This window comes from Burkholderia sp. NRF60-BP8 (assembly GCF_001522585.2).
Taxonomy (GTDB): Bacteria; Pseudomonadota; Gammaproteobacteria; order Burkholderiales; family Burkholderiaceae; genus Burkholderia.
The window spans coordinates 568,477-624,951 of the sequence record NZ_CP013373.1 but is presented as its reverse complement, the minus strand read 5'-3'; the positions used below and the strand labels follow the sequence as shown (position 1 = coordinate 624,951).

At 68.5% G+C, this 56,475-nt stretch carries 53 protein-coding genes (1 of these 53 only partly in view); 11 read left to right on the top strand and 42 right to left on the bottom strand.

Features of this window, described 5'->3' with window-relative positions; genetic code table 11:
* Together eda and edd are read right to left on the bottom strand one after the other, a co-directional pair.
* A protein-coding gene (eda, locus tag WS54_RS16075; RefSeq protein WP_059500978.1) for a bifunctional 4-hydroxy-2-oxoglutarate aldolase/2-dehydro-3-deoxy-phosphogluconate aldolase crosses the window boundary here: on the bottom strand, positions 1 to 530 show its 5' portion. The gene continues 97 nt to the left of window position 1, outside the view; the window shows 530 of its 627 coding nt (coding positions 1-530); the start codon lies at positions 528 to 530; its stop codon lies beyond the left edge, outside the window.
* A 19-nt stretch (positions 531 to 549) separates the two neighbouring features.
* The gene (gene edd, locus WS54_RS16070) at positions 550 to 2,406 is read right to left on the bottom strand and encodes a phosphogluconate dehydratase (protein ID WP_059779189.1); all 1,857 of its coding nucleotides are present in this window, start codon (positions 2,404 to 2,406) and stop codon (positions 550 to 552) included.
* Positions 2,407 to 2,700: 294 nt separating this feature from the next.
* On the opposite strand from edd, the gene WS54_RS16065 reads away from it, so the two are divergent.
* Positions 2,701 to 3,546 carry a MurR/RpiR family transcriptional regulator gene (locus WS54_RS16065; protein ID WP_034206404.1) on the top strand — a complete coding sequence of 282 codons (846 nt, stop codon included), beginning with the start codon at positions 2,701 to 2,703 and terminating at the stop codon, positions 3,544 to 3,546.
* Positions 3,547 to 3,643: 97 nt separating this feature from the next.
* Here WS54_RS16065 and WS54_RS16060 read toward each other — a convergent pair whose 3' ends face one another.
* From WS54_RS16060 to WS54_RS16020, 9 genes are all read right to left on the bottom strand, one after another.
* Positions 3,644 to 4,066 (bottom strand): CopD family protein, encoded by a 423-nt coding sequence (locus WS54_RS16060; RefSeq protein WP_095211718.1) that lies wholly within the window; start codon positions 4,064 to 4,066, stop codon positions 3,644 to 3,646.
* Positions 4,067 to 4,089: 23 nt separating this feature from the next.
* Positions 4,090 to 5,361, bottom strand: a complete 1,272-nt coding sequence (locus WS54_RS16055; protein ID WP_059779187.1) for a glutamate-5-semialdehyde dehydrogenase — start codon at positions 5,359 to 5,361, stop codon at positions 4,090 to 4,092.
* Positions 5,362 to 5,574: 213 nt separating this feature from the next.
* On the bottom strand, positions 5,575 to 6,669 hold the full coding sequence (gene holA, locus WS54_RS16050; RefSeq protein WP_059779185.1) for a DNA polymerase III subunit delta: 1,095 nt from the start codon (positions 6,667 to 6,669) through the stop codon (positions 5,575 to 5,577).
* An 18-nt stretch (positions 6,670 to 6,687) separates the two neighbouring features.
* Positions 6,688 to 7,239 carry an LPS-assembly lipoprotein LptE gene (locus WS54_RS16045; RefSeq protein WP_006476923.1) on the bottom strand — a complete coding sequence of 184 codons (552 nt, stop codon included), beginning with the start codon at positions 7,237 to 7,239 and terminating at the stop codon, positions 6,688 to 6,690.
* A 38-nt stretch (positions 7,240 to 7,277) separates the two neighbouring features.
* The gene (gene leuS, locus WS54_RS16040) at positions 7,278 to 9,872 is read right to left on the bottom strand and encodes a leucine--tRNA ligase (RefSeq protein ID WP_059779181.1); all 2,595 of its coding nucleotides are present in this window, start codon (positions 9,870 to 9,872) and stop codon (positions 7,278 to 7,280) included.
* Positions 9,873 to 10,053: 181 nt separating this feature from the next.
* Entirely contained in the window at positions 10,054 to 10,494 is a 441-nt protein-coding gene (locus WS54_RS16035; protein ID WP_059779179.1) for an ExbD/TolR family protein, read from the bottom strand.
* Positions 10,495 to 10,518: 24 nt separating this feature from the next.
* The gene (locus WS54_RS16030; protein ID WP_034206398.1) at positions 10,519 to 11,187 is read right to left on the bottom strand and encodes a MotA/TolQ/ExbB proton channel family protein; all 669 of its coding nucleotides are present in this window, start codon (positions 11,185 to 11,187) and stop codon (positions 10,519 to 10,521) included.
* An 18-nt stretch (positions 11,188 to 11,205) separates the two neighbouring features.
* Positions 11,206 to 12,003: a 4-hydroxy-tetrahydrodipicolinate reductase gene (gene dapB / locus WS54_RS16025; RefSeq protein ID WP_034206397.1), complete on the bottom strand. Its 798-nt coding sequence runs from the start codon at positions 12,001 to 12,003 to the stop codon at positions 11,206 to 11,208.
* A gap of 65 nt (positions 12,004 to 12,068) precedes the next feature.
* The gene (locus tag WS54_RS16020) at positions 12,069 to 12,875 is read right to left on the bottom strand and encodes an outer membrane protein assembly factor BamE (RefSeq protein ID WP_059779177.1); all 807 of its coding nucleotides are present in this window, start codon (positions 12,873 to 12,875) and stop codon (positions 12,069 to 12,071) included.
* A gap of 141 nt (positions 12,876 to 13,016) precedes the next feature.
* Between WS54_RS16020 and fur the strand changes: the two genes are divergently transcribed.
* Entirely contained in the window at positions 13,017 to 13,445 is a 429-nt protein-coding gene (fur, locus tag WS54_RS16015; RefSeq protein ID WP_006753314.1) for a ferric iron uptake transcriptional regulator, read from the top strand.
* Between the two features lie 94 nt (positions 13,446 to 13,539).
* On the opposite strand, the gene WS54_RS16010 is transcribed toward fur, so the two are convergent.
* The 3 genes from WS54_RS16010 to WS54_RS16000 all read right to left on the bottom strand — a co-directional run bounded on the left by WS54_RS16010 (position 13,540) and on the right by WS54_RS16000 (position 16,519).
* Positions 13,540 to 14,073: an ureidoglycolate lyase gene (locus tag WS54_RS16010; RefSeq protein ID WP_034206395.1), complete on the bottom strand. Its 534-nt coding sequence runs from the start codon at positions 14,071 to 14,073 to the stop codon at positions 13,540 to 13,542.
* Between the two features lie 14 nt (positions 14,074 to 14,087).
* Positions 14,088 to 15,095 (bottom strand): allantoicase, encoded by a 1,008-nt coding sequence (alc, locus tag WS54_RS16005; protein WP_059779175.1) that lies wholly within the window; start codon positions 15,093 to 15,095, stop codon positions 14,088 to 14,090.
* 104 nt (positions 15,096 to 15,199) lie between these two features.
* Positions 15,200 to 16,519: a C4-dicarboxylate transporter DctA gene (locus tag WS54_RS16000; protein WP_059779776.1), complete on the bottom strand. Its 1,320-nt coding sequence runs from the start codon at positions 16,517 to 16,519 to the stop codon at positions 15,200 to 15,202.
* A gap of 211 nt (positions 16,520 to 16,730) precedes the next feature.
* Between WS54_RS16000 and WS54_RS15995 the strand changes: the two genes are divergently transcribed.
* Entirely contained in the window at positions 16,731 to 17,453 is a 723-nt protein-coding gene (locus tag WS54_RS15995; protein ID WP_179950198.1) for a FadR/GntR family transcriptional regulator, read from the top strand.
* A gap of 41 nt (positions 17,454 to 17,494) precedes the next feature.
* Here the strand turns inward: WS54_RS15995 and cynR are convergent, their stop codons facing one another.
* Positions 17,495 to 18,385, bottom strand: a complete 891-nt coding sequence (gene cynR / locus WS54_RS15990; protein WP_059779171.1) for a transcriptional regulator CynR — start codon at positions 18,383 to 18,385, stop codon at positions 17,495 to 17,497.
* A 313-nt stretch (positions 18,386 to 18,698) separates the two neighbouring features.
* On the opposite strand from cynR, the gene WS54_RS15985 reads away from it, so the two are divergent.
* Positions 18,699 to 19,898, top strand: a complete 1,200-nt coding sequence (locus tag WS54_RS15985; protein WP_059779169.1) for an MFS transporter — start codon at positions 18,699 to 18,701, stop codon at positions 19,896 to 19,898.
* A 117-nt stretch (positions 19,899 to 20,015) separates the two neighbouring features.
* Here the strand turns inward: WS54_RS15985 and WS54_RS15980 are convergent, their stop codons facing one another.
* Complete coding sequence (locus WS54_RS15980; RefSeq protein ID WP_059779167.1) at positions 20,016 to 21,074, bottom strand: L-idonate 5-dehydrogenase; 1,059 nt, start codon at positions 21,072 to 21,074, stop codon at positions 20,016 to 20,018.
* Between the two features lie 13 nt (positions 21,075 to 21,087).
* Positions 21,088 to 21,861 carry an SDR family NAD(P)-dependent oxidoreductase gene (locus WS54_RS15975; protein ID WP_059779164.1) on the bottom strand — a complete coding sequence of 258 codons (774 nt, stop codon included), beginning with the start codon at positions 21,859 to 21,861 and terminating at the stop codon, positions 21,088 to 21,090.
* Positions 21,862 to 22,011: 150 nt separating this feature from the next.
* Here WS54_RS15975 and WS54_RS15970 point away from each other — a divergent pair, with 150 nt between their 5' ends.
* Positions 22,012 to 22,902, top strand: a complete 891-nt coding sequence (locus tag WS54_RS15970; RefSeq protein WP_059779162.1) for a LysR family transcriptional regulator — start codon at positions 22,012 to 22,014, stop codon at positions 22,900 to 22,902.
* Positions 22,903 to 22,979: 77 nt separating this feature from the next.
* On the opposite strand, the gene gap is transcribed toward WS54_RS15970, so the two are convergent.
* Entirely contained in the window at positions 22,980 to 23,990 is a 1,011-nt protein-coding gene (gene gap / locus WS54_RS15965) for a type I glyceraldehyde-3-phosphate dehydrogenase (protein WP_059500962.1), read from the bottom strand.
* An 87-nt stretch (positions 23,991 to 24,077) separates the two neighbouring features.
* Positions 24,078 to 26,150, bottom strand: coding sequence for a transketolase (gene tkt / locus WS54_RS15960; protein ID WP_059779159.1), 2,073 nt, complete (start codon positions 26,148 to 26,150; stop codon positions 24,078 to 24,080).
* A 216-nt stretch (positions 26,151 to 26,366) separates the two neighbouring features.
* On the opposite strand from tkt, the gene speE reads away from it, so the two are divergent.
* The 3 genes from speE (at position 26,367) to WS54_RS15945 (ending at position 28,576) form a co-directional block, all read left to right on the top strand.
* Positions 26,367 to 27,224, top strand: a complete 858-nt coding sequence (gene speE / locus WS54_RS15955; RefSeq protein ID WP_034206387.1) for a polyamine aminopropyltransferase — start codon at positions 26,367 to 26,369, stop codon at positions 27,222 to 27,224.
* Positions 27,225 to 27,374: 150 nt separating this feature from the next.
* Positions 27,375 to 27,791 carry a VOC family protein gene (locus WS54_RS15950; protein WP_059779157.1) on the top strand — a complete coding sequence of 139 codons (417 nt, stop codon included), beginning with the start codon at positions 27,375 to 27,377 and terminating at the stop codon, positions 27,789 to 27,791.
* 17 nt (positions 27,792 to 27,808) lie between these two features.
* Positions 27,809 to 28,576 (top strand): 16S rRNA (uracil(1498)-N(3))-methyltransferase, encoded by a 768-nt coding sequence (locus WS54_RS15945; protein ID WP_059779768.1) that lies wholly within the window; start codon positions 27,809 to 27,811, stop codon positions 28,574 to 28,576.
* A 6-nt stretch (positions 28,577 to 28,582) separates the two neighbouring features.
* Here the strand turns inward: WS54_RS15945 and WS54_RS15940 are convergent, their stop codons facing one another.
* From WS54_RS15940 to WS54_RS15920, 5 genes are all read right to left on the bottom strand, one after another.
* A complete protein-coding gene (locus WS54_RS15940; RefSeq protein WP_059779154.1) occupies positions 28,583 to 29,404 on the bottom strand; it encodes a hypothetical protein in 822 nt (273 codons plus the stop codon).
* Between the two features lie 66 nt (positions 29,405 to 29,470).
* The gene (locus WS54_RS15935; RefSeq protein ID WP_236872792.1) at positions 29,471 to 30,358 is read right to left on the bottom strand and encodes a hypothetical protein; all 888 of its coding nucleotides are present in this window, start codon (positions 30,356 to 30,358) and stop codon (positions 29,471 to 29,473) included.
* A 63-nt stretch (positions 30,359 to 30,421) separates the two neighbouring features.
* On the bottom strand, positions 30,422 to 30,985 hold the full coding sequence (locus WS54_RS15930) for a barstar family protein (protein WP_006476945.1): 564 nt from the start codon (positions 30,983 to 30,985) through the stop codon (positions 30,422 to 30,424).
* 16 nt (positions 30,986 to 31,001) lie between these two features.
* On the bottom strand, positions 31,002 to 31,433 hold the full coding sequence (locus WS54_RS15925; protein ID WP_034206383.1) for a ribonuclease domain-containing protein: 432 nt from the start codon (positions 31,431 to 31,433) through the stop codon (positions 31,002 to 31,004).
* A 377-nt stretch (positions 31,434 to 31,810) separates the two neighbouring features.
* Positions 31,811 to 34,153 (bottom strand): NADP-dependent malic enzyme, encoded by a 2,343-nt coding sequence (locus tag WS54_RS15920; RefSeq protein ID WP_269467449.1) that lies wholly within the window; start codon positions 34,151 to 34,153, stop codon positions 31,811 to 31,813.
* Positions 34,154 to 34,287: 134 nt separating this feature from the next.
* On the opposite strand from WS54_RS15920, the gene thiL reads away from it, so the two are divergent.
* Genes thiL through WS54_RS15900 form a run of 3 tightly spaced genes read left to right on the top strand, consistent with a single transcriptional unit; the run spans position 34,288 to position 36,353 of the window.
* Positions 34,288 to 35,286: a thiamine-phosphate kinase gene (thiL, locus tag WS54_RS15910; protein ID WP_059779146.1), complete on the top strand. Its 999-nt coding sequence runs from the start codon at positions 34,288 to 34,290 to the stop codon at positions 35,284 to 35,286.
* A complete protein-coding gene (locus tag WS54_RS15905; protein WP_034206380.1) occupies positions 35,276 to 35,821 on the top strand; it encodes a phosphatidylglycerophosphatase A family protein in 546 nt (181 codons plus the stop codon). The genes thiL and WS54_RS15905 overlap by 11 nt, the downstream gene beginning before the upstream one ends.
* A gap of 31 nt (positions 35,822 to 35,852) precedes the next feature.
* Complete coding sequence (locus WS54_RS15900) at positions 35,853 to 36,353, top strand: CinA family protein (RefSeq protein ID WP_034206379.1); 501 nt, start codon at positions 35,853 to 35,855, stop codon at positions 36,351 to 36,353.
* Between the two features lie 25 nt (positions 36,354 to 36,378).
* Here WS54_RS15900 and WS54_RS15895 read toward each other — a convergent pair whose 3' ends face one another.
* From WS54_RS15895 to mpl, 18 genes are all read right to left on the bottom strand, one after another.
* Positions 36,379 to 37,437, bottom strand: coding sequence for a hypothetical protein (locus WS54_RS15895; RefSeq protein ID WP_059779766.1), 1,059 nt, complete (start codon positions 37,435 to 37,437; stop codon positions 36,379 to 36,381).
* Between the two features lie 238 nt (positions 37,438 to 37,675).
* Positions 37,676 to 38,518: an orotidine-5'-phosphate decarboxylase gene (pyrF, locus tag WS54_RS15890; protein WP_059779145.1), complete on the bottom strand. Its 843-nt coding sequence runs from the start codon at positions 38,516 to 38,518 to the stop codon at positions 37,676 to 37,678.
* Positions 38,519 to 38,557: 39 nt separating this feature from the next.
* Entirely contained in the window at positions 38,558 to 39,619 is a 1,062-nt protein-coding gene (locus WS54_RS15885; RefSeq protein WP_059779143.1) for an aldose 1-epimerase, read from the bottom strand.
* Between the two features lie 49 nt (positions 39,620 to 39,668).
* Entirely contained in the window at positions 39,669 to 40,475 is an 807-nt protein-coding gene (locus tag WS54_RS15880; RefSeq protein WP_059779141.1) for an SDR family NAD(P)-dependent oxidoreductase, read from the bottom strand.
* A gap of 28 nt (positions 40,476 to 40,503) precedes the next feature.
* Positions 40,504 to 41,520 (bottom strand): L-arabinose ABC transporter permease AraH, encoded by a 1,017-nt coding sequence (gene araH, locus WS54_RS15875; protein WP_059779139.1) that lies wholly within the window; start codon positions 41,518 to 41,520, stop codon positions 40,504 to 40,506.
* Positions 41,521 to 41,589: 69 nt separating this feature from the next.
* Positions 41,590 to 43,101, bottom strand: a complete 1,512-nt coding sequence (gene araG / locus WS54_RS15870) for an L-arabinose ABC transporter ATP-binding protein AraG (protein ID WP_059779137.1) — start codon at positions 43,099 to 43,101, stop codon at positions 41,590 to 41,592.
* A 67-nt stretch (positions 43,102 to 43,168) separates the two neighbouring features.
* Positions 43,169 to 44,164, bottom strand: coding sequence for an arabinose ABC transporter substrate-binding protein (locus tag WS54_RS15865; RefSeq protein ID WP_034206372.1), 996 nt, complete (start codon positions 44,162 to 44,164; stop codon positions 43,169 to 43,171).
* Between the two features lie 102 nt (positions 44,165 to 44,266).
* Positions 44,267 to 45,046 carry an SDR family oxidoreductase gene (locus WS54_RS15860; protein WP_034206371.1) on the bottom strand — a complete coding sequence of 260 codons (780 nt, stop codon included), beginning with the start codon at positions 45,044 to 45,046 and terminating at the stop codon, positions 44,267 to 44,269.
* Positions 45,046 to 45,723, bottom strand: a complete 678-nt coding sequence (locus tag WS54_RS15855; protein ID WP_059779136.1) for a 2-dehydro-3-deoxy-6-phosphogalactonate aldolase — start codon at positions 45,721 to 45,723, stop codon at positions 45,046 to 45,048. The genes WS54_RS15860 and WS54_RS15855 overlap by 1 nt, the downstream gene beginning before the upstream one ends.
* A gap of 29 nt (positions 45,724 to 45,752) precedes the next feature.
* Complete coding sequence (locus WS54_RS15850) at positions 45,753 to 46,778, bottom strand: 2-dehydro-3-deoxygalactonokinase (protein WP_059779134.1); 1,026 nt, start codon at positions 46,776 to 46,778, stop codon at positions 45,753 to 45,755.
* Positions 46,775 to 47,674, bottom strand: coding sequence for an IclR family transcriptional regulator (locus tag WS54_RS15845; protein ID WP_034206368.1), 900 nt, complete (start codon positions 47,672 to 47,674; stop codon positions 46,775 to 46,777). The genes WS54_RS15850 and WS54_RS15845 overlap by 4 nt, the downstream gene beginning before the upstream one ends.
* Before the next feature lie 352 nt (positions 47,675 to 48,026).
* Positions 48,027 to 48,425, bottom strand: a complete 399-nt coding sequence (locus WS54_RS15835) for an EF-hand domain-containing protein (RefSeq protein ID WP_034206367.1) — start codon at positions 48,423 to 48,425, stop codon at positions 48,027 to 48,029.
* Between the two features lie 75 nt (positions 48,426 to 48,500).
* On the bottom strand, positions 48,501 to 50,111 hold the full coding sequence (locus WS54_RS15830) for a S10 family peptidase (RefSeq protein WP_034206366.1): 1,611 nt from the start codon (positions 50,109 to 50,111) through the stop codon (positions 48,501 to 48,503).
* A 426-nt stretch (positions 50,112 to 50,537) separates the two neighbouring features.
* On the bottom strand, positions 50,538 to 51,275 hold the full coding sequence (gene mtgA, locus WS54_RS15825) for a monofunctional biosynthetic peptidoglycan transglycosylase (RefSeq protein WP_034206365.1): 738 nt from the start codon (positions 51,273 to 51,275) through the stop codon (positions 50,538 to 50,540).
* A 14-nt stretch (positions 51,276 to 51,289) separates the two neighbouring features.
* Positions 51,290 to 52,156: a shikimate dehydrogenase gene (aroE, locus tag WS54_RS15820; protein ID WP_059779131.1), complete on the bottom strand. Its 867-nt coding sequence runs from the start codon at positions 52,154 to 52,156 to the stop codon at positions 51,290 to 51,292.
* Positions 52,153 to 54,240 carry a ribonuclease catalytic domain-containing protein gene (locus WS54_RS15815; protein ID WP_059779129.1) on the bottom strand — a complete coding sequence of 696 codons (2,088 nt, stop codon included), beginning with the start codon at positions 54,238 to 54,240 and terminating at the stop codon, positions 52,153 to 52,155. The genes aroE and WS54_RS15815 overlap by 4 nt, the downstream gene beginning before the upstream one ends.
* An 80-nt stretch (positions 54,241 to 54,320) precedes the next feature.
* Complete coding sequence (locus tag WS54_RS15810; protein ID WP_034206362.1) at positions 54,321 to 54,890, bottom strand: YqiA/YcfP family alpha/beta fold hydrolase; 570 nt, start codon at positions 54,888 to 54,890, stop codon at positions 54,321 to 54,323.
* Positions 54,887 to 56,272, bottom strand: a complete 1,386-nt coding sequence (gene mpl / locus WS54_RS15805; protein ID WP_059779127.1) for a UDP-N-acetylmuramate:L-alanyl-gamma-D-glutamyl-meso-diaminopimelate ligase — start codon at positions 56,270 to 56,272, stop codon at positions 54,887 to 54,889. The genes WS54_RS15810 and mpl overlap by 4 nt, the downstream gene beginning before the upstream one ends.
* Positions 56,273 to 56,475: the final 203 nt, after the last annotated feature.

The following is a 56,475-nucleotide window of genomic DNA, read 5'->3' as shown; positions in this document are numbered from 1 at the left end:
ACGCACACGACGTTCGGCAGCTTCAGGAAGTTCGGCGCGGTGTCGACCGTGATGCCGCCGGTCGGACAGAACTTCAGCGCCGGGAACGGGCCGTGGAACGCCTGCAGCATCGGCACGCCGCCCGCCTGCTGCGCGGGGAAGAACTTCACGATCTCGTAGCCGAATTCGAGCGCCTGGATGATGTCGCTCGGCGTCATCACGCCCGGCAGCAGCGGCAGGCCCGCGTCGAGCGACGCGAGATGCAGTTCCTTCGTCAGACCCGGCGATACGCCGAATGTCGCGCCCGCGCGCTTCGCCTGCGCGCAATGCTCGGGTTTCGTGATCGTGCCGACGCCGACGACGATGTCGTCCGCGAGCTGGCTCGCGCGCTGGATCGCCTCCAGGCCCGCCGGCGTGCGCAGCGTGATCTCGAGCACCTTCACGCCGCCCGCGTGCAATGCCCGCGACACGTTTTCGCCCTGCTCGACCGAGTCGAATGCGAGCACCGGAATGACCGGGCCCAGCTTCACGATTTCAGCAATCGTCTTCATTGAATTGGCTCCTTGAAATTCATGCGGCGACGCTGACGGCCGTTTCGCCGACCAGCGCCCCGAAAACCGATGCGCCCTGCTCGGCCGGCGCCGCGGCCGCGCGGAACACGCCGAACAGTTCGCGCCCGAACCCGACTTCGTTCTCGGCCTGGTGCTGCGGCTGCGCGACCGGGCGCGCGTGCCACTCGGCGTCGTCGATCTCGATGTCGAGCACGCCGGCTTCCGCGTCGATCACGAGCGTATCGCCCGTCTTCACCTTGCCGATCGGGCCGGCCAGCAGCGCTTCCGGCGACACGTGGATCACCGCCGGCACCTTGCCCGACGCACCCGACATGCGCCCGTCCGTCACCAGCGCGACATGGAAGCCCTGATCCTGCAGCACGCCGAGCAGCGGCGTCAAACGGTGCAGCTCGGGCATGCCGTTCGCGCGCGCACCCTGGAAGCGCACCACCGCGACGAAATCGCGCTTCAGTTCGCCGCGATCGAACGCTTTCTGCACGGCCTCCTGCGAGTCGAACACGATCGCGGGCGCCGTCACCTTGCGGTGCTCCGGCGCGACCGCCGAGATCTTGATCACGCCGCGGCCGAGCCGGCCCTGCATCAGGCGCAGGCCGCCGTCCGGCTGGAACGGGTCGCGAATGCCGCGCAGCACCTTCGTGTCGTGGCTCTCGGCCGCGCCGTCGACCCACGTCAGCTTGCCGTCGATCAGCTTCGGCTCCTTCGTGTAGTGCGACAGGCCCTTGCCCGCAACCGTCGTCACGTCCTCGTGCAGCAGCCCGCCTTCGAGCAGGTTGCGTACCAGGAACGCGACGCCGCCCGCCGCATGGAAGTGGTTCACGTCGGCCTTGCCGTTCGGGTAGATCTTCGCGAGCAGCGGCACGACGGCCGACAGCTCGTCGAAGTCGTTCCAGTCGATCAGGATGCCGGCCGCGCGCGCGATCGCGACGAGGTGCAGCGTGTGGTTGGTCGAGCCGCCCGTCGCGAGCAGCGCGACGATCCCGTTGACGATCGCCTTTTCGTCGATCACGTGGCCGATCGGCGTGTAGTGGCCGCGCTCGACGGTCAGGTCGAGCACGCGGCGCGCGGCCTCGGCCGTCAGCGCGGTGCGCAGCGGCGTATGCGGGTGAACGAAGGCCGAGCCCGGCAGGTGCAGCCCCATCAGCTCCATCAGCATCTGGTTGCTGTTCGCGGTGCCGTAGAACGTGCAGGTGCCGTGGCCGTGATACGCGGCCGATTCGGCTTCGAGCAGCGCGTCGCGGCCGACCTGGCCGGTCGCGAACTGCTGGCGGATCTTCGCCTTGTCGTCGTTCGACAGGCCGCTCGTCATCGGGCCGGCCGGCACGAAGATCGTCGGCAGGTGGCCGAACTGCAGCGCGCCGATCAGCAGGCCCGGCACGATCTTGTCGCAGATGCCGAGGCAGAGCGCCGCATCGAACATGTTGTGCGTGAGCGCGATCGCCGTGCCCATCGCGATCGCCTCGCGCGAGAACAGCGACAGCTCCATCCCCGGGTTTCCCTGCGTGACGCCGTCGCACATCGCCGGCACGCCGCCGGCGAACTGCGCGACCCCGCCGTTTTCGCGCGCGGCGGCCTTGATGATTTCGGGGAAATCCTTGTACGGCGCGTGCGCGGACAGCATCTCGTTGTACGAGGACACGATGCCGATGTTCGGTTCGCGGATCGCCTTGATCGCGAACTTGTCGTTGCCCTCGAGGCCCGCGAAGCCGTGCGCGAGGTTCGCGCACGACAGCGCGCCGCGCGCCGGGAACTTGCCTTGCGCGCCGTCGATGCGCTGCAGATAGGCGGAACGGGTCGATTGGCTGCGGGCGATCACGCGTTCGGTGACCTTCGCCAGAGTGGGGTGCAGCGACGTCATGCTGGGCGCTCCTGTATGCCGGCCGACACCGGCGGTTGGAATCGTGGGGACGGTCGAGCTTCGTCGATCGAACGAAGGCAGTCTAGTAGAAAAACTACAAGCATGCAATGCCAATCAATTCACTCGCAACCGCCATTTCCGCCACCAGCAAGGGTTTAATCAGTGAAAACCCTAATTCCGCCTACCGATCCCGCACCGAAATCGTCGCGGCTTGGCTAGCATTTTCATGTAGATTTTCTACAATTCGATTGCGATACACTCGTTCATCCGAACCCGATTTCCGTCCGCCGTCCCATGCTGCCCCGCATTGAAGCGATCCGCGCCGAGTTGCGCCCGTCCGAGCGCAAGCTCGCCGACTACATTCTCGCCGCGCCGCGCGAGGTGCTCGACCTCGCGATGACCGAGCTGTCGACTCGCGCGGGCGTCAGCCAGCCGACGATCGCGCGCTTCTGCCAGGCGCTCGGCTGCAGCGGCTTTCGCGAATTCAAGATCCGGCTCGCGCAGAGCGTGGCGCCGGGCGTGTCGTCGGTGTACCGCGACGTCGAGCCCGACGAACCGGCGCCCGGCATCATCGGCAAGGTGTTCGACCGCACGATCGGCGCGCTGATCGAAGTGCGCAACAGCCTGTCCGCAGGCAGCGTCGCCGACGCGATCGCGCTGCTGTCGAACGCGTCGCGCATCGAGTTCTACGGCGCCGGCGGCTCGGGCATTGCCGCGCAGGACATCCAGCACAAGTTTTTCCGGCTCGGCGTGCCGAGCGTCGCGTATTCGGATCCGCACACGTTCTCGATGTCGTCGGCGCTGCTCGGGCCCCACGACGTCGTCGTCGCGATCTCGAACACCGGCCGCACGCGCGACATCGTCGACGCCGCGCGCTCCGCGCTCGCGTGCGGCGCGAAAGTCGTCGCGATCACGCAGAGCCACTCGCCGCTCGCGAAGCTCGCGACGGTCAGCCTCGCGTCGAACGTTGCCGAGGAAACGGACGTGTTCTCGCCGATGACGTCGCGGATGTCGCATCTCGCGATCGGCGACATTCTCGCGGTCGGTGTCGCGCTGTCGCGCGGGCCGGCGCTGATGGAGCGCGTCGGCCGCGCGAAGGAAGCGATCACGCGGCGCCGGATCGACGACGCGAAGGATTGAGCCGGCGACGCACGGAACCGCCCGTCAACGAACAACGGCGCCCCGAGGGGCGCCGTTGCGCATGATTCGACGACGACGTAACCGCCGGCCGCGCCGCTCAGAACGGCTTGATCACCACCAGCGCGACCGCGGCGAGCATGCCGAGCACCGGCAGTTCGTTGAACACGCGATACCACTTGTCGGTGCGGCGGTTCTCGCCGCGCTCGAACACCCGCAGCAGGTGCCCGCAATACGCGTGGTAGATCACGAGCAGCAGCACCACCGTCACCTTCGCATGGATCCAGCCCTGCCCCTGCCCGATGCCGATCGCGAGCCAGAGCCACAGCCCGCACGCCAGCGCCGGCACCGCGATCATCGTCATGAAGCGGAACAGCTTGCGCGCCATCAAGAGCAGACGCCGCACCGCGGCCGGATCGGTCTCCATGGCCAGGTTCACGTAGATGCGCGGCAGATAGAAGAGCCCCGCGAACCACGCGGCGATCAGAACGATATGGAACGTCTTGACCCAGAGCATTGCCATTGGTGATGCGCCTCGTTGTTGACTTACTGACGGCCTTCGCCGTGCCCGAGCACCACGTATTTCAGCGACGTCAGCCCTTCCAGGCCGACGGGGCCGCGTGCGTGCAGCTTGTCGTTCGAGATGCCGATTTCCGCGCCGAGGCCGAATTCGAAACCGTCCGCGAAGCGCGTCGACGCGTTGACCATCACGCTCGCCGAATCGACTTCGCGCAGGAACCGCATCGCGCGATCGTGATCCTCGGTGACGATCGCATCGGTGTGATGCGAGCCGTAGTGATTGATGTGCTCGATCGCGGCGTCGAGCCCGTCGACGACCTTGATCGCGAGCACCGGCGCGAGATACTCGGTGTGCCAGTCTTCTTCGGTCGCGTCGACGAGCGGGCCGACGCCCGCGTCCGCCAGCACCGCGCGCGCGGCCGCGTCGACGCGCAGTTCGACCTGCTTGTCGCGATACAGCTTGCCGAGCGGCGGCAGCAGCGTCGCGGCGATGCCGCCCGACACGAGCAGCGTCTCCATCGTGTTGCAGGTGCCGTAGCGGTGCGTCTTCGCGTTGTCGCAGACGGTCAGCGCCTTCGCGAGATCGGCACGGTCGTCGACATACACGTGGCAGATGCCGTCGAGGTGCTTGATCATCGGCACGCGGGCCTCGTTGATCAGCCGTTCGATCAGGCTCTTGCCGCCGCGCGGCACGATCACGTCGACGTATTCGGTCATCGTGATCAGCTTGCCGACCGCCGCGCGATCGGCCGTCGCGACGACCTGCACCGCGTCCTGCGGCAGCCCGGCCGCCTCGAGCCCTTCGCCGATCAGCTTCGCGAGCGCCGCGTTCGACTCAAGCGCTTCCGAGCCGCCGCGCAGGATCGTCGCGTTGCCCGACTTCAGACACAGCGCGGCCGCGTCGATCGTCACGTTCGGGCGCGACTCGTAGATGATGCCGATCACGCCAAGCGGCACGCGCATCTGGCCGACCTGGATCCCGCTCGGGCGGAACTTGAGGTTGCCGATCTCGCCGATCGGATCGGCGAGCGACGCGACCTGACGCAGCCCTTCGACCATCGTCTTCAACGCCTTGTCCGACAGCGTCAGGCGGTCGACGAACGCCGCATCGAGCCCCTTTTCGCGGGCGCGGGCGACGTCGCGCGCATTCGCATCCTTCAGCGCCTGCGCGTCGCGTTCGATCGCGCGGGCCACGGCGTCGAGCGCCGCGTTCTTCGCGGCCGTGCTGGCGCGCGCCATCGCGCGGGAAGCGTGCCGGGCGCGACGGCCCAGGTCGGTCATGTACTGATCGATATCCATCGTGTGACTCGAGAAGCGAGCCGCGCGGAGCGGCATGAATTCGTGGGGAAGCAGGGGCCGGCCATCCGGGGGCCGGCCATCCGGGGGACGACCATCCGGGTGCGACGGTCCGCAGGACAGCCATCCGTGCAGGGCGGCGGCCGACAGGCCGCTGCCTGCCATCGAAGCATTGTAAGCGGGTTGCGCAGCGCGCGCTGAAGGCCCGGAAGGGACTTAGCGTCGCACGCGACCCGCGGTCGGCGGTCGCTCGCCGCGCTCGCCCGCGACCGTCATCGCGAGCTGGAACAGCCCGTCCCACGGGTCGGGCGGCGGTTCGTCCTGCGTGCGGCGGCCGGGCGCGACGGCCGTGAGCCCCTTGACCTGCCGGTCGAGCTTCGCGGCGAACGCGAGCGCCTTTTCGAGCACCGCTTCCGACACGCGGTTCAGCGCGGGCGCGATCAACCGCTCGCGCGGCCCCCACACGCGGTTCTCGCGCAGCAGCGTCGCGAGCGGCTTGCCGGCCGTCGTGCCGCGCTTGATCCGCAGCAGCGTGCGCAGTTCCTCGACGACGGCCCACATCACGAGCACGATCGCCTCGCCCTCGCCCTTCAGCCCGTCGATCATCCGCGCGAGCCGCGCGGCGTCGCCGGCGAGCATCGCTTCGTTCAGCTTGAACACGTCGTAACGCGCGACGTTCAGCACCGCGTCGTGCACCTGCTCGAACGACAGCGCGCCCTGCGGATACAGCAGCCCGAGTTTCTGGATTTCCTGGTGCGCGGCGAGCAGGTTGCCCTCGACGCGCTCCGCGATGAACTGCAGTGCGCGGCGCCCGTCGTCGCCCGGCGCGACGCGCTGGCCCTGCATCGCCAGACGCTGGCCGATCCAGTTCGGCAGCTGCGCGCGGTCGACCGGATCGATCTTCAGCGCGACACCGCCGTTCTGGAGCGCGGTAAACCAGGCGGATTTCTGCGTGGCCGCGTCGAGGCGCGGCAACGTGACGAGCATCAGCGCGTCCGGATTGGGCGTGGCGGCGAGCGTCTTCAGCGCATCGGCGCCTTCCTTGCCGGGCTTGCCCGACGGAATACGCAGCTCGATCAACTGGCGCTCGCCGAACAGCGACATCGCCTGGGTCGCGCCGAGCAGCACGCTCCAGTCGAAGCCGCGCTCGACCGTATGCACCGAACGCTCGGTGAAGCCGGCCGCGCGCGCGGCCGCACGAATGCGGTCGCACGCTTCCTGCGCGAGCAGCGGCTCGTCGCCGTAGACGGTATAGAGCCCGGCCAACCCCTTCGCGAGGTGCGGCTCCAGCGCATCAAGTCGCAATTGCATCGCTGCGTGCGCCCGCGATCAGAGCGGCGGCGGCGGCAGCGGCGCGCGCGGCGCCACGCCCGGCACCACGTCTTCCGGCGCCGGCGTCAGCGAGTGGACGATCGCGAGACGCCGCATCAGTTGATCGACCGCGTCGTTCTGCATGTCGCCGTACAGGATGTCGGCTTCCTGCGCCTTCGCGTTCGTGTACTGGTCGCTGTACGTCATCGCGCGGTTCAGCGCGATCGCGCTCGGCGGGATCAGCACGGTGCCGTCCTTGCTCGTCAGCGTGTAGTTCAGCGTGTAGAACAGCGCGTATTCCTGCGCGGAGCCGTACTTGTTGAGCGTCAGCGTGTTCTGGCCACGCGACTCCCACATGCGCAGCACGGCGTCGGCGTCGTCCGCCGACTTGACGATCTTCGTGTCGCTGCCGGCCTGGACGAGGCGCGTGAGCCGCGCCTCGACGGGCGCCGGCGCACCGGCCACGAACAGGTGCTTGAACGCGTAGTCCTGCTGGCCGCGCAACTGGAAGCCGCATGCCGACAGCACGACCGTGCTGCCGACGAGCATCAAAAACGATCTGCGGATCACCTTCGCTCCTTCTGGGTACGTCCGACGGCCGGCGGCCGTCAGACGACGATGTTCACGAGGCGGCCCGGCACGACGACGATCTTCTTCGCCGGCTTGCCGTCGCTGAATTTCGCGAATGCCTCGTCGGCCACCGCCGCCGCTTCGATCGCGTCGCGGCTCGCGTCCTTCGCGACCTTCAGCGCACCGCGCACCTTGCCGTTCACCTGCAGCACGAGTTCGATCTCGGCCTGCTCGAGCGCGGCCTCGTCGACCTTCGGCCACGGCGCATCGAGCAGCGGGCCGAATTCGTCCGCGTAGCCGAGCGCCTTCCACAGCTCGAACGTGACGTGCGGCACGACCGGATACAGCACGCGCAGCAGCACGCCGTACGTCTCGCGCAGCACGGCGGGCGTCGCGCCCTTCGCGCCGTCGATCGCGTTCAGCATCTTCATCGCGGCCGACACGACCGTGTTGTACTGCAGGCGCTGGTAGTCGAAATCGGCCTGCTTCAGCACGCCGTAGATCTCGCGGCGCAGCGCCTTGTCGGTGTCGCCGAGCGCCGCGGCATCGAAGCCCGCGCGCGCGGCGAGCGCTTCGCGGTTCGCGTAGCCGAAGCTCCACACGCGGCGCAGGAAGCGGCTCGCGCCCTCGACGCCCGCGCCCGACCACTCGAGCTGCTGCTCGGGCGGCGCCGCGAACATCGTGAACAGGCGCGCGGTGTCGGCGCCGTACTGGTCGATCAGCAGTTGCGGATCGACGCCGTTGTTCTTCGACTTCGACATCTTTTCGATGCCGCCGAGCACGACCGGCTGGCCGTCCGCATTCAGCGTCGCGCCGACCGGGCGGCCCTTGTCGTCGTGCGTGACCGTCACGTCGAGCGGGTTGTACCAGGTCTTCTTGCCCGCTGCGTCTTCGCGGTAGTACGTCTCGTTCAGCACCATCCCCTGCGTGAGCAGGTTCTTCGCCGGCTCGCCGAACTTCACGAGGCCGAGGTCGCGCATCACCTTGGTCCAGAAGCGCGAATACAGCAGGTGCAGGATCGCATGCTCGATGCCGCCGATGTACTGATCCATCGGCATCCAGTAATCGGTGCGCGCGTCGACCATCGTCTCGGCGTCCGGCGCCGTGTAGCGCGAGAAGTACCACGACGAATCGACGAAGGTGTCCATCGTGTCGGTTTCGCGCTTCGCGGCCGCGCCGCACTTCGGGCACGTGCAGTTCAGGAACGCTTCCGACTTCGCGAGCGGGTTGCCCGAGCCGTCCGGCACGAGGTCTTCCGGCAGCACGACCGGCAGATCCTGCTCCGGCACCGGCACGTCGCCGCACGACGGGCAGTGGATGATCGGGATCGGCGTGCCCCAGTAGCGCTGGCGCGACACGCCCCAGTCACGCAGGCGCCACGTGACCTGCTTGTCGCCGAAGCCGCCGGCCTTCAGGTCGGCCGCGACCGCGTCGACCGCTTCCGTGTAGCGCAGGCCGTCGTACTTGCCGCTGTTCACGCAGACCGCGGTTTCCTTGTCGCCGTACCACTCCTGCCATGCGTCGAGCGAGTACGTCTGCCCTTCGCTCGCGATCACCTGCTTGATCGGCAGACCGTATTTCTTCGCGAATGCGAAATCGCGCTCGTCGTGGCCCGGCACGCCCATCACCGCGCCTTCGCCATAGCTCATCAGCACGTAGTTGCCGATCCACACCTCGACCGGCTCGCCGGTCAGCGGGTGCTTGACCGAGAAGCCGGTCGCGACGCCCTTCTTCTCCATCGTCGCGACGTCGGCCTCCGCGACGCCGCCGCGCTTGCACTCGTCGATGAACGCGAGCAGCTCCGGCTTGTCCTGCGCGAGGCGCGTGGCGAGCGGGTGCTCGGCCGCGATCGCGCAGAACGTGACGCCCATGATCGTGTCGGCGCGCGTCGTGAACACGCGCAGCAGCTTCTGCTCGCCGTCGAGTTCGTAGGGGAAGCCGAAGTTCACGCCGAAGCTCTTGCCGATCCAGTTCTGCTGCATGATCTTCACGCGCTCGGGCCAGCCGAGACCGTCGAGGTCGTTCAGCAGCTCATCCGCGTACTGCGTGATCCGCAGGTAGTACATCGGGATCTCGCGCTTCTCGACGAGCGCGCCCGAGCGCCAGCCGCGGCCGTCGATCACCTGCTCGTTCGCGAGCACGGTCTGGTCGACCGGGTCCCAGTTCACGGTGCCCGTCTTCTTGTACGCGATGCCCTTCTCGAGCATCTTCAGGAACAGCCACTGGTTCCACTTGTAGTAGTCGGGCTTGCACGTCGCGATCTCGCGCGACCAGTCGATCGCGAGACCCATCGACTGCATCTGGCCCTTCATGTAGTCGATGTTGTCGTAGGTCCACTTCGCGGGCGGCACGCCGTTGGCCATCGCGGCGTTCTCGGCCGGCATCCCGAACGCGTCCCAGCCCATCGGCATCAGCGTGTTGTAGCCGTTCATCCGCAGATAGCGGTACATCACGTCGTTGATCGTGTAGTTGCGCACGTGACCCATGTGCAGCTTGCCGGACGGGTACGGCAGCATCGACACGCAGTAGAACTTCGGCTTCTGCGAATCTTCCTTCGTCTTGTAGGCATCGGCTGCGCGCCAGTCGCCCTGGGCGGCGGCTTCGACGTCGGCGGGTACGTATCTCTCGTGCATGGTGTGGTTCGGGCTAGGCTTTAGGCGGCGCGACGGCGCGCGCGCAGGATTGGATCGAAATCGTGCGTGCCCGGCGCGGGAACGGGCTGACCGGTTCCGGGCCGGGAAAAACGTCGATTATACCGCCCGTGCGGGCCCGCACGGCCGGTCTCGCGGGCCGGCGGCCCGCAACGACGACGGATCAGGGCTTCGCGCCGGCGGCGCCGGCCGGCGGCACGTCGGTCACGAAGCCGATCCGCGTGAGGCCCGCGGCTTGCGCGGCGCCCATCACCTGCGCGATCACGTCGTAGCGCGTCGCGCGCGACGCGCGCAGCCGTAGCTCGGGCGGCGCGGCGCCCGCGGCGGCCGCCTTGAAGCGCGCGGGCAGCGCGTCGAGCGCGACGGGCGCGTCGTCCCAGTAGAGCTTGCCGGCATCGTCGATCGACAGCGTGACCGACTGCGGCGTGTCGCGCGCGACGCTCGCCGCGACCTTCGGCAGGTCGAGCCGGATCGCGTGCGTCATCAGCGGCGCGGTGATGATGAAGATGACGAGCAGCACGAGCATCACGTCGATCAGCGGCGTCATGTTGATCTCCGCCATCGGCGCGGACGTCTTGTGATGCTCCAGTCCGCCGAATGCCATGATCGTTCCTCCGGAGCCGGCGCGTCAGGCGCCCTGTGCGCACACGAACACGTGCAGATCGCGCGCGAAGCCGTCGAGTTCCTCGGCGAGCTGCCGGACGAGCCGGCCGAGGATGTTGTACGCGAGCACCGCGGGAATCGCGACGACCAGCCCGAACGCGGTCATGATCAGCGCCTCGCCGACCGGCCCCGCGACGTTCTCGATCTGCGCCTGCCCGCTCGCGGCGATGCTGCCGAGCGCGTGATAGATGCCCCACACGGTGCCGAGCAGCCCGACGAACGGCGCGGTGCTGCCGATCGACGCGAGCAGCACCTGGCCGAATTCGAGGCGCCGCTGCGAGCGCAGCATCGCATGACGCAACGCGCGCAGCACGCGCTCGCCGTGCTCGACGCGCGCGGCCAGCGCGGTGGGGTCGTGGTCGCCGGCCGCGTCGCGCGCGGCTTCGGCGAGCGGCACGAATACGCGCTCGCGATCGGCGCCGGCGAGCGCGGCGATCCCCGCGTCGAGCGACGGCGCGCGCCAGAACGCGGCAAGCGCGCGCGGCCCCTGCCGCTTCGCGCGGACCAGCAGCCAGGCTTTCATGAGGAGGAAGCACCAGCTGGCGACGGACATCGCCAGCAGCACATAGGAGACGGCGTGCGTGATCGCATCGCCGCTTTCGAGGTAGTGGACAACGCCGGTGGGAATCGCCATCGGAGTTTCCTCGCGGGGTCAGCGCAGGCCGAGCACGTCCTGCATGTCGAACAGGCCGGCGCCGCGCGCCGACAGGAACCGGACCGCGCGCAACGCGCCCTGCGCGTACGACACGCGGCTCGACGACTTGTGCGTGATCTCGATGCGCTCGCCGATCCCGGCGAACAGCACGGTGTGGTCGCCGACGATGTCGCCGCCGCGCACCGCGGCAAAGCCGATCGACGACGGATCGCGCTCGCCCGTCACGCCGTGGCGGCCGTACACCGCGCAATCGTCGAGCGAGCGGCCGAGCGCGCCGGCGACGGCCTCGCCCATCATCAGCGCGGTGCCCGACGGCGCGTCGACCTTGTGGCGATGATGCGCCTCGATGATCTCGATGTCGTAGCCGTGCGAGAAATGCTTCGCCGCGAATTCGAGCAGCTTCAGCGTGACGTTCACGCCGACGCTCATGTTCGCCGCGAACACGATGCCGAGCTTGGCCGCAGCGGCCTGCAATTCAGCCTTCTGCTCGGCGGTGAAGCCGGTCGTGCCGATCACGAGCTTCACGTCGTGGCGCAGCGCGGCCTCGATGTGGGCCATCGTGCCTTCCGGCCGCGTGAAATCGATCAGGTAGTCGGCCTGCGCGAACACGGCGTCGAGGTCGTCGGTCAGCTTGACGCCGGTGTCCTTGCCGAGGAACGCACCGGCGTCCTGGCCGAGGAACGGCGAACCGGCGCGGTCGAGCGCGCCGACGAGCTGCGCGTCGGCGTCGTTGAGTACGGCTTCGATCAGCATCCGGCCCATTCGGCCCGATGCGCCGGCAATCGCAATCTTCATGGCTTTCTACACGACAGGTCTAAAGGCGGGCGGCGCATGCCGCCCCGTTTCCGCACGCCGGCCGCTTACTGGGCCGGGGCGGTGAGCGGCTGGTTCTGCAGGTTGTCCGAGCCTTGCGGGCCGACCGGCGGCGACGCCTCGTTCGACACGTTCGGCTGCGGCGGACGATGGAACTGGAACTGCGGCTGGATCGCCGGCGCGGCGCCCGGCGGCTGGCCGCCCGGCACCGGCGCGCCGCCCGAGGCCTGTGCGGCCGGCGTGAAGCGGCGCGAACCCGAACCCTGACCCGACACCTGGTTGGTCGCGCGGTTCGCCGCGCGCGCCGCCTGGGCGTTCGCATCCTGGTCGACCGCCGCGGCGGACGCCGGCACCGTGGCCGGGCTGGCGGCCGGGTTCGCGGCAGCGGCAGCCTCCGCGGCGCTCGCGGCGGCGGCTTCGGACGCCTTCTTCGCCGCGGCAGCGGCCTTCGCCTTCTTGCCGCCGCGGTCGCCGTCGATGTCGGCCAGCAGGTCGAGCTCGGACGGCAGGTTGTCGGCGCCGGTCCAGCTCGCCACGCGATCGCCCGAGAAATTGACCACGAGGTCGCGCTGCTGGACGATCGACGTCGAGCCGCGCTTGAAGTAGAAAAGGTAATCCCAGCGATCCGCGTGGAACATGTCCGCCAGCAGCGGCGTGCCGAGCAGCGCGCGGACCTGCTCGCGCGTCATCCCGACCTGCAACTGTGCGGCCTTCTCCTGCGACACGAAGTTGCCTTGCACGACGGTGATCCGATACGGCGTGATGCTCTGCGCAATGCGCTGCGTCACGCTGTCGTACGACGAACAACCCGCCAGCGCGACAACGGCGGCGGCAGCGATGATGGCACTCCGCATGCGACTCCTCTGAAAGTGCGAAAGCGATTCTGGGATCATTTCCTTCACCGTGCTGGCCCGCGTGCAGGCCGCGCGTATATCTGGAACGGCGAAAAGCCGGTAACATTGAAGCCCTGCATTGTACTCTAGGGATGCCTAGCCATGACCAATCCGACGGATCTCAAGAATATCGGGCTAAAGGCCACCCTACCGCGCCTCAAGATTCTCGAGATCTTCCAGCAGAGCCCCGTGCGCCACCTGACGGCCGAAGACGTCTACCGCAACCTGCTCAACGAGCAGCTCGACATCGGGCTCGCGACCGTCTACCGCGTGCTCACGCAGTTCGAGCAGGCCGGCCTGCTCACGCGCAGCAACTTCGAATCCGGCAAGGCGGTGTTCGAGCTGAACGAAGGTTCGCACCACGACCACCTCGTGTGCCTCGATTGCGGCCGCGTCGAGGAATTCTTCGACGCCGAGATCGAGAGCCGCCAGCAGGCGATCGCGAAGGAGCGCGGCTTCCGGCTCCAGGAGCATTCGCTCGCGATGTACGGCTCGTGCACGACCGAGAACTGCCCGCACCGCAAGCACTGACTCGCGCCACCCGCGCACGCAGCACGGCCCGGCCGGCATCTCGCCGCCCGGGCCGTCTGCTTTTTTGGGCGAGCGTGCCGCGCGCCCGGGATGCTTACGAAAGCCCTTCGACGCCCGCGCAGGCCGACTCGAAATCGAGCGCCCACGGGCGCTCCAGCGGAATCTCGTCGCAGTTCGGCTGCGGCCCGCCGCGATCGACGATCACGAAATCGCTGACCGCGTCGAGCGCGAGCAGCGGATGGTGCCAGACACCCTTCGCATAATTGACGCCCTGCCAGCCTTCGGCCAGGAACGCGCGCATCGCGTCGGGCCGGAATTCGCCGGCCGGCGCGACGACGATCGCGTAGCGCGACACCGCCGCGAGCGGGATGAACGCCTGGCTGCCGTGCGGGTGACGCTCCATCAGCGTGACCGCGACCGGCAGCGCACGCGGCTGCGCGCGAAACACGCTGACGAGCGGCCGGCCGCCGTCCGCGCACACGTCGATCGTCGCGAGATCGTGAAAGCGCTCGGTCGTACCGCCGTTGATCGGGAAATGCCGCGCGCCTTCGAGCGCGATCACGTCGCCGAACGGCGCGAACGCTTCGCGGGTCAGGCGCTCGACGCGCAGGATGGGAGTGCCGCTCATGCCGCTGCCCTCCTTCAAGCCGGCTCGCCCCACAGACGCAGGCGCGACACGCCGCCGTCCGGGAAGATGTTGAACCGCACGTGCGTGACGGGGCCGAGCGCCGCGAGCGAGTCGAACGTGTGCACGTGATCCATCTGCAGCTTCTGCTCGCCGAGCAGTTCGGCCCAGAACATCGCCTGCGTGACGAGCGAGTCGTCGGTGCCGCCCGTCACGTGCGCAGCCTGCAGCGAGCAGCGATCGGGGAAATTGCCCTTGAAGAACGCCGTATCGACCTCGACGCGCCGGATGATGCCCGGCCGCGCGAGCGCGACGATCGCCCAGTCGTTGCCGGGCTCGCGGCGGCGCCGCGTTTCCCAGCCGTCGCCCATGTTCGCGCCGCGCCCCGGCATCAGCATCTGCGAGGCCGGGCCGAAGTGCTGGTTGTTCGCGGCCACCAGATAGCCGCCGTTCTCGATCGCCGCGAGATCGACGAGCTCGCCGGCCGGCACGCGGCGCCAGTCGCGCTGCGGCTGGCCGTACACGCGCAGCCGCGCGAGCCCGCCGTCCGGATACAGGTTCACGCGCAGATGCGTGACCGGCTGCGCATCGTCGACGCTCACGTAGTGATGCGCATTGCCCTGCAGCGTCGTCGCGGGAACGATCGTGCGCCACGCGGCGTCGTCCGGCGGCGTGTCGCCGCCCACCGCGCAGGCCTCGATCGACGCGGCCGGCGGGAAGTTGCCGGTGAAGTGGCTCGTATCGAGATCGACGCCGTGGATCACGCCCGGCCGCGCGAGCCGGACCACGCAGAAGTCGTGGCCGGTCGTACGCTTGCGGCGGGTTTCCCAGCCGTCCATCCACTTGCCGTGGTCGTCGTACTTGCCGGGAATGAACACGGCCGGCTCGGGATTCAGCATGCGCTCCTTCGGCGCGAAGAATTCGTCGCTGGCGAAGAGCGCCTGCGCGCCCAGGCGCGGGTCGGCGAGGTTCATGTAGCGCCGCGTGAAAGCCGGCGCGTTCGGATCGAGGATGGGGGCTGCCATGTCGTCTCCATTTTTTTGACAAGCGCCGGCGCATCGGCGCGCCGGTCGCATGAAGTTCGGTCGCGCGGTGCGGCCGGGGAAGCCGCGCCGCGCGAGCGGCGTGTTCAGAGCGCGTGAGCCTGGTCGCCGGCGACCGGTGCGGCGCCGCCCGGCGCATCGGCCACGTAGCGCAGCTCGCGGTTCAGCACGCGCTTCGCGCGGGCCCGGTCGATGTCGTTCTCCCACACGGCGACCACCACTGTCGCCACGCAGTTGCCGATCAGGTTGGTCAACGCGCGGGCGATGCCGACGAACCAGTCGACCGGCAGGATCAGCACGAGGCCGAGCACCGGAATCGCGGGAATCGCCGACAGCGTCGCCGCGAGAATCACGATCGCCGAGCCGGGGATGCCGTGCGCGCCCTTCGACGTGACGAGCGACACGAGCAGCACGACGATCAGGTCGTGCGTGGACAGCGGCGTGTTGGTGGCCTGCGCGATGAACAGCACCGCGAGCGTCAGGTAGATCGAGAAGCCGTCGAGGTTGAACGAATAGCCGGTCGGAATCACGAGGCCGACGGTCGAATCCTTGATGCCCATGTATTCGAGCTTGCTCATCACCTGCGGCAACACGGCGTCCGACGACGCCGTGCCGAGCACGATCGACAGTTCCTCGCGCAGATAGCGGATCAGCTTGAACACGGAGAAGCCCGCGAGCCGCATCACCGCGCCGAGCACGACCGTGACGAACACGAAGCAGCTCAGGTAGAACACCGCGACCAGGTAGCCGAGCTGCTTGAGCGACGCGACGCCGTACTTGCCGGTCGTGAACGCGATCGCGCCGAGCACGCCGAGCGGCGCGAGCTTGATGATGAAGCCGATGATCCGGAAGAACACGTGCGACAGCTCCTCGATCAGCGAATTGACGCGCTGCGCCTTGTCGCCGAGCAGCGACAGCGCGGAGCCGAACAGCACCGCGAACACCAGGATCTGCAGGATGTCGCCCTTCGCGAACGCGTCGATCGCCGTCTCGGGGATGATCTTCATCAGGTAGCCGGCCGTGTCCTTCAGGCTTTCGGCGTTCTTCGCGTACGTCGACAGCGACGCCGCGTCGAGCGAGCGCAGGTCGATGTTCATCCCGACGCCGGGGCGCGTGACCCAGGCAAGGACGAGCCCGATGCCGAGCGCGAGCGTCGTCATCACCTCGAAGTAGACGACCGCCTTCAGGCCGACCCGGCCGACCTTCTTCAAGTCGCCCGCATTGGCCATGCCGCTGACCACGACGCAGAACACGATCGGGCCGATGACCATCTTGATGAGCTTCAGGAAGCCGTCGCCGAGCGGACGCAGCGACTCGGCGAAGTGCGGGAAGAACGCGCCGAGCGCGACCCCCAGGATTAATGCGACGACTACCCGGCCAAACAGCGAATTGAGGAATTTCGACACGGCGCTCTCCCGATCCAACGGTTGCAGTTTCGTCTGTTCATACTGGTAAGACCAGTGATGTTATGGGGGATAGTAGGAAGCCGATATAGTGGCGTCAAGGACGAACAAAATAGGGATTTCCCGCCCCCGCGCACGGGCTTGCGGCACCCTGGAAAGGGGCGGATCGTGGCTTTCCCGTAGGCGGTCGTGCACCTCTCGCGGGCGGATTACAATGCCGGTCAGACCGGCCATCGTTCACACCATGAAAAATGTTCCGCATACCGTGACCGACACCGCCATCGCGACGATCCGCGACCGGATCGAGACAGGCGTGTACCCGGTCGGCAGCCTGCTGCCGGCCCAGCGCCAGCTCTCCGAGGAGCTGGAAATCAGCCGCGCGTCGCTGCGCGAGGCACTGTCGACGCTCGAGGCGCTCGGGATGCTGCGCATCCGCGCGGGCAAGGGCGTGTACGTCGAAAGCGCGCAGGCGTCGGCCGCGCATCCGTGGCAATTCGCCGAGCAGTCGTCGCCGCCCGACACCTACCAGATGCGCTATGCGCTCGAAGGCTTCGCCGCGCGGATGGCCGCGCGCGTGGTCAGCGACGACGACATCGCGTGGTTCGAGGACAACCTCGCCGACCTGCACGTCGCGCTGACGGAGAACGCACTCGAAGAAGCCTCGCGGCTCGACTTCGACTTCCACATGCGGATCATCCATCTGGCCGGCAACGCGGCGATCGAGTCCATCCTGCGCAGCAGCGCGGACATCATGAAGGAAAGCCAGCGCATGCCGTTCTATCGTCGCGAACTGCTGCTGTCGACGTGGCACGAGCACCGCGCGATCGTCGACGCGCTGATCGCGCGCGATGCGACCACCGCCGGCATCGCGATCGAAACGCACATCGCGAACGCCGCGCAGCGCGCGGGCGTGTTCTTCCCGACGCCCGGCGCGTAATTCCCCCGCGCCGCCGCCTGCCCGTCCGGCCGGCCCGCCGGTCACCGTTCCGACGAATCGCGATAGGCGAGCACGCGCTCGATGAAGGCGCGCGCCGCGACGCTGCGGTACGCGCCCTTGCGCGTGAGCAGCGCGGCCGTGCGCGTCGGCAGCGGCGGATCGATCTCCAGCGCGCACAGGTCGCCGCTCTCGCGCGCGACCGCGTCGGGCAGCACCGTCGCGAGCCGGCCGCACCGCACGAGTTCCAGCACCGCGCTGACCGTATTCGTCTCGATCGCGATCGACGGCCGCGCGCCGTGCTCGACGAAATACCGGTCGATGCGCTCGCGCGTCGCGAACGCGCGGCTCAGCAGCACCAGCGGCTCGCCGCCGAGCTCGGCCGGCGTCAGCGCGCGGCGGCGGCGCGCGAGGCGGTGCGTGCGCCCCGTCACCAGCGCGAGCGGCTCGTCCCACAGCGGCAGCGCGTCGATGTCCGGTGCGCGCGGCGGCATGAACGCGAAGCCGGCGTCGAGCCGGTCGTCGGCGAGCAGCGCCTCGATGCGCGCCTGCGGCATCGCGTCGATCGTCAGCGCGACGTTCGGATGGTCGGCATGGAATGCGTCGATCAGCGAGCCGCTCAGGTAAGCCGCGAACGTCGGCATCATCGCGAGCCGCAGCGAGCCGCTGCCGAGATCGGCGACGTCGTGCAGCGCGCGCTGCCCGGCATCGAGCGCGTGCAGCGCGGCGCGCGCATGCCGCGCATAGACCTCGCCGAATTCGGTGAGCCGCACCGTGCGGCCCGAACGGTCGAACAGCTGCACGCCGAGCGTTTCCTCGAGCTGACGGACCTGCTGCGACAGCGTCGGCTGCGACACGTGCAGCGCATCGGCCGCGCGCGTGAAACTGCGCTGCTCGGCGACGGCCAGGAAATAGCGGATGTGACGGAGAAGCATCGCAACCAACGTATTGGTTTTACCAATAGAGACCATAACGATCCAGTCTTGGACGCTATGAATCGATACCCGCATCATACGCACATCCGCTTGCGTGCAGCGCCGCTGTCGCCGCACGGAAGCGGCACGCCCGGGCCCGCCCTGCCAGCGCCCGCCGCACGGCGATCCGCCGCCCGCCCGATCTGGGTCCGGCCGCGATCCGCCCGGCGCGCTTCGGCTCACCGCCGATCCGTCGACGCCGGCCCCCGATTTCCGTCACCCCGCGCAACCGACGGCCCCGTGCCGCCGGCCGGCGCCGCTGTCTTTCGCGACCATGGAACCGCATCACGACGATCACCCTCCCCTCACCCGCGGCATGACGCTGCTGTTCGCATGCGCGTGCGGCATCGTCATCGGCAACATCTATTACGCGCAACCGCTGCTCGCCGCGATCGCGCACAGCTTCGGGCGCGCGCCGACCGAGCTCGGCTATCTCGTCACGCTGACGCAGCTCGGCTATGCGGCCAGCCTGCTGCTGATCGTCCCGCTCGGCGACGCGGTCAATCGCCATACGCTGATCGTGCGGCTGCTGATGCTCAACGTCGTCGCACTGATCGCGGTCGCGTCCAGCACGAACTTCACGATGTTCGTCGTCGCGAACGTCGCGGTCGGCTTCGTCACCTGTTCGACGCAGCTGCTCGTGCCGTTCGCGGCGTCGCTCGCCGACGCACGCTCGCGCGGCCGCGCGGTCGGCACCGTGATGAGCGGGCTCCTGCTGGGTATCCTGCTCGCGCGCGTCGCGGCCGGCGCGATCGCCGACTGGCTCGGCTGGCGCGCGGTGTACGGTATCGCCGCCGCGATGGTGCTCGCGCTGACCGCCGTGCTCGCCGTGAAGCTGCCGAAGGATCGCCGCGACGCGCACGTCGACTACGCGGCGCTGATGAAGTCGCTCGTCGCGCTGGTGCGCGCGCAGCCGCCGATCGCGCTGCGCTCGACCTACGGTGCGCTCGTGTTCGCGTGCTTCAGCCTGCTGTGGACGGGCCTCACGTTTTTGCTGAGCCAACCGCCGTACAGCTATTCGGAAGGGCAGATCGGCCTGTTCGGGATCGTCGGCGCGGTCGGCGCGCTCGCGGCGACGTCGGCCGGCCGGCTCGTCGATCGCGGCCACGGCAATGCGGCCACCGGCCTGTTCGCGGCGGCCGTGCTCGCGTCGTTCGCGCTGATCGCGACCGGCTCGCATTCGCTCGCGGCGCTGATCGCGGGCATCCTGCTGCTCGACGTCGGCGTGCAGGGCATGCACATCTCGAACCAGAGCGTGATCTATGCGCTCGCGGGCAACGCACGCAGCCGCGTGACGACGATCTACCTGACGAGCTATTTCATCGGCGGCGCGTTCGGGTCGTTCGCGGCGAGCGTCGCGTACGGCCTCGACGGCTGGCGCGGCGTGTGCGTCGCGGGCGCCGCGCTGTCGGGCGTGCTGATCGCGCTGTGGCTCGCATCGCAACGTGTCGGCACGCGACGGGTCACGCAGTAATGCGGCAGGCCGGCGACCCGTTTGCGCCGCACGACGAACAAGGCACGCGCCGCGCATCGCGGGCGTGCCTTTTCACCAAAGATGCCGCAGCCGTCGCGACGCGCCGACGCCGCACCGTCACGCGACCTCGTTCGCGAAATCGATCAGCACCTTCATCGCACGCTGGCGGTCGCCCGCCAGTTCGAACGCGAGGTTCGCATCGCGCATCGGGAACACGCGCGTGACGGCCGGCCGCAGGTCGACGCGCCCCGCGTTGATCAGCTGCACCGCCAGCGCGAATTCCGCATGAAAGCGGAACGACCCGCAGATCGACAGCTCCTTCGCGACCACGACGTTCTGCGGCAGGCTCACGTCGCCGCCGAGTCCGAGCTGCACGACGACGCCACGCGGACGCATCACGTCCAGTCCGTCGCGTAGCGCGCGCGCATTGCCCGAACATTCGATCACCACGTCGAACGTGCCCTTGTCGGCGCTGTAGCGCTCGACCCAGCCGGCATCGGCCGCTGCGTTGATCGTGCGGTCCGCGCCGAGCGCGCGCGCCACGTCCAGCGGCGCGTCGACGACGTCGGTCGCGACGATCTCCGCCGCGCCGTGCACGCGCGCCGCCGCGACCGCCAGCACGCCGATCGGCCCGCAACCCGACACGAGCACGCGCTTGCCGATCAGCGCGCCCGCGCGTGACACCGCATGCAGCCCGACCGCGAACGGCTCGGCGAGCGCCGCGAGCGACAGCGGCACGTGATCGGCGACCTTCACGCACTGCGCCGCGTCGCACACGAGCGCGTTGCGGAACGCGCCCTGCACGTGCGGCATGCGCATCGCGCTGCCGTAGAAGCGCATGTCGAGACACTGGTTCGGCAGCCCTTCGAGGCAGTAGCGACACGCGCCGCACGGCCGGCTCGGATTGACCGCGACGCGATCGCCGACCTTCACCGACGTCACGTCCGGCGCCACTTCCGCGACCGTGCCGGCGACCTCGTGGCCGAGCACCATCGGCTGCTGCAGCCGGATCGCGCCGAACCCGCCATGCCGGAAGTAATGCAGATCGGAGCCGCAGATGCCGCCCATCGCGACGTCGACGCGCACCTGGCCCGGGCCGATCTCGCCCGCGTCCCGCTCCTCGACCCGCAGGTCGTTCGGCCCGTGGATCACGACACACATGCAACGCATACGCATGACTCTCTCCTCGTTAGACGGCACTGGTCAGCCCGCCGTCCACGAACAGCGTCTGGCCGTTCACGAAATCGGACGCGGCCGACGCGAGGAAGATCGCCGCGCCGCACAGCTCGTCGACCTGCCCCCAGCGGCCGGCCGGCGTGCGCTTGCACAACCAGTCGGAGAACGCCGCGTCGTCGACCAGCGCACGATTCAGCTCGGTCTCGAAATAGCCGGGCGCGAGGCCGTTCGCCTGGATGCCGTGACGCGCCCAGTCGGCGCACATCCCCTTGGTCAGCATCCGCACCGCGCCCTTGGTCGCCGCATACGGCGCGATCGTCGGCCGCGCGAGCTCGCTCTGCACCGAACAGATGTTGATGATCTTGCCGTGGCCGCGCGCGATCATGTGCCGCGCGACGGCCTGCGCGACGTTGAACACGCCGTCGAGATTCACGCGCATCAGCGCATGCCAGTCGTCCGGGTCGAATGCGTCGAGCGGCGCGCGGCGCTGGATGCCCGCGTTGTTCACGAGGATGTCGATCGCGCCGACGCGCGCCTCGAAGTCGTCGACCGCCGCGCGCACCTGCGCGTGCTCCGCGACGTCGAACACCGTGTAGTCGGCCGCGAAGCCTTCGTCGCGAAACTGGCGCGCGAGCGTCGCGGCCTTCTCTTCATTGCGATCGTTGATGACGATCGCCGCGCCCGCCTCCGCGAGCCCGCGGGCAAGCGTCAGCCCGATCCCGCGGCCGGAACCGGTAATCAGCGCGCGGCGGCCGTCCAGGCGGAACCGGTCAAGCGTGTCAGTCATGGATGTCTCCTCGTACCCGTCGAGCCGGCTACCCGTCGCGGCCGGTCTCGCATCGACGGTATCTTCCGCCGCAACCGGGGCGCCGCGCCAATGGTCTTTCTTGATCCGGTTATCATGAAAACTGATTACCGTCCTTTCGTGCCCGCCCCCATGGAACTCAAGCAATTGCGCGCCTTCGTCACGCTCGCCGAAGAGCTGCATTTCGGGCGCGCCGCGCAGCGCCTGTGCATCGTGCAGCCCGCGCTCAGCATGCAGATCAAGGCGCTCGAGACGGAACTCGGCGCACGCCTGTTCGAGCGCGACCGGCACAAGGTCGAGCTGAGCGACACGGGGCGCGTGTTCCTGCCCGAAGCGCGGGCGACGCTGCAGCAGGCTGCACGCGCGGAACAGATGGCGCGGCTGTCGAGCCGCGGCGAAATCGGCACGCTGCGCATCGCGTTCGTGTCGTCGGTATTGCCGGCGCTGCTGCCGGCCGTGCTGCGCACGATGCGCGAGCGCTATCCGCTGATCGCGCTCGAACTGAAGGACATGCCGACGCCCGACCAGATCGCCGCGCTGCGCGACCGGCGGATCGACTTCGGCATGATCCGGCTGCCGGCCGCGTATGCGGGCATCGACATGCGCGTGGTGCTCGAGGAAGGCTTCGTCGTCGCGCTGCCGCTCGGCCATCCGCTCGCCGCGCGCGATGCGATTTCGCCCGCCGCATTGCGCGGCCACCCCGCGTTCGTGCTCGCGCGCCGCTACGCACCCGGCTTTCACGACGACATGCTGCTCGCATTGAGCCGCGCGGGCACGACGCTCGAGATCGCGCAGGAGTTCGGGGAATTCACGACGATGCTCGCGCTCGTCGCGGCGGGAATGGGGATCGGGCTGATCCCGGCGGAAGCGGCCAGCGCGCTGCCGCCGAACGTGCTCGCGCGGCCGCTCGACCTGGCCGGTCATCGCAGCGGCATCGGCCTCGCGTGGACCGATCTCGACAGCCCGCTGAAGCGCGCGTTCGTCGCCGCGATCGAACACGTGACGGCGAACGGCGGGCAATAAAAAACCCGGCCGGGAAACCCCGGGCCGGGTTCGTCCGCCGCGCCGGCCGCGTTGCGGCGGCCGCGCGACGTGCGGGATTACTTCGCGTTCGCGAATGCGACGGCCGTATCCAGCATGCGGTTCGAGAAGCCCCACTCGTTGTCGTACCAGCTCGACACCTTCACGAGGCGGCCCGACACCTTGGTCAGCGTCGCGTCGAACGTCGACGAAGCCGGGTTGTGGTTGAAGTCGATCGACACCAGCGGTGCGTCGTTGTAGCCGAGGATGCCCTTCAGCGCGCCTTCCGATGCTTCCTTCATGATCGCGTTGACTTCCTCGACCGTCGTGTCGCGCTTCGCGATGAACGACAGGTCGACGATCGACACGTTGATCGTCGGGACGCGGATCGCGTAGCCGTCGAGCTTGCCGTTCAGTTCCGGCAGCACGAGGCCGACCGCCGATGCGGCGCCCGTCTTCGTCGGGATCTGGCTGTGCGTGGCCGAACGCGCGCGGCGCAGGTCTTCGTGGTAGACGTCCGTCAGCACCTGGTCGTTCGTGTACGCGTGGATCGTCGTCATCAGGCCGGTTTCGAGGCCGATCTTGTCGTTCAGCGGCTTGACGAGCGGCGCGAGGCAGTTCGTCGTGCACGATGCGTTCGAGATGACCGTGTGCTCGGCCTTCAGCACGTCGTGGTTCACGCCGTAGACGATCGTCGCGTCGACGTCCTTGCCGCCCGGCGCCGAGATGATCACCTTCTTCGCGCCGCCCTTCAGGTGCGCGCTCGCCTTTTCCTTGGTCGTGAAGAAGCCCGTGCACTCCATCACGACGTCGACGCCCAGCTCGCCCCACGGCAGTTCGGCCGGGTTGCGGTTCGCGAGCACGCGGATCTTGTCGCCGTTCACGACGAGGTAGTCGCCGTCGACCGACACTTCGCCCGGGAACTTGCCGTGCGCGGTGTCGTACTGGGTCAGGTGCGCATTGGTCTTCGCATCGCCCAGATCGTTGATCGCGACGATCTCGATATCGTGCTTCTTGCCGTTTTCATAAAACGCGCGCAGCGTGTTGCGGCCGATACGGCCGTAGCCGTTGATTGCGACGCGAATCGTCATGGTCTATCTCCTGATGGCTGAAAAAATTCGTTTCGTGCAGCTTCACGGTGCGACGCGCGCATCGGGCGGCGCGCGTCGCGTATGCTTTTAGGCCAGCACGGCCTTCGCGGTCTCGACGACGTGCTCGACGGTGAAGCCGAAGTACTTGAACAGCACGCCGGCCGGCGCCGATTCGCCGAACGTGTCGATCCCGACGACGCCGCCTTCGAGGCCGACGTACTTGTGCCAGAAGCTCGTCACGCCCGCTTCGATCGCGACGCGGCGCACGCCGTGCGGCAGCACGCGTTCGCGGTATTCGGCGTCCTGGCGGTCGAACACGTTGGTCGACGGCATCGACACGACGCGCGCCGCGATGCCCTGCTGCGCGAGCGGCTCGACGGCCTTCATCGCGAGTTCGACTTCCGAGCCCGTCGCGATCAGGATGATCTTGCGCGCGACGATTTCGTCGTCCCAGTCCTTCAGCACGTAGCCGCCCTTCTCGATGTTCGCGATCTGCGCATCGGTACGCGGGTTGAACGCGAGGTTCTGGCGGCTGAAGATCAGGCTCGACGGACGGTCGGCGGCAACCGCCTGGGTCCATGCGACGGCCGTCTCGACCGTGTCGGCCGGGCGCCAGACGTCGTGGTTCGGGATCAGGCGCAGGCTCGACACGTGCTCGATCGACTGGTGCGTCGGGCCGTCTTCGCCGAGGCCGATCGAATCGTGCGTGAACACGAAGATCGACGGCACCTTCATCAGCGCGGCCACGCGCAGCGCGTTGCGGCTGTAGTCGGAGAACGTCAGGAACGTGCCGCCGAACGGCTTGTGGCCGCCGTGCAGCGCGAGGCCGTTGATCGCGGCGCTCATGCCGAATTCGCGCACGCCGTAGTTGATGTGGTTGCCGAGCCGCACGCCCGCGCCTTCCGGATTCGCGCGCACGGCCTTCGACGCCTTCCAGTTGGTCAGGTTCGAGCCGGTCAGGTCGGCCGAGCCGCCGAGCAGCTCGGGCAGCGCGGCGGCGAGGCCCTCGATCGCCTGCTGCGACGCCTTGCGGGTCGCGACCGTCTCGGCGCGCTCGTTCGCGCCGGCGATGATCGCGGCAGCCTTCTCGGCCCAGTCGGCCGGCAGCTTGTTGGCCATCCGGCGCTCGAATTCGGCGGCTTCTGCCGGGAACTTCGCGCGATAGGCCGCGAACGTCGCGTCCCATTCGGTCTCGGCGCGCTTGCCGGCTTCCTTCGCGTCCAATGCCGCATAGACTTCCTGCGGAATCACGAACGGCTCCCACTTCCAGCCGAGCGCTTCGCGCGTCTTCGCGATTTCTTCCGCGCCGAGCGCGGCGCCGTGCACGTCGTGGCCGCCGGCCTTGGTCGCCGCGCCCTTGCCGATCACCGTCTTGCAGCAGATCAGCGTCGGCTTGTCCGACAGCTTCGCCTTCGCGATCGCCGCGTCGACCGCGTCGACGTCATGGCCGTTCACGTTCGGGATCACGTTCCAGCCGTACGCCTCGAAACGCTTCGGCGTGTCGTCGTGGAACCAGTTCACGACGTCGCCGTCGATCGAGATGCCGTTGTCGTCGTACAGCGCGATCAGCTTGTTCAGCTTCAGCGTGCCCGCGAGCGAGCAGGCTTCGTGCGAGATGCCTTCCATCAGGCAGCCGTCGCCGAGGAACACGTACGTGTGGTGATCGACGATCTTCGCGCCGTCACGGTTGAACTCGTCGGCCATCAGCGCTTCGCCGAGCGCCATGCCGACCGCGTTCGCGAGACCCTGGCCGAGCGGGCCGGTGGTCGTCTCGACGCCCGGCGTGATCCCGTATTCCGGGTGGCCCGGCGTCTTCGAGTGCAGCTGGCGGAAGTTCTTCAGCTCTTCGATCGGCAGGTCGTAGCCGGTCAGGTGCAGCAGCGAGTACAGCAGCATCGAGCCGTGGCCGTTCGACAGCACGAAACGGTCGCGGTCGGCCCAGTGCGGGTTCGCCGGGTTGTGCTTCAGATGGCGCGACCAGAGCGCCACGCCGATTTCGGCCATGCCCATCGGCATGCCGGGGTGACCGGAGTTCGCTTGCTGGACGGCGTCCATCGCGAGCGCACGGATCGCGTTGGCCATCAGGGTGGTGGAGGCGGGAGACGAAGTCGTCATGTCGAGTCCGGAGAACGAGTCGAGGAAACGGGGGCACGGCGGCATCCGGAAGCTCGAGCGTCGATCGTTCCCGGCGCGCGGTGCGGCGCCTGACGGACGCGAAGCGGACGGAGCCTACGGACGGGGCTGCAAAGCTCGTCATTTTAACAGATGGGGCGGCATTTCCCTTGTCGGCGCGTCGTGTTCCGGCACGGTTTTCCGCCAGACCGGCCGCCGCCTATAATTCAGGCGTCGGAACTGCCTGCCCCCAGCGGCCTGCCCGTGAGTACCACCCTTCTCTTTCACCCGACGCCCGACGCCACCTACGGCTTCCCGAATGCGCGGCGGCTCGCGCACGTCGCGTCCCCGCACCAGCAGATCGAAGTCTGGGACACCCCGCAGCTCGGCCGCCTGTTCACGCTCGACGGCCGGCCGATGACGTCGGTCGGCGACGAGTACGTCTATCACGAATGCATGACGCACCCGGCCGCGCTCGCGCATCCGTCGCCGCGCAAGGCGCTCGTGCTCGGCGGCGGCGACGGCGGCGCCGCGCGGCAGTTGCTCAAGCACGCATGCATCGAACGGATCGTGATCGCCGAACTCGACGACGAGGTGGTCGGCATGGCGCGCCGCTATCTCGACGACGTGCACCAGGGCGCGCTCGACGACCCGCGTGTGGAAGTGGTGATCGGCGATGCCGCGCATTTCGTCGCGTCGACCGTCGAGCATTTCGATCTCGTGGTGTTCGACCTCACGCCGCCCGATTCGCCGGCGGCCGGCCTCTACACGCGGGCGTTCTACGCCCGCCTCAAGCGGATCCTCACGCCGCGCGGCGCGATCTCGATGCATCTCGGCTCGCCGGTGTTCCATGCGACGCGCATCGCCGCGCTGCTCGACGACCTGCGCGCGAGTTTCGCGTTCGTCGATCCGTTGTCCGCGCACGTGCCGCTGTATGGCTCGCAGTGGCTGATGGCGATCGCGAGCGACACGCTCGATGCGGCCGCGCTGTTCGCGCACGACGTCGACGAGCGGCTCGCTGCGCGCCGCGTGCAGGGGTTGCGCTACTACGATGCGCGACTTCATGCGGCCCTCTTTGCCCTGCCGCGCGCGCTGCGCGATACACTGGGCGTTCGCCGCTGAACGTCCGGACGGCCGCATCGCTCCGCACTCCTTCGAGGCTTCGCACGGTTCGCGTGCGAAACGCGGAGCCGGAACGACCCGGATGCAGCGAACGCCACTCGACCGACCGCGCCGCAACGCACCGTTCGACCGCGAAAACAGGAGATTTTCATGACCGATCCACGTCCGGCCGACGTGCCTTGGTTGACGCCGTACCTGGCCGTGCGCAACGTGCGCGCGGCCATCGATTTCTTCAAGGCCGCATTCGGCTTCGAGCTGCGCGACGTGCACGACGAGGACGGCGCGATCATGCACGTCGAGATGACCTATCGCGGCCAGCTGATCGTGATGTTCGCGCCCGAGGGCGCGTTCGGCTCGAAGGCCCTGACGCCGAAGCGCGCAAACGCCGTCGCGCCGCAATCGTTCTATCTGTACGTCGACGACGTCGACGCCACCTGGCAGCGCGCGCTCGACGCGGGCGCGAAATCGCTGAGCGCGCCGCAGGATCAGTTCTGGGGCGACCGGTTCGCGCAGATCGAGGATCTCGACGGCTACCGCTGGGCGCTCGGGTGCCGCCTCGACGCATGACCGACACCGCCACACGCATGAACGAAGCCACCACCACCGCGGCCGTGCCGCGCTTTTTCGTCGACGCGGCATTGCGCGCCGACGCCACGCTCGCGCTGCCGGCCGAGGTCGCGCGCCACGCGCAGGTGCTGCGGCTGCAGCCCGGCGATGTGCTCGCGCTGTTCGACGGCACGGGCGGGCAGTACCGCGCGCGGCTCGTCGAGATCGACAAGCGCAACGCGCTCGCGCAGATCGAGGCGTTCGAACCCGTCGAAGCCGAGCCGCCCTATCGCGTGACGCTCGCGCAAGGCATCGCCGGCGGCGACAAGATGGACTGGGTGATCGAGAAGGCCGTCGAGCTCGGCGTGGCGGCGGTCGTGCCGCTGTCGACCGCGCGCGGCGTCGTGAAGCTGTCCGGCGAACGGGCGGACAAGCGCGTCGCGCACTGGCGCGGTGTCGTGCGCGCGTCGTGCGAACAGTGCGGGCGCAACCGTGTGCCGGACGTCGCGGCGGTACGCGGCTTCGGCGCATGGCTCGATACGCTGCCTGCCACGCCGGCCGACGGCGAGCTGCGGCTGCTGCTGTCGCCGCGTGCGAGCATTCCGTTCGCATCGCTGCCCGACGCGCCGCCTGCGGCAACCGTCACGTTGCTGATCGGGCCTGAAGGCGGGCTGTCGCCCGACGAGGAAAACGCAGCGCGCGCACGCGGGTTCACCGCGCTGTCGCTCGGGCCGCGCGTGCTGCGCACGGAGACGGCTGGCGCGGCCGTGCTCGCGGCGCTGGCGGCGCGCTGGGGTGGGTGGTAAAGCGCGTCAGCGCGCCGCGTTGAACGGCTCGATGTCGATGACGCCGGAACCCTTGAGCGCCAGCGCAAGCGCGTCGATGCTGGCCGTATCGAACGAGAAGGTCGTCGCGGTGACCCGCAACGGCGGCGTCGCCTGGATCGCCTTGATCAATGGGCCGCGATAGCGCAGGTTCATCAGCATCGGCACGACCTGTGCGATACCGACCGGCTGGCCGCCGTGCTGCGCCGTGGCGGCATCGACCGTGTCGTTCCAGCCCTGGATGAAGCCGCCGGCGTCGATCCGTGTGTTCAGCTCGATCCAGCGCCGCTTCTTCTCGTCCGGGCTGTCGCCCGATGCGCGCAACGCGGCGGCTTCGCGGCCGAGATCCGTATCGTGCTTCGCGCGCCACGCCATGTAGCCGAGCGCGAAGACCATGTTGTCCGGCAGGATGTCGCCGTCATGCACGACGTGGGACAAGCGTCGCGGCGCCTGACTGTCGACGAAGGCCGGCGTCAGGATCCAGACGCTCCCGTTGCGCAACGCGCCGGACGTCCTGCCGAGCGCGGGTTCGCCGCTGTCGACCGCGATGCGCGTCAGCAGCCCCGCATCGACCAGTTCGTTCAGCTGGCCGGCCAACGCCGCCGACGCGTGAATCGCGCCGGCCACCGCCGCATACTGGCCGGGCGTCGAGCGCGTGCGCAAATCGGCAAGCAACCGCTCTACCGCCGGATACACAGTCGGCGCAGCCGGCGTCGACGCCGGTTCGGCCGCGACGGCATTCGCGGCCGCCGCGCCCCCCATCGAAACCACGGCTGCGGCAACCAGCAGCCCTCGCGTGAAAGCGTTCATCGTCGATGTCCCCGTTCGAATGTCCGGCGCGCCGGCAAACGTGCACGACGGCCCGAATGCTGCCGATTACTCGCCGGCGTCGCCGTTCGCCTCCCGCATCTGGCTCATCAGCGCGTTGACGACCGGCCGCAGCACCTGAGCGGGGGAATCCATGATCCAGCCCTTGCCGTCCGCGCCATGCAGATCGATCCGGCCCGTCATCGGCCGGCTCGTCTGCGCGTGGTCGAACACGGGTACCATGCCGTTCAAGAACGTCGCGAGGTATGCCGCGCGCGCGTTGTCGTCCTCCGAGCGCGGCTCGTCGACCTTCTCCCGCAGCGCCCGCAAGCCAGGCTCCACCTCGGCGACGCGGCACGCGAATTCGACCGTCGCGATCGATTCGCCCTCCACGGATGCGTCCGGTTTCCGGGTCGAGCCGGTAGCCTGGCACTCGGAACGCGCGAGTGCATGCTGAAATGACTCGATCGCCGCGGTGGTCGGCCCGCTCACCGTTGCGCGCACAGGCGCCGGCACCTTGTCCAGGATGGAGGCGACGATCGCCTCGCCCACCTTGTCGGCGAGCTTCGCAACTGCCGCCACGTCGAGCACGCCCTTGCCGTCGAAGTGCGTGCGCGTTGCCTCGTTGAACTGCTCGGCCTTCGATACGTCGCCATTGACGAATGCGCCGAGATACAGGTCGGCGGTTTGCTCGGGGGTCAGCACCGCGGCCTGCGCGGCCGGCGGAATGCCGAACGACAGCGCGCACAGGGTCAGCGCGCATAAGAGCGGACGGCGCGCACGCGCGCGCGCCGCAAATCGGGTAGCGGTCATGGGGAAGACGGCCCTCTCTCGAATGATTGGTGTCGTGCGCCCGGCGCGTCGTCCGCAGCCGGGCCGACCGATTGTCGCGGAAAAAAGTGCGCGATGAAAGACTTGTGTCGGGTCGCGTGCCGCGCGCGACACGTGCAGACGCAAAAAAGCCCGCTCGAAGCGGGCTTTTGACGGGCAGTTCGGCGAATCGGCCGCCGGGCGAGGCGCTTACGCGAACGAGTAAAACACCCGGAACGCGACCTTGCGCTCGGCCCAGAACTCGGCGGCCTCGCGGAACACGTCGAGCAGCGTCTCGCGCCCTTCCTTGTCAAATTTCTGCGCGATCGGCAGCCCTTCGAGGACGATCACGAAACCGGGCTGCGCGCCGGCCTTCGCGACGAGGTCGGTCAGGCAGTCGTACAGCGCGTCGTAGTTCTTCCCGAAATGCTTCGGGAACAGGAACGACGTCGCGATCGTTTCCATCACTTCCTGCTTCGACTGCGCGGCGCCGCAATACGCATACAGGAAATGCTGGCCGAGCCGACCGGCTTCGTCGGCGAGATCCTGCACGCGGAACGCGCGGATCGACTGCACGAGATTGGGTCGCACGGTCGTGAAAAGGCTCATAGGCTCCTCGTTCGATGAAAGCCCGGGCTCGGCTTCCTGTTGCTCCGGCGTGCCGCCGGCCTGCGCCGCCGCGTGCAACTGAATCACTCGCTGAAACAGATTGCCGTCGCCGGCCGCGAACAGTTCCGCCGCCGCCGTATCGTGCGCGTAGATGGAGTCGCTCATGCCATTCGTCCCGAAGTCATTCAACAATACGTTTAAAACTGTTGTAGTGGTCGCCCGTGTAATAACAGTTGTCGATCCGGCGCAACGGCCCGCCACAGACGATCCGGCGCGCGCCGCGATTGCGCGCACGCGGCGTCGGCACCGTGTACTCATGGTAGTAGCCGCGCTTCGCCTTCGGCAGGATCCGCTCGCGATTGCCGAACACGACGCCGTCTTTCTCGTACGGATAGGGGCCGCCGGCGCTGATCAGGCCCAGCGTGGTCACGGCCTCGCGCGGAAGACTGGCGGCCGGGATCGTATCGAGCCCGCTCGCGGCCACGTCGGCCGGAACGGCCTCCCGTGCGTAAGCGGCGGAAACCAGACTGCCCGTCGGCGTGCCGACGATACCCATCGCGAACATCGCGAAGACGGACGCGAGCGCGCCGTTGCGGAGCCACTTGCGTGCCATGAACCAGGGTTCCCGCTGTTAAATCAAGTAGTTGACGACCAACAAAGGCGTTAGCGTAGCGTTATTGGCCGCGCGAATCAATGTCCGTTTGGGAATCGAAAGCCGCGCGACAGCCGTAATGCCGCATTTCTTACCGAATTTGAACTACATTTAACTTACATGAGATAAAATACGGTCGGCATCTTTCGTATGGCAAGACCCTGCCTCCTTGCCACGCTCGCTGCCCGGAGTGGAAAGATGCTGCTGTTGCTTTATGGGAAGCGCGGTTGCGCCCTGCCCGCGGCGTGCCCATTGCGGGCACGCCTCTTTTTGCCTTTGTTTACAATTTCGCCCGACGCGCGGCACCGGTTCGACCGGCGCCGCGTGTTCGTTTCGGCTCAGCGCGCGGCGTTGACGTCGGCGACCAGCAGCGCCGCCATGTTGACGATGCGGCGAACGGTCGCCGATTCGGTCAGCACGTGCACCGGCTCCGCGGCGCCCAACAGGATCGGCCCGATCGCGATGTTGTTGCCGGCGGCCGTCTTCAGCAGGTTGTACGCGATGTTCGCGGCGTCGATGTTCGGCAGGATCAGCAGGTTCGCGTCGCCTTCCAGCGTCGATTCCGGCAGGATCTCCTTGCGCAGCGCCGCGTCGAGCGCGACGTCGCCGTGCATCTCGCCGTCGACCTTCAGCTCCGGCGCGGTTTCCTGCAGGATCGCGAGCGTATCGCGCATCTTCTTCGCCGAAGGCGCATTGCTCGTGCCGAAATTCGAGTGCGACAGCAGCGCGACCTTCGGCTCGATGCCGAAGCGGCGCACTTCTTCCGCGGCCATGATCGTGATCTCGGCCAGTTGCTCCGGGGTCGGATCGACGTTCACGTGCGTATCGACGAGGAAAATCTGGCGGCCCGGCAGCACGAGGCCGTTCATCGCCGCGTACACGCTGCATCCAGGGCGCTTGCCGATCACCTGGTCGATGAAGTGCAGGTGGCGGTGCGTGGTGCTGATCGTGCCGCAGATCATCCCGTCCGCTTCGCCCTTCTTCACCAGCATCGAGCCGATCAGCGTCGTGCGGCGGCGCATTTCGACGCGCGCGAGCTGCTCGCTGATGCCCTTGCGTGCCATCATCTTGTGATACGTCTGCCAGAAGTCGCGGTAGCGCTCGTCGTGCTCGGTGTTGACGACCGTGAAATCGGTGCCGGGCGTGAGGCGCAGGCCGTAGCGCTGGATCCGGTGCTCGATCACCGACGGGCGGCCGATCAGGATCGGCTTCGCGAGTTTTTCGTCGACGATGATCTGAACGGCGCGCAACACGCGCTCTTCTTCGCCTTCCGCGAACACGACGCGCTTCTTCTCTTCCGGCGCGGCACGCGCGATCTGGAAGATCGGCTTCATCGTCGTGCCGCTGTGATACACGAACTGCTGCAGATGCTGCTTGTACGCGTCCATGTCCTCGATCGGGCGCGTCGCGACGCCACCGTCCATCGCGGCCTGCGCGACGGCCGGCGCGATCTTCACGATCAGGCGCGGATCGAACGGCTTCGGAATCAGGTATTCGGGCCCGAACGACAGATCCTGGATGCCGTACGCGGTCGCGACGATGTCGCTCTGCTCGTGCTGCGCAAGTTCGGCGATCGCATTGACGGCCGCGATCTCCATTTCGCGCGTGATCGTCGTCGCGCCGACGTCGAGCGCGCCGCGGAAGATGAACGGGAAGCACAGGACGTTGTTGACCTGGTTCGGGTAATCGGTGCGGCCGGTGGCCAGCACCGCGTCGGGGCGCACTTCGAGCGCGAGTTCCGGCAGGATTTCCGGCGTCGGGTTCGCGAGCGCGAGGATCAGCGGGCGCTCGGCCATGCCCTTCACCATCTCCTGCTTCAGCACGCCCGCGGCCGACAGGCCGAGGAAGATGTCCGCGCCGTCGATCACTTCGGCGAGCGTGCGGGCGTCGGTTTCGCGCGCGAAACGCTCCTTGTCCGGATCCATCAGCTCGGTGCGACCCTTGTAGACCACGCCGGCCAGGTCGGTCACCGTGATGTTCTCGAGCGGCAGGCCGATGTCGACCAGCAGGTCCAGACACGCGAGCGCGGCCGCGCCCGCGCCGGACGCGACGAGCTTGACCTTCTTGATGTCCTTGTTGACGACCTTCAGGCCGTTCGTGACGGCCGCGGCCACGACGATCGCGGTGCCGTGCTGGTCGTCGTGGAACACCGGGATCTTCATCCGCTTGCGCGCTTCGCGCTCGACGATGAAGCAGTCCGGCGCCTTGATGTCTTCGAGGTTGATCCCGCCGAAGGTCGGTTCCAGCGCGGCGATCACGTCGACGAGCTTGTGCGGGTCCGATTCGTTCAGCTCGATGTCGAACACGTCGATGCCCGCGAACTTCTTGAACAGCACCGCCTTGCCTTCCATCACCGGCTTCGACGCGAGCGGGCCGATGTTGCCGAGACCGAGCACCGCCGTGCCGTTCGTCACGACGCCGACCAGGTTGCTGCGCGCGGTGAAACGCGCCGCGTTCAGCGGGTTCTCGACGATCTCCTCGCACGCGTACGCCACGCCCGGCGAATACGCGAGCGCGAGGTCGCGCTGGTTGATCATCTGCTTGGTCGGAGCGATCGCGATTTTGCCGGGGGTCGGAAATTCGTGATAGTCGAGCGCGGCTTCGCGGAGCTTGGCTTTGGAGGAGGCTTGGGTGGACATGTGTCTCGTGACGTGCGGATTAGAATAACTGTTCGACGGCATTGTAGCGCCAATCATCGGCCGCCAGACCGGCGATTCGGGTGCAACAGCCGCGACCAAAATGTACTGGATGGTGCAGGAGCGCCGCCGCTCGCCTCGTACAATGCCGTTCCTTCAACCGTTTCGGACCACCCGCCGTGCCAGCCGCCCTTTCCGAGTTTTCGCTGATCGAACGCTTCTTCACGCGCCGCGCCGCACGGGGCGCCCGTGCGTCGACGCTCGGCATCGGCGACGATTGCGCACTGATTGCGCCCCGATCCGGGAAATTGCTGGCCATTTCGACGGACATGCTGGTGGAAGGCCGCCACTTCTTCCCCGATGTCGCGCCCGACGCGCTCGGCCACAAGACGCTCGCGGTCAACCTGTCGGACCTCGCGGCGATGGGCGCCGAGCCGCGCGCATTCACGCTCGCGTGCGCGCTGCCGCGGGCCGACGCGGCGTGGCTCGAGGCGTTCAGCGACGGCCTCTTCGCGCTGGCCGAGCGATACGGCTGCGAGCTGATCGGCGGCGACACGACGAGCGGGCCGCTGAACCTGTGCGTGACCGTGTTCGGCGAAGTCGCGCCCGACGCGGCGCTGCGGCGCGATGCCGCGCGCGACGGCGACGACGTGTGGGTGTCCGGCACGCTCGGCGATGCGCGCGCGGGCCTCGGCGTCGCCCGCGGCGAATGGGCGGCCGGCGCCGATGAAGCCGCCGCGTTCCGGCGCGCGCTCGAGCGGCCCGAACCGCGCATCGCGCTCGGCCGCGCGCTCGCGGGCGTCGCGCACGCGGCGCTCGACCTGTCGGACGGCCTCGCCGGCGATCTCCAGCACATCCTGACGCGCTCGAACGTGCGCGCCGAGATCGACGCCGACGCGGTGCCGCGCTCGACCGCGCTCGCCACGCTGCCGATCGACGTGCAGCGCCGCTGCACGCTGGCCGGCGGCGACGACTACGAACTGTGCTTCACGGCGCCGGTCGCGGCCCGCGCGGCGGTCGCGGCGGCGGGCGCCGCGGCCGGCGTGCCGGTCACGCGAATCGGTACAATACGCGCGTTGTCCGCGCCGTCGGCGCAACCCGCCATCGCGTGGCGCGACGCCGCCGGCGCGCCCCTCGCTCTCACGTTGCACGGCTTCGACCACTTCCATGCAGACTGATCCGACGCCCACGCGCGCCGCGGCCGAGCCCGGCGCCGCGCAGCCCGCGCCGACACGCGTGACGGCCCGCTTCATGCTGTCGCACCCGGCGCATCTCGTGTCGCTCGGCTTCGGCAGCGGGCTCGCGCCGATCATGCCCGGCACGTTCGGCTCGCTGTTCGGCTGGCTCACGTTCGTCGTGCTCAACCGCTACCTGACGGTGCCCGAATGGTGGGCGCTGATCGCCGTCGGCTTCGTGGCGGGCACGTGGGTCACCGGTTTCACCGCGAAGAAGGCCGGGATCGCCGATCCGGGCGCCGTCGTCTGGGACGAGATCGTCGCGATCTGGCTCGTGATGCTGTTCGTCACGCCCGCGACCTTCGTCGGCCAGCTGTGGGCGTTCGTCGCGTTCCGCTTCTTCGACATGCTCAAGCCGCCGCCGATCCGCTACGTCGAGCGCCGCCTGCAAGGCGGGCTCGGCATCATGGTCGACGACCTGGTGGCCGCGTTCATGACGCTGCTCGTGATCGCCCTGTGGCGCTCCGTCGCCGGCTGACCGATTTCCCGACTCCCGTTTCCCGACGCGCATGCCAACCGATTCCGTCGTTCACCAGCTTGCGATCCGCGCAGGCAACAAGCTGCGTGACGAGCACCTCACGCTCGCCACCGCCGAATCCTGCACCGGCGGCATGATCGCCACCGCGATCACCGACATCTCCGGCAGCAGCCAGTGGTTCGAGCGCGGCTTCGTCACGTACTCGAACCAGGCCAAGATCGAGATGATCGGCGTGCCGGCCGACCTGATCGACAAGCACGGCGCCGTCAGCGAGCCCGTCGCGCGTGCGATGGCCGAAGGCGCGCTGCGCAACAGCCGCGCGCAGGTCGCGCTGTCCGTCACCGGCATCGCGGGTCCGGCCGGCGGCAGCGAGAAGAAGCCGGTCGGCACCGTGTCGTTCGGCTGGAGCAACCGGCTGCATACCGACGTCGAAACGCTCGTGTTCAAGGGCGACCGCGAACAGATCCGCACGCAGGCGGCCGCGCATGCGCTGCGCGGGCTGCTGAAGCTGCTCGACGAACGCGAACGCTGACCGGGCGGGGCGGCGTGCCGCGCGCTTATTGAATCGCGTCGGGCTTCACGACGATCCAGTTCTTGTCCGCCGTCACCGGCAGGCCGAGCGACTTCTGCTTCGCGGCCGATTCGTCCGACCACGCGCGGATCTGCGCCATCTGCTTGTCTTTCTTGTTCACCCACACGCGCACGCCGCCGCGCGCGACGTCGGTCGCGTTCAGCAGCATGTAACCGTCGGACGTCGGCGTGTCGCCCGCGACGAGCACCGGCTTCTTCCACTGGTCGATCCAGCCGACGATCGAACCGAGCTTGCCTTCGTACCACGTCATCGGGTTCATCAGGAACGGCGTGATCACGAGGTGGCGGTTCGCGGCCTCGTCGTACTTGCCGGCCTTGATCTGCAGCCGCGACGTCGTCAGCGCGCCGGTCGCCGGGTCGCGCAGCAGCGTCGTCACGCCGATCACGTTCTGCGGCTTCACGTTGTAGCCGTACTTCGGATCGGACAGCACGAGCCGCGCGAGCTCCTCGTGTGCGGCCGTCATCACGTAGACGTCGATGCCGTTCTCGCGCAGCGCGTTGTACAGCTCCTGCATCCCGCGGAAGAAGCGCGGCGGGTTCACCGTGCCGTCGACGACCTTGTCGCCGTGCCAGTAGCGGATCGGGATCGGCTTGCCGTCGGCGAGCATCGCGTCGACGTGGCGCTTCAGATCGGCGAGCGACTGCCCGGCGAACGCCTGCGCGATCCACGGATAGCAGACCAGGTCGTCGATCTCGCACAGCCGGTAGTAGTAGCTCGTCAGCGATTCCTTGTAGTCGGCGGCATCCTTGAACGGGATCAGCTTCAGCGACGGGTCGAGCGAATCGCGCGTCAGCACGCCGCGGTTCTCGAGATACGGCAGCAGCGATTCCTCGAGGTCGTAGCGGTAGGTCGTGTTGTCGGCGTCGAACACCGCGTAGTCGCCGCGGTTCGCGTGCGCGGCGATCATCGCGTTCAGCGCCTTCGCGCTGTCGGCCGGCCAGTGCGACAGATCCGCCGCATGGGCGAACGTCATGCACAGCGACGCGGCGAACGCGCTCAGAAGACGGCGGGACAGCTTGGGCATGGCGTCGCTCCTTTTCTTGACGTTTTCGTGACGGATCGATGACAACAGGCAGCATCGCGCGAATAAATTAGCGACATGCAGTGCGGAAGCGACGGGAAGTTGTCGGTGTGCGCCAGGGACGATCGGGGAACGCGGAGGAGGAGCGGGAGGTGCGGTGCGGGCCCGCGGGTGCGGGGCCGGCGAACCGCCCGGCGGGCCGGCCGGGCGGTGTGGTGCGATACGGCGTCGCGCGACGCGGTCAGCGATGCGCGTTGATCGCGTCGCGCGTCTTCTGCGCGGCGAGCGCCGCGGCTTGGGCGAAATCCTCGCCCTTGCTCGCATACAGGATCGCGCGCGACGAGTTGATCATCATCCCGGTGCCGTCGGCCGTGCGCCCCGCGTTGACGGTCGCCTGCACGTCGCCGCCCTGCGCGCCGATGCCGGGGATCAGCAGCGGCATGTCGCCGACGATCCCGCGCACGATCTCGATTTCGTTCGGGAACGTCGCGCCGACCACGAGGCCGAGCTGGCCGCTCTTCGCATTCCACTTGTTCGCCGCGAGGTCGGCGACGACCTGGTACAGCGGCCGGGCCGGCTGGCCGGCCCCGTTCGTGTCGAGGAACTGCAGGTCCGAGCCGCCCGGGTTCGACGTGCGGCACAGCACGATCACGCCCTTGCCTTCGTGCTCGAAGTACGGCTCGACCGAGTCGTAGCCCATGTACGGGTTCACCGTGACGGCGTCCGCGCGATAGCGCTCGAACGCTTCGCGCGCGTACTGCTCGGCGGTGCTGCCGATGTCGCCGCGCTTCGCGTCGAGGATCACGGGCAGGCCCGGATGCTGGAGATGGATGTGCGCGATCAGGCGCTCGAGCTGGTCTTCCGCGCGATGCGCGGCGAAGTACGCGATCTGCGGCTTGAACGCGCTCGCGTACTGCGCGGTCGCGTCGACGATCTGCCGGCAGAACTCGAAGATCGCGTCGGGCTGGCCGTCGAACTGCACGGGAAAACGCGACGGCTCGGGATCGAGGCCGACGCACAGCAGCGAATTCGTGCGCTGCCACGCGGCGCGCAGCGATTCGATGAAAGTAAGCGGGGAAGACATGGCGGGTACTCGCGGCAAACCGTTGGTAGACCGCGTATTTTACCCGCGTCGCGGGCGGCCCTCGCGTGCCGCGGCGTTGCCGCGCGCATCGGCGCGCTCGACGGTGAACGCGAAGCGCCGCGTGAGCCGCTCGCCGGGCGCGAGCAGCGTCATCCCGTGCGCGGTCGCGCCGCCCGGCAGGTTCACCGCATTGATCGGATGATCGACCGGCTCGAAGCAGAAGAAATCCTCGCCCGGCGGCGTATAGAGCACGTACGCGTCGGCGTCGGCCGAGACGGTCAGCGACAGCCGGCGGCGCGGCCAGCTCACCGTCGCGTGGCCGCCCCAGCCGGTAAACGCGTGATTGACGAGCGTGGCCGGCAGCGGATACGCGACGCCGAACTGCCAGGCCGGCGGCACGCTGACGTGCCGCACCGGCAGGAAATCGGCGCCCGACAGCCACAGGCCGCCCGCCGCCGCGGCCAGCTCGGTCACCGCATCGCGCACGAGGAACGGATGCACGCCGAGCCCGAACGGCAGCCGCGCGCGCCCCGCGTTCTCGATCGTCAGCGCGATCGACAGCGTCGCGTCGTCGAGTTCGAACGACTGGATCGCGCGGAACGCATACGGCGCGCCGGCGGCACGGTCGAGCGACAGTTGCAGCGACGTGTCCGTCGCATCGTCCACCTGCCACGGCGCGAGCCAGCCGTCGCCGTGAATCGGCAGCGGCTCGTCGCGGCGGTTGCGCGGCACCGCGACCTTGCGCCCGTCGCATTCGAAGCGCCCGTCGCCGATCCGGTTCGAATACGGCAGCAGCGGATAGCACGCGAGCTCGTTCGGGTCCTTCGCCGTCTCCGGGTGCTCGCACCGGCGGAACACCGGCATCAGCACGCCGTTGTCGCCGCGCCAGTCGAAGCGCGCGATGCCGCCGCCGAGGTGCGGCAGCACGTCGAGCCGCAGCGACGCGTTCGACAGCGTGACGGCCGCCGCATGCGCGGCGCCGACGCCCTGCGCGAACGCGGCCGTCTGCGGGCCGGGGCTGACCGGCTGGGCGGCGGCGGCCAGGCGCGCGCGGCGCGACTGGCTGGTGGACGACGATGCACGCGAGGACGTGGCGGTCATGGTGAGCTCCTTTCCTTCGTCGAAGAAACGATGCAGGTCGTGCGAACGATCAGGCCCAGCCGCCGTCGACGATCACGTCCTGCGCGGTGATCATCCGGCTGTCGTCGGCCGCGAGAAACAGCGCCATCCGCGCGAGATCGGCCGGCAGCAGTTCGGCATCGATGCACTGGCCGGCCTTGATCGCCGCGCGGCCCGCGTCGTCGAGCCACAGCCGGCGCTGCTTGTCGGTCAGCACCCAGCCGGGCACCAGCGAATTCACGCGGATGCCGAACGGGCCGAGATCGCGCGCGAGGCCGCGCGTCAGGCCCTGCACGGCCGCCTTCGCCATCACGTAGACGGGATAGCCGCCGTTCTTCAGCATCCAGCTGATCGAGCCGAGATTGATGATCGCGCCGCCGCCCTGCCGCTTCATGTCGTCGATCACCGCCTGCGCGGCGAAGAACTGGTGACGCAGGTTTACCGCGATGCCCGCGTCGAACGACGCGGGCGTCACGTCGCCGATCGCATGGCGCACGTCGTTCGCCGCGTTGTTCACGAGCACCGCGATCGCGCCGATGCGCGCGCGGATCGCGTCGATCGCCCGGCGCAGCGCGTCGATGTCGGTCAGGTCGCACGACAGGAACAGCGGCGCATGTCGCGCATGCGTGAGACGCTCGGCGAGCGCGGCGCCGGCCGCCGCGTCGAGATCGACGAACGCGACGCGCGCGCCCTGTTCGGCGAAGTGCTCGACGAACGACGCGCCGATGCCGGTCGCGCCGCCCGTGATCAGCACGGCGCGATCCTCGAGGCTCGGGTAGCGCGCGAAGCGCGCGTCGCTCGCGGCGTGCGGATCGGGCGTGGAATTGTCGATGGTCATGCGGATCGTCTCCGTGGGAACAGGTCGGTCAGTCGCGTACGCCGCGGTTCTTGAGCTGGTCGAGCAGCACGGCCGCGAGCAGGATCGCGCCGCGCACGAGGTACTGGTAGAACGCGTCGATGTTCAGCAGGTTCATCACGTTCTCGACGGTACCCATGATCAGCACGCCGATCACGACGCCCGAGATCGTCGCGCGACCGCCCATCAGCGACACGCCGCCGAGCACGCACGCGGAGATCACGTTCAGCTCGAAACCCTGCGCGGCGTTCGGCTGACCCGACGTGATGCGCGACGCGAGAATCACGCCCGCGAGCGCCGTCACCGCGCCCTGGATCAGGAAGATGTACACGCGCGTGCGTTCGACGTTGATCCCCGCGAGCCGCGACGCTTCCGGATTGCCGCCGATCGCGAGCGTGTTGCGGCCGTAGACGGTCTGGTTCAGCAGCACGCCGAAGCCGATGAAGCACAGCAGCGTGACCCAGATCGGCAGCGACACGCCGAACATCGACATCCCGCCGAGCGCGATGAACGTGTCCGACGACACGCCGACCGCCTGCCCCTTCGACACGATGAAGCCGAGCCCGCGCACGATCTCCATCGTCGCGAGCGTCGTGATCAGCGCGTTGATGCGCAGGTACGCGATCACCGCGCCGTTCACGAAGCCGATCGTCGCGCCGGCGGCGACCGCCGCGACGATCGCGACGAACGTGTTGTCGGTCGCGTTCAGCACCATCGCGCACAGCACGCCGGAGAACGCGACGGTCGAGCCGATCGACAGGTCGAAGTCGCGCGACGCGAGACAGAACATCATCGTGCACGCGACCATGCCGATCTGCGAGATCGACAGCGCGAGGCCGAGCATGTTGTCGATCGAGAAGAAGTGATCGACGGTCAGCGACATCGTGATGAACATCACCGCGAAGATCGCGATCAGGCTGTATTCGGTCAGATGCTGCCACCACTTCTGGCGGTCGCTCTGCTGTGGCACCAGCGCGTCGGCCGACGGCTTCGCGGCAGCGCTGGCAAGGTTTTCGTTGACTTGCATGGTGTGTCTCCTGCTCCTGCATCGCGCGACCCGCGCCGCGCGTGTTCGATTCGAATGTCGTATGCCGCGTCAGGCGGCCTGGACCGCGCTCGTCTGCGGCAGCGCCAGGTTCAGCACCGCGTGCTCGTTCGCCTGCGCGCGCGGCAGCTCGCCGGCGATGCGGCCTTCGCGCATCACGACGACGCGGTCGGACACGCCGAGCACTTCCGGCAGTTCCGACGACACCATCACGATCGCGCAGCCGCGCTCCGCGAGCCGGTAGATCACGTCGTAGATCTCGTGCTTCGCGCCGACGTCGATCCCGCGCGTCGGCTCGTCGAGGATCACGACCTTCAGGTCGGGCTCCGCGAGCCAGCGCGACAGGATCGCCTTCTGCTGGTTGCCGCCCGACAGGAAGCGGATCTTCTGGCGCCGGTTCGGCGTCTTGATCTTCAGCCGCTGGATGAAGCGGTCGGCCGTCTCGCTTTCGGTCTTGCCGTTGATGAAGAGCCCCGCGCGCAGCGAATGGCGACGGCAGCTGATGTTGATGTTCTCCGCGACCGACGCGATCGCGATGATCCCTTCTTCCTTGCGGTCCTCGGGGCACAGCACGATGCCGTGCCGAATCGCGTCGCCGGTGCGCTTCACGTCGATGCGCGCGCCGTCGAGCGTCAGCACGCCCGCGCGCCGGCGGTCCGCGCCGTACACGAGCCGCATCAGCTCGCTGCGACCCGCGCCGACGAGCCCGAAGAAACCGACGATCTCGCCCGCGCGCACCGAGAAGCTCGCCGGTTCGCGCAGCGCCGGGCCGTCGACGCCTTCGGCGGAAAACCGCACGTCGCCGAGCGCGCGCGGCGCGTAATGGTAGATGTCCGAAATCTCGCGCCCGACCATCTCGGCAACCAGCCGCTCGCGCGGCACGTCGGCCAGCGATTCGTGCGACGCGATCTTGCGCCCGTCGCGAAAGATCGTGCACGCATCGCACAGCCGGTAGATCTCGTCCATCCGGTGCGAGATGTAGATCAGCGCGCGGCCTTGCGCACGCAGATCGTCGACCAGTTTGAACAGCACCTCGGTCTCGCGATGCGACAGCGAGCTCGTCGGTTCGTCGAGCGCGATCACGCGCGCGTTGCGCATCAGCGCCTTGCAGATCTCGACCATCTGCCGCTGCGCGATCGACAGCCGCCCGAGCCGCGCATCCGGATCGAGATCGACGCCCATCTCGGCGAGCCGCTCGCGCACGTAACGCTTCGCCTCGCGCTTTCTCACCCAGCCGAACGCGTTCGGCAGGCGGCCGAGCAACAGGTTTTCCGCGACCGTCAGGTCGGGCACGTACTGCAATTCCTGGTGAATCACCGCGATGCCGGCCGCGATCGACGCGGCCGCACTCGCGAACTGCACGGGCTGGCCGTCGACCAGCACGCTGCCCGCATCGGGCTGGTATTCGCCGCCGAGAATCTTCAACAGCGTCGACTTGCCCGCGCCGTTCTCGCCCATCAGGCCATGCACCTCGCCCGCATGCACGTCGAACGAAATGCCGTCGAGTGCGCGCACGCCGGGAAATACCTTGCCGATATTGTCAAAACGCAGTGCCGCTGACACGTCGTCTCCCCACTTCCAGATCGATCGACCGCCGGCCGCCGCGTCGCCGCGGCAGCCGGCGGGCCGCTTACTTCGACGCGAGCCCCATCTCCTCGCGCACCTTCGCCACGTTGTCGCGCGTCGCGAGCATGCCCGTCGTCAGCGTCAGCGGCGGCGGCGCCTTGCCCTGCGTGATCCACGCGTACATCAGGTCCGAGGTTTCCTCGCCGTGGCGCTTCGGGCTGATGATCACGGTGCCGTAGAAGCCCGTCGGCTGCGGCTTCTTGAACTCGTTCAACGCCGAATCGGAACCGCCGATGCCGATGCCGATCATGTTGTCGGCCTTGAAGCCGCGCCCTTCGGCCGCGCGCACCGCGCCGAGCACGGCCTCGTCGTTCAGGCCGTAGGCGACCCAGTGCTTGAACTGCGGGTTCTTCGTGAGCGCGATGTTCGCCGCGTTGAACGCGTTTTCCGTGTCGGTCTTCGCCTGCGGCGCCGCGATCACGTTCGCCTTCGGGAAGCCGGCGGCGACCAGCGCGTCGGTCGCGCCGCTCGTGCGGTCGTGCGCGGTCGGCAACTGCTCGTAGGTGATGTCGATCGCGCCGACGTCCTTCATGTCCCAGCCGCGCTTCTTGATCTCGGCCGCGATGCCGTCGCCGACCTGCTTGCCGATGTTGTACGCGGAGATCCCCATGTGCGGCACCGCCTCGATCGGCTTGCCCGCGCCGTCGACGAGGCGGTCGTCGACCGTCATCATCTTCAGGTTGTGCGACTTCGCCTTCGCGACGATGCCCGGCCCGAGCTTCACGTCGGGCGTGCAGATGATGAAGCCCTGAGCCTTCTGCGCGGACAGGTTGTCGATCGCGCTCATCACCTTCTCGCCGGACGGCGCGCCGATCTTCACGAGCGTGAAGCCCTTCTGCTTCGCGGCGATCTCGGCGAATTTCCATTCGTCCTGGAACCACGGCTCTTCCGGCTGCTTCACCAGGAAGCCGATCTTGACCGGGTCGGCCGCGTGCGCGACCGGGCTGCCCATCACCACCGCGGCCGCGGCGGCCAGCGTTACGAACGTTCTGCGTTTCATCTCCAGTGTCTCCTTGTTTTCATCGAACAGGATGCAGCCGCTTGTTGGTCTCGACGCAGCGTGCGCGCGGCCGTCGCACGTGCGGTCTTTCGAATCGTTGCGTCAGTCGTGATACAGCGCCGCGCGCCCGCCATCGACGGTGATGCACGCGGCATTGATGAACGGCGCCTCGTCGGACGCCAGAAACACGGCCGTCATCGCGACCTCCTCCGGGCGGCCGATCCGCTTCATCGGCTGCAGCGCGAGCGTCTCGGCACGCGCCGCGGCCGGATCGGGCTGCGCGTCCCACCAGTCGCGCGTCAGCTGCGTCTCGATGTAGCCCGGCGCGATCGCGTTCACGCGCACGTTGCGCGCCGCGTATTCGATGCCGAGCGCCCGCGTGAGCCCCAGCACGCCGTGCTTCGCGACCGGGTACGGAAAGCAGCCCGGGATGATCCTGAATGCATGCGTCGACGCGATGTTCACGATGCTGCCGCGCCCGCGCTCGACCATGCCCTCCAGCGCCGCGCGGCAGCCATGCCACACGCCGTCGAGATCGACCGCGAAGCAGCGCCGCCAGTCGTCGTCGGTCATCGTCAGCGGATCGGCGAACACGTTGATGCCCGCGTTGTTCACGAGCACGTCGAGCGGGCCGAACGCCGCTTCGGTCTGCGCGAGCGCATCGCGCACCGCCTGCTGCCGCGCGACGTCCGCCTGCAGCGGCAGCACGCGCGCGCCGTCGCATTCGCGTGCAATCGCGGCGGCCGTATGCTGCGCCTGCGGGAAGTCGAGATCGACGAGCGCGACGGCCGCGCCTTCGCGCACGAACGCGCGCGCGATCGCGGCGCCGATGCCGCGGCCCGCGCCCGTCACCATCGCGACCTTGCCCGCGAGGCGGCCCATCATGCGGCTCCGCCGCGCGCGACGCGCAAGCCGGCCTGGAACGCACGCGCATTCGCCGCGGTCGTGTCGGCGGACTGGCCGGGGCGGTACAGCGCCGAACCGAGCCCGAAGCCGTTCGCGCCGGCGTCGAGGAACGGGCGCATGTTGTCCGGCGCGATCCCGCCGACCGGAATCAGCGGCACCGCGCGGTCGATCACCGCGCGCCATGCCTTCACGACCGTCACGCCGAGTTGCTCGGCCGGGAACATCTTCAGCACGTCGGCGCCGTTCGTCAGCGCCGCAAACGCTTCGGTCGGCGTCGCGACGCCCGGCGCGCTCGCCAGCCCGAGCTCGCGTGCGCGGCGGATCACGGCTGCGTCGCTGTGCGGCATCACGATCAGCGCGCCGCCCGCGTCCTGCACGCGGTCGACGTACTCGGCGCGCAGCACGGTGCCCGCGCCGACGATCGCGTCGTCCGGCAACGCGCGCCGCAGCGCCGCGATGCTGTCGAACGGGTCCGGCGAGTTGAGCGGCACCTCGACGATCCGGAAGCCGGCGTCGTAGAGCGCGCGGCCGTGATCGGCCGCTTCGGCGGGCGTGATGCCGCGCATGATCGCGATCAGCGGACACGCGTCGAACGCGCGCATCAATGCGGCGTGGGGCGTGTACGGCGCGGGCAATGTCAGGTCGGACGGCATCGAGGATTCCTCTGCAAGCAGTTCGGTGTTCAGTGATCGGCGCAGACGGGTTCGCCGTCCGCGCGCACGAGCCCGGCGCGCGACGCGATCCGCCACAGGCCGAGCTCGGTCGCATGCGCGGCGACACGCGCATGCGCATGGCCGAATACCTGAAGCGCATCGACGTAGCGCGAGCACAAGCCGTCGTCGCCGATCAGCAGCAACGGCTGGTCCGCGAGCGCGATGCCGCGCTCCGCGAGCATCGCATCGAGCGCATTCAGCTCGTGGCCGATCAGCAGGCCGGACAGGTAGTCGCCCTGCGCATCGGGCGCGAGCCGGTCGGTCAGCCCCAGCGTGCGCGTGCTGAAAATCGTCGCGAGCAGCCCCGTGTGTTGCGCGCCGCGTGCGACCGACACGCCGCGCACGAACGCGTCGCGGTCGGGCGACGCGCCCATTCGCATCGTGCGGCCGAGGATCGTGTGATCGCGCAGCACCGCGAACAGCTCGCCGGTCATGAAGGTCTGGAAGCGCTCGATCAGCCCGTCCTTCACCCATGCCCATTTCGCATGCGTGCCCGGCAAGCCGATCAGGACCCCTGAACGATCGGCGCCAAGCGTCGGGTCGCTCGCGAGTGCGCCGACGATCTGCGTTTCTTCGCCGCGCATCACGTCGGGCAATTCGCCCGTCGCGATCACGCCCGGCACGATCGAGACCGTCGCGCCGCGCGCCGTCGTCACCGTGATGAGGCCCGCGACGAGCGCGTCCGCGCCGGCCGGCGCCGCGACGTACGGCGCCTCGCGCCAGCCCTGCGCGCTGCCGACCATGCCGGCGGCGAGCACCGGCAGGCCGGGCGCACGGTCGAGCCAGTCGCCGCACGCTTCCTCGAACACCGCGTCGAACGCACGCGCGCCGCCGCCCGGCACGTGCATCACGCCTGCCGCCCGGCTGCGCGTGTCGATCGGCACGCCGTGCGCGTCGAACAGATACGCGCGCAGCGACGTGGTCCCCCAGTCGAGCGCGATCAGCGACGGGGAGGCGGAACTGGCATCCGGAACGGGCCGGGTCGAAGTCGTCATCGTTTGATCCTGCGGGTACCCTGCGGCGGGCTCCAGCCCAGTTCCGCGGAAATGGCTCGCGCTTCGCGCTGCACGAGCGGAATCAGTTCGTCCATGCGGTCGTGCGGCATGTACGGAATCGTGCTCGCGACCGACACCGCCGCGACGATCGCGCCCGACGCATCGCGGATCGGCGCGGCCACGCAGCGAATCGACGCCTCGTTTTCCTCGAGATCGAACGTATAGCCGCCGGCCGCGTAATGGGCCATGCGCTGCAGGAACGCGCTCGTCTCGGGCCGGTTGTCGGGCTTGAAATTGACGCCGGCCAGCGCGCGCCGCGCGGCTTCGAACAGCGAGCGCCACAGGTCCGGATCGAGGTCGAGCATCATCGCCTTGCCGATGCCGGTCGACGCGAGCGGCATCCGGTGGCCGACGCGCGAGCGCATTTCGAGGCCGCGCGTGCCGGGAATCTTGTCGATGTACAAGACGTCGTCGCCGTCGCGCACGCCGAGATGGATCGTGTCGAGCGTCGCTTCCGCGAGCGCTTCCAGATGCGGACGCGCCACCGCGGTGAGCGGCATCTGCTCGAGCGCGATCGTGCCGAGCTCGATCAGCTTCGGGCCGAGCAGGTAGCCGCCCTGCACCTGGCGCAGATAGCGCGCCTGCACGAGGCTGCTGACGAGCCGGTGCGTCGTGCTGCGCGTCGTGCCGAGCGCGGCGCCGATCGCGCGCATGTCGCGCGCGCCGTTGGCGATCGCCTCGAGGATCGCGAGGCCGCGCAGCAGCGTCTGCGTGCCGGCCTGCTGCGCGGCGAGGTCGAGCGGCGTGCTGGTCGCGCCGATGCTGTCGGTCAGCGACGCATTGACCGGCATCGCGCGCCGGGCGTCGAGGGCAAGGGAATCTGGCATCTTGGTCATGGGGCGGGGCTTCTTCAACGGAATCGGTGAAGCCGCACGCGCGGCGCCGGAATTGCGTCCGGTGCTGCGGCGTGGCGGCGGTCGATGCACCGAGTAAAGCGCCCGGCGAACTTCATGGAAGGTGTCTCCGTGTGCGACGGGCGCCGCGCGATGCGTGGGTCCGAAGCTGTCGATGTGCTTCGGATTGTAGGAGCGCACGCACTCGTCTCCAATATTTGAATGCGTTGTCCAGATAATGAGAATGGCGACGAAATCGGCCGCGGGCTCGACGCGGCGGCCGCGCCATGCGCACGGGGGCGGAAAACCCGCTGCGCCGCAGGCTCCGCCCCCGTTTGTTCGACGCGTCGCGCGCTTACTGCTGGCTCGTGTCGCGCGCCTGCATGTAGCGCTGCACGTCGGCGAACGACACGCGACCGTTGCCGCCCGCGTCGATCTGCCGGAAGTGGTTCGCGACATAGCCGAGGCCGGCCGCGCGCGCCTGCGACTCGGTGATCGAACCCGTGTTCTGCGTATCGGCCGCGCTGAATTGCCGCGCGAGCTTGCGCACCACCTGCGCATGCAGCGCGGCGCCGGTCGTTTGCGTGCCGGCGGTCGGGTGACGGGCGGCCGGCGGCACGTACGGATCGCCGAGCTGCGCCTGGCGCGCACGCGCCGGCGCGGCGGCGTCGCTCGCCTGCGCGAACGCGGACAGGGATGCTGCGGCGCCGACGCATGCGAGCGCGGCGGCAACGACGATGAAACGATTCTTCATGTCAGGCTCCAGTCTGGATGAGGTCGACGGCCGGCGAGCGGCGCCGCGGGGGCGCTTGTCGCCGGCGTAGCGCAATCAGTGCGCGGCCGCGCTGTAGAAGGTCACGAGATCGGCTTTCTCCTGCGGACGCGACGTATCGTCGAGATAAACCATGTGCCCGCCCTGATAGTCCTTGATCGTCAGGTTAGGTTGCGTCCCGAGCCGCGCGAGGTCGAGCTCGGTCTGGTAGAACGGCGTCGCGATGTCGTGATACCCGTTCAGCGACAGCACCTTCAGTTGCGGATTCAGCGTCAGCGCCGCGGCCAGATCGGGGATCGTGTCGGGCATCGCCAGGCCGTCGTGCGTCCAGTCCCACGTGTTGATCGCATTGCTGCTCACCGAGTAGGCCGACTGCGCGGTGTACTTCAGCTCGTTCGGCAGGTAGCTGCCGATCGTGTCGGTGAACGGCTTCGTGATGAACGAGCTGGACGGATCGCCGTCAGCCGCGAGCGGGCTCGACACGGGCACGTTCACGCGTGCGTCGTAGCGGCCGATCAGCGTGCCCGGGACCAGCGACAGCTGGAAGCTGTTGTCGAAGAAGGTCGGAACCACGTTGAAGTCCGCCTCCCACAGCGCCCGCTTCACGCCGGTCGAATTCGCCATCGTCGTGACGAGATTCGGCGGCGGCGGCGTATGGCTCGCCAGATACGCGTTCACGGCAGGCGCGTAGCTGCCGGCCGTCAGCAGGCGCATCTGGTCCGCATACTGCGGCAGGTTCGACGGGTTGGGGTTGTCGAGCTGGTAATACGCGCCGACCGTACCGTACGACGGCACGAAGCCGGCGCAGCTCACCGGGCTCGCGCCATTGTTCGAATTGCCGACATAGTCGCTCGCCATGTCGCAGTTCGTGTTGTAGTTCAGGATCGACGATTGCAGCACGATGCCGTCGAGCTTCACGCCGGCGGTCTCGAGCAGGTTCGCGAGCACGTCGGTGCGCGGCGTGCCGTACGATTCGCCGAACAGGTATTTCGGCGAATCGTTGCGCTGGTTCACGCTCAGATAGCGCGTCACGAAATCGCGGAACGCGCCGGCATCCTGATCGACGCCCCAGAACGTCTGGTTCGTGTTCGGCGCGACCGCTTCCGAGAAGCCGGTGCCGATCGCATCGACGAACACGAGGTCGGTCGTGTCGAGCAGCGTTTCCTGGTTGTCGACGAACGGGAACGTCGACGTGTTCGCGTTCGGGTCGCCGGTCTGGATCCGGCGCGGGCCGAACGAACCGAGGTGCAGCCACACCGAGGCCGAGCCTGGGCCGCCGTTGTACAGGAACGTGACGGGCCGCTTCGCCGCGGGCTGGTTATCGGCCGTGTAGGCGACATAGAAGAACGACGCTTCGGGCGCGCCCGTCTGCGGATTGCGTGCGACGAGGTGGCCGGCGGTGGCCGTGTAGCGGATCGTCTTGCCGTTCAGCGTGATCTGGTGGTGCGTGACGGCGGCCTTTTCGACCGCGGCGGACGCGTCGAGCGACGCGTTCGCGCTCGACGAATAACTGTTGGGATCGTTGTACGCGCGGTCGACCTGACCGGCGGGATCGGCCGAATTGGCGGCGCTTGCAGCAGCGGACGACGTCACGTCGTCGTTGCAGGCCGTCAGAATCAGCGAAGAACACACCACCCCCAACAACAGCTTCGCTTTGCTCGCTGGCATCGTTGCGTTCCTTCTCTCGGATGTTTTTCGTGTCGAGCAGCCGGATAAGCCGCCCCCCGCCTCGATTGCGGCCGATAAGCCGAGGCGCTGGCCAATATACGCGAGCCCGTCAGCTTTGAAAAATTTTGAAATATTTGGCGCGCGGGCGGTGCGGCGCACACCTTTCAGGAATGCTTCGATTCGCGAAACGTTGCATTTCGCGTCGCTTTCATCGACTTTCGCGTTTACTCGCAAAGACTAAAAAAGCATCGATTTCACGCGCTGCCGGCCAACAAAATCGTGCGGTCGCCGTCATTGCTCAGCAAACCGAAATAGACGGATTCGTCTAAAGGATGTGGCCCGAAATGACGGCGACACGAATCCGCTGCAGCGCACCAATCGCGCGTCGACGGCGAAACGGACAATGCAGCGGCGCGAATGCGCCGCTCATTCGGATTGCGGCAGCTCGGCCGCGCCCATCCGGCGCGCGATGATCGCCGCCCGCTGCGCCTGGTAGGCCGAGCCGCGATGCGCATCGAACCAGCGCGGCTTCGGCAGCATCACCGCGAGGCGCGCCGACTGCCACGCGCCGAGCCGGCTCGCGGGAATCTTGTAGTAATAGCGTGCGGCCGCTTCGGCGCCGTACACGCCGCGCCCCCACTCGACCGAATTCAGGTAGATCTCGAAGATGCGCTCCTTGTCGAGCACCGTCTCGAGCATCCACGTGATGATCAGCTCCTGCCCCTTGCGGATGTAGCTCTTCTCGCGCGACAGGAACAGGTTGCGCGCGAGCTGCTGCGTGATCGTCGAGCCGCCCGCGACGATCCTGCCGCGCGCCTTGTTCTTCTCCCATGCCTGCAGGATCGCGTCGACGTCGTAGCCGTTGTTGGTCGCGAAGGTCGCATCTTCGGACGCGATCAGCGCACGCTTCAGGTTGCGCGAGATCTGGTCGTACGGCACCCACTGGTGCCGGATCTGCGCGGGCGGCGTGTCGCGCGACAGCCACCACGCGTCAGTGCGCATGAATGCGGTCGAGCCCGGGTTCACGAACGACCACAGCGCGATCTGCGCGAGATAGAACAGTTGCGTCGCGAGCCATGCGCCCGCGAACACCGATCCCGCATAGACGATCCAGCGAGCGAGGCTCGTCGTCCGCGTGCGCTGCGTGCCGCTCACCGCCACCACGTGCCGCGCTCCGCTCAGCTCGCCGCGAGCGCCTGGCGCAGCGCGGCCAGCACCGGTGCGCCGTCCGGCCGCACGCCGCGCCAGATGAAGAACGATTCGGCCGCTTGCTCGACCAGCATCCCGAGCCCGTCGGCCGTGCGTGCGCCGAGCGACGCCGCGTGCTGCATGAACACGGTCGGCTGCGCGCCGTACATCATGTCGTACGCGAGCGTGCCGGCGCCGAACGCGGCAGCGTCGCATTCCGGCAGCGCGGCGTCGAGGCTGCCGGCCGTCGCATTGATCACCACGTCGTACGGTTCGGCCCGCACGACGCCGGGGCCGCCGCCCGCGAGCGTGCAACCCGCATCGTGCGCGGCCTGCATGAACTGGCCGACGAGCGCTTCGGCCTTGCTCGCGGTGCGGTTCACGATCGCGATCGACAGCGGCGCGCGGTCGAGCAGCGGCAGCACGACACCGCGCGCGGCGCCGCCCGCGCCGAGCAGCAGGATGCGCGCGCCCGCAAGCGACACGCCGAGATTCGCTTCGATGTCGCGCACGAGGCCGACGCCGTCGGTGTTGTCGCCGTGAAGACGGCCGTCGGCGTCGATGCGCAGCGTGTTCACGGCGCCCGCCGCCGCCGCGCGCGGCGACAGCGTGTCGGCGAGCGCATGCGCGTCGAGCTTGAACGGCACCGTCACGTTCGCGCCGCGACCGCCTTCGGCGACGAACGCGCGCACGGCGGCCTCGAAACCGTCCACCGGCGCGAGCCGGTGCGTGTACTCGATCGGCTCGCCGGTCTGCGCGGCGAATTGCGCGTGGATGAACGGCGACTTGCTGTGCGCCACCGGGTTGCCGAACACGACATAGCGGTCGACGCCGCTCGACGACGCAACTGCGTTCATGATGCGCGCCCCGCTTCGCCGTCGTTGCCGCTCGCGGCTTCGCCGCCCTCCGCCGCCGCATCGTCGCCCGATTCGGCCAGCGCTTCGGCCTCGGCTTGCGCCGACGCGTCCTCCGCGTCGACCAGCGTCTCGTCGCCGCCTTCGGCGTCATCCTCTTCGTCGGCCGCGTCGCCGCTCGTCACGGTCGGCGCGTCGAGCACGTTCAAGAGGCGCACCGACGCCTCGATCGTCAGCTCGTCGAGCGACATCACGTCGAGCAGCACGCGCGTGCCGCGCGCATGCACGCCGAGCCCCGGCACGTGCAGCAGCAGCGGAATGTCCTCGAGGCGCACGAGATCGCCCTTCACGACGCTCGCGACGACCTGCTTCTTCTGCTCCTGCGCGAGCCAGCGCAGGCACCAGAAGTACTCCATCCGGCGCTGGTAGTCGGCGTAGGCCGTATACGTATCGTCGAAACCCTGCACGACCGCGTACAGGTCGGCGTCCTTCGGCTTGAACGGCGCCGCGAGCTTCGCGGTGACGCCGTGCTGCACGCACGCGAGCAGTTGCCACTGGTTCACGAGGTCGACGTAGCGGCGCAGCGGCGACGTGCTCCACGCGTATTGCGCGACGCCGAGGCCTTCGTGCGGCGCGGCCGTCGTCTGCATCCGCGTGCGCTTCGGGCCCGGCGCGCCGAAGCCGCGCTGCGAACGATAGATGCCCGGCACCGTGTGATCGTGCAGGAACGCGCCCCACGTCGAGTTCGCGAGAATCGCGAGCTCCGAGACGATCAGGTCGAGCGGCGAGCCGCGGCGGCGCGGCGTGATCGTCACGTGCTCGCCTTCGACGTAGAAGTTGTAGTCGGTGTTGCGCTGCACCTCGCGCTTCAGGCCGTAGCCCGCGCGCGCGACCTGGCGCTTCTCGAACAGCGCCTGCGCGAGCGGCCACAGCACGGCGATGTCGTCCTTGTGCGGATAGTCGCCGGTGCCGGCCGCGAGCGTCTCTTCGGTGACGAGTTCGTCGAGCGTGTTGTGGCGCAGGTTGTTCTTCACGAAGACGAGCTCGGCGCGCGTCTCGTTCGCGACGATGTCCTGCGTCTCGCGGTTGACGATGATGTACAGCGACAGCGCCGGGCGGTAATCGCCCTCCTTCAGCGTGAACACGTCGACGACGTCGTCCGGCAGCATCGTGATCTTGTCGCCCGGCATGTAGACGGTCGACAGGCGCGCGCGCGCGATCGCATCGACCGGATCGCCGCGCACGATGCCGAGCGCCGGCGCCGCGATGTGCACGCCGATCCGCACGCGTCCGTCGGACAGGTGCTCGACCGAAAATGCGTCGTCGATTTCGGTGGTCGTGATGTCGTCGATCGAGAACGCCTCGACGTTCGCGCGCGGCAGGTCGTCCGGCAGCGGGCCGACCGTGACGGGCGGAAAGCCCGTGCCGTGCGGGAAGAATTCCGCGAGAAAGCGCGCTTCGTGCAGCGCGCGCGGCGACTCGATGCCGCCGCAGTCGAGCATCAGCCGCGCCGGCGACACGCCGCGCGCGCCGGCCGCCGCTTCCATCGCCTTGTATTCGATCGAATTCTTGTCCGGCCGCGTCAGCAGCCCGAGCACCTTGCCCGCGAACGCTTCCGGCAGCTTGCCGGCCTTCAGTTCCTCTTCGTACTGCGCCTGCACGAGCGCCTGCTGGCGCTTGCGCTCGAGCGACGCGAGCGCCATCTTGAGCTGCTCTTCCGGCGCGCGCTGGTACTGGCCGCGCCCCTTGCGGCGGAAATAGACGGGCGAGCCGTGCAGCCGCAGCACGAGCGCCGCGCGCTCGACCGGGCCGTACGTCGCGCCGAAGTACTCGGCGGCGAGCGCCGTGTACGCGAACTCGTCGGCCGGCGCGCATTCCCACAGGAAGTCCAGGTCGATCTGCTGCGCGGCCGTGTCGGCCTCCTGCATCAGCTCGCCCGCGGCCGGCTTGTCGAATTCGATCAGCACGTCTTTCGCACGCACCTTCGCGCGCCGCCCGCCGGGCAACTCGACCTGAAACGCGTCGCCCTGGCGCGACAGCACGCTGCCCGCCTTGAAACTGCCCGATTCCTCGAAGAAAACGTTCACTCAGTACTCTCGTTCAGACTGCCGGGCGCCGTGTCGACGGCGCCGCATGATGATGGGAATTCGTTCGGCACGCGGCCGGTTTATGACGTCTTTCCGTCGCAAAACGCGAGAACGTCGTCGACATAGTCGGCAAATTCGCTGATTCCGTGATCGCTGCCGTCGATCACGCGGGTTTTCGCGCCCGGGTAATGGGCGAGCATCTCGCGATAATCGAGCACTTCGTCGCCGGTCGCCGCGAACAGATAGTAGCGGTCGGCGCGCGTGATCGCCGGCACGCGCAGCGCGTCGAGTTCGTGCAGGTGGCGGCGCTCGACGACGATCGTGCCGCCTCCGTGCCACAGCGGCTGTTCGCCGAGATACTGTTCGAGGTCGCGCTGCGGGACGATGGCCGGATTCAGCAGCACCGCCTTCCAGCCGTGCTTTTCGGCGAGCCACGTCGCGTAATAGCCGCCGAGCGAGCTGCCGATGACGGTGACGTCGGCCGCGCCCGCGACCTCGGCCTCGGCGACCGCGATCGCCTCGAGCGGCGACACCGACAGCGACGGGCACCGCCACTCGCCGGTGCGGCCGAGTTCGGCCATGCGCGCGGCGAGCAGCCGCGATTTCTGCGATTCCGGCGACGACCGGAAACCGTGCAGATACAGGATCACGTGCGGCTCCCGAGCGCGTCGAGCAGCTTCTGGTGCACGCCGCCGAAGCCGCCGTTGCTCATCACGAGCACGTGGTCGCCCGGACGCGCGGCCTCGACCACCGCCTTCACCAGCAGATGCAGATCGTCGAATGCGCGCGCGCGCTCGCCGAGCGGCGCGAGCGCCTCGGCGAGATTCCAGCCGAGCGCATCGCGCCCGGTCGGCGCGCCGTAGCCGAACACGAGATCGGCATCGGCGAGGCTCGCCGGCAATTGCGACTTCATCACGCCGAGCTTCATCGTGTTCGAGCGCGGCTCGAGTACCGCGAGGATGCGGGTATTCTCCCGGCCGATGCGCGCACGAAGGCCGGCGATCGTAGTGTCGATCGCGGTCGGATGGTGCGCGAAATCGTCGTAGACGATCACGCCGTCGACGCTGCCGCGCACTTCCATGCGGCGCTTCACGTTGCGGAACGACGCGAGCGATTCGGCGGCCTGCGCGGGCGGCACGCCGACGTGGCGCGCGGCGGCGATCGCCGCGAGCGCGTTCATCCGGTTGTGGTCGCCCTGCACCTGCCACGCGACTTCGCCGACGCGCTCGGCGTGCGAATACACCGCGAAGCGTTCGTCGACCGGCACGCCGTCCTCCGCCGGCAGCGCCTGCCAGCCGCCGTCGACGCCGAAGCGCTCGACCTCACTCCAGCAGCCGCGCGCCAGCACGCGCTCGAGCGCGTCCGAACGACCGTTCGCGACGATTCGCCCGACGCCGGGCACGGTGCGCACGAGATGATGGAATTGCGTCTCGATCGCGGCGAGATCGGGGAAGATGTCGGCGTGATCGAATTCGAGGTTGTTCAGCACCGCGGTGCGCGGCCGGTAGTGCACGAATTTCGAGCGCTTGTCGAAGAACGCCGTGTCGTACTCGTCGGCCTCGATCACGAAGAAGCTCGAATCGGTGAGCCGCGCGGACACGCCGAAGTTCAGCGGCACACCGCCGATCAGGAAGCCCGGGTTCAGCCCCGCGTCTTCCAGCAGCCACGCGAGCATCGACGACGTGGTCGTCTTGCCGTGCGTGCCCGCGACCGCGAGCACCCATTTGCCGGCGAGCACGTGCTCGCCGAGCCACTGCGGGCCGGACACGTAAGGCAGGCCGCGATCGAGGATCGCCTCCATCAGCGGATTGCCGCGCGTGACGACGTTGCCGATCACGAACAGGTCCGGTTTCAGGTCGATCTGCTCGGCGCCGTAGCCCTCGGTCAGCGCGATGCCCTGTGCCTCGAGCTGCGTGCTCATCGGCGGATAGACGCCCGCGTCGCAACCCGTCACCGTGTGGCCCGCCTCGCGTGCGAGTACGGCGAGACCGCCCATGAAGGTGCCGCAGATGCCAAGAATGTGGATGTGCATAGATGAATGCTTTCGCGCCGCCGGGCGCCGTCGATTCGGAAAGGATGCGTGCGCGGCGCGCCGGCGAGGCCGTGCGGCCGGCGCCCGGCCAACGACCTGGCCGCGACACAAAGAGCAGTATTGTAACTGACGGCTTGCGATGCCCGGCGGCCCGAACGATGCGCGCGAACGGCGCCGGCGCCCTCGGGCGGCGGGCCGCCGCA

Bases quoted from the DNA above. Each gene is read 5' to 3' on its own strand.
- edd (WP_059779189.1), bottom strand. From the start codon at position 2,406: ATGACGTCGCTGCACCCCACTCTGGCGAAGGTCACCGAACGCGTGATC.
- WS54_RS16065 (WP_034206404.1), top strand. From the start codon at position 2,701: ATGCTGCCCCGCATTGAAGCGATCCGCGCCGAGTTGCGCCCGTCCGAG.
- WS54_RS16060 (WP_095211718.1), bottom strand. From the start codon at position 4,066: ATGGCAATGCTCTGGGTCAAGACGTTCCATATCGTTCTGATCGCCGCG.
- WS54_RS16055 (WP_059779187.1), bottom strand. From the start codon at position 5,361: ATGGATATCGATCAGTACATGACCGACCTGGGCCGTCGCGCCCGGCAC.
- holA (WP_059779185.1), bottom strand. From the start codon at position 6,669: ATGCAATTGCGACTTGATGCGCTGGAGCCGCACCTCGCGAAGGGGTTG.
- leuS (WP_059779181.1), bottom strand. From the start codon at position 9,872: ATGCACGAGAGATACGTACCCGCCGACGTCGAAGCCGCCGCCCAGGGC.
- WS54_RS16035 (WP_059779179.1), bottom strand. From the start codon at position 10,494: ATGGCATTCGGCGGACTGGAGCATCACAAGACGTCCGCGCCGATGGCG.
- WS54_RS16030 (WP_034206398.1), bottom strand. From the start codon at position 11,187: ATGGCGATTCCCACCGGCGTTGTCCACTACCTCGAAAGCGGCGATGCG.
- dapB (WP_034206397.1), bottom strand. From the start codon at position 12,003: ATGAAGATTGCGATTGCCGGCGCATCGGGCCGAATGGGCCGGATGCTG.
- WS54_RS16020 (WP_059779177.1), bottom strand. From the start codon at position 12,875: ATGCGGAGTGCCATCATCGCTGCCGCCGCCGTTGTCGCGCTGGCGGGT.
- fur (WP_006753314.1), top strand. From the start codon at position 13,017: ATGACCAATCCGACGGATCTCAAGAATATCGGGCTAAAGGCCACCCTA.
- WS54_RS16010 (WP_034206395.1), bottom strand. From the start codon at position 14,073: ATGAGCGGCACTCCCATCCTGCGCGTCGAGCGCCTGACCCGCGAAGCG.
- alc (WP_059779175.1), bottom strand. From the start codon at position 15,095: ATGGCAGCCCCCATCCTCGATCCGAACGCGCCGGCTTTCACGCGGCGC.
- WS54_RS15995 (WP_179950198.1), top strand. From the start codon at position 16,731: ATGCCGGTCAGACCGGCCATCGTTCACACCATGAAAAATGTTCCGCAT.
- cynR (WP_059779171.1), bottom strand. From the start codon at position 18,385: ATGCTTCTCCGTCACATCCGCTATTTCCTGGCCGTCGCCGAGCAGCGC.
- WS54_RS15985 (WP_059779169.1), top strand. From the start codon at position 18,699: ATGGAACCGCATCACGACGATCACCCTCCCCTCACCCGCGGCATGACG.
- WS54_RS15980 (WP_059779167.1), bottom strand. From the start codon at position 21,074: ATGCGTATGCGTTGCATGTGTGTCGTGATCCACGGGCCGAACGACCTG.
- WS54_RS15975 (WP_059779164.1), bottom strand. From the start codon at position 21,861: ATGACTGACACGCTTGACCGGTTCCGCCTGGACGGCCGCCGCGCGCTG.
- WS54_RS15970 (WP_059779162.1), top strand. From the start codon at position 22,012: ATGGAACTCAAGCAATTGCGCGCCTTCGTCACGCTCGCCGAAGAGCTG.
- gap (WP_059500962.1), bottom strand. From the start codon at position 23,990: ATGACGATTCGCGTCGCAATCAACGGCTACGGCCGTATCGGCCGCAAC.
- tkt (WP_059779159.1), bottom strand. From the start codon at position 26,150: ATGCCGCCGTGCCCCCGTTTCCTCGACTCGTTCTCCGGACTCGACATG.
- WS54_RS15950 (WP_059779157.1), top strand. From the start codon at position 27,375: ATGACCGATCCACGTCCGGCCGACGTGCCTTGGTTGACGCCGTACCTG.
- WS54_RS15945 (WP_059779768.1), top strand. From the start codon at position 27,809: ATGAACGAAGCCACCACCACCGCGGCCGTGCCGCGCTTTTTCGTCGAC.
- WS54_RS15940 (WP_059779154.1), bottom strand. From the start codon at position 29,404: ATGAACGCTTTCACGCGAGGGCTGCTGGTTGCCGCAGCCGTGGTTTCG.
- WS54_RS15930 (WP_006476945.1), bottom strand. From the start codon at position 30,985: ATGAGCGACTCCATCTACGCGCACGATACGGCGGCGGCGGAACTGTTC.
- WS54_RS15925 (WP_034206383.1), bottom strand. From the start codon at position 31,433: ATGGCACGCAAGTGGCTCCGCAACGGCGCGCTCGCGTCCGTCTTCGCG.
- WS54_RS15920 (WP_269467449.1), bottom strand. From the start codon at position 34,153: ATGCCGTCGAACAGTTATTCTAATCCGCACGTCACGAGACACATGTCC.
- WS54_RS15905 (WP_034206380.1), top strand. From the start codon at position 35,276: ATGCAGACTGATCCGACGCCCACGCGCGCCGCGGCCGAGCCCGGCGCC.
- WS54_RS15900 (WP_034206379.1), top strand. From the start codon at position 35,853: ATGCCAACCGATTCCGTCGTTCACCAGCTTGCGATCCGCGCAGGCAAC.
- WS54_RS15895 (WP_059779766.1), bottom strand. From the start codon at position 37,437: ATGCCCAAGCTGTCCCGCCGTCTTCTGAGCGCGTTCGCCGCGTCGCTG.
- pyrF (WP_059779145.1), bottom strand. From the start codon at position 38,518: ATGTCTTCCCCGCTTACTTTCATCGAATCGCTGCGCGCCGCGTGGCAG.
- WS54_RS15885 (WP_059779143.1), bottom strand. From the start codon at position 39,619: ATGACCGCCACGTCCTCGCGTGCATCGTCGTCCACCAGCCAGTCGCGC.
- WS54_RS15880 (WP_059779141.1), bottom strand. From the start codon at position 40,475: ATGACCATCGACAATTCCACGCCCGATCCGCACGCCGCGAGCGACGCG.
- araH (WP_059779139.1), bottom strand. From the start codon at position 41,520: ATGCAAGTCAACGAAAACCTTGCCAGCGCTGCCGCGAAGCCGTCGGCC.
- WS54_RS15865 (WP_034206372.1), bottom strand. From the start codon at position 44,164: ATGAAACGCAGAACGTTCGTAACGCTGGCCGCCGCGGCCGCGGTGGTG.
- WS54_RS15860 (WP_034206371.1), bottom strand. From the start codon at position 45,046: ATGGGCCGCCTCGCGGGCAAGGTCGCGATGGTGACGGGCGCGGGCCGC.
- WS54_RS15855 (WP_059779136.1), bottom strand. From the start codon at position 45,723: ATGCCGTCCGACCTGACATTGCCCGCGCCGTACACGCCCCACGCCGCA.
- WS54_RS15850 (WP_059779134.1), bottom strand. From the start codon at position 46,778: ATGACGACTTCGACCCGGCCCGTTCCGGATGCCAGTTCCGCCTCCCCG.
- WS54_RS15845 (WP_034206368.1), bottom strand. From the start codon at position 47,674: ATGACCAAGATGCCAGATTCCCTTGCCCTCGACGCCCGGCGCGCGATG.
- WS54_RS15835 (WP_034206367.1), bottom strand. From the start codon at position 48,425: ATGAAGAATCGTTTCATCGTCGTTGCCGCCGCGCTCGCATGCGTCGGC.
- WS54_RS15830 (WP_034206366.1), bottom strand. From the start codon at position 50,111: ATGCCAGCGAGCAAAGCGAAGCTGTTGTTGGGGGTGGTGTGTTCTTCG.
- aroE (WP_059779131.1), bottom strand. From the start codon at position 52,156: ATGAACGCAGTTGCGTCGTCGAGCGGCGTCGACCGCTATGTCGTGTTC.
- mpl (WP_059779127.1), bottom strand. From the start codon at position 56,272: ATGCACATCCACATTCTTGGCATCTGCGGCACCTTCATGGGCGGTCTC.